We start from the raw sequence: 55,420 nt of genomic DNA on the forward strand, positions 1-55,420 counted from the left end.
GCGTCGCCGCGATGCACGCCGGACGCCACGATCGAATCGAGTCGGGTCCGGAGTCCGTCGTTGTGCAGCCGCGGGTCACTCGTGCGGGACGCGACCGCGCCGTTGGATGCCTCGATCTCGTCGGCGACGGCCTCGCGGCCCTCGTGCAGGGCGCGTGCCAAAACGACGACTTCGTGCACCTTTTCGGCACCGAACGCCAGCCAGCTGCGCAGCGCGTCGTCCAGGCCGGTCTCCGGCTCCAGCGAGTACGGCACGTGCAGGGTCGAGCAGGACGTCGAAACCGCAACGCTGCCAGCCGAATCCAGCAGGCTCGTCAGCTTGGCCAGCGCCGCCTCGAGATCGGTACGCCAGATATTGCGACCATCGACGACACCGGCCACCAGGGTCTTGTCGGCCAGCCCGGGCACCGCGGCGATCGCGGTGCCGGCACCGTAAACCAGGTCGACGCCGATCGCCTCGACGGGTGTGCGGGCCAGCGCCCCCAGCGAGTCGCCGGGGTCACCGAAGTAGGTGGCGACGTAGATGGCGGGCCGGTTGCTCACCTTGCCCAGCGCGTTGTAGACCGCCTCGGCCAGTGCGGGGGCGTCGGGGGAGATGTCGGTGACCAGCGCCGGCTCGTCGATCTGTACCCACTGCGCGCCGTTGTCGGCCAGCAGGCTCAGCAGCTCGGAGTAGATTCCCACCAGCTCCTGCAACCGCTCGATCGGGGCGCCGCCACCGTTGACGGCCTTGCTCAGCAACAGGAAGGTGATCGGGCCGACGACAACCGGGCGCGCCGGAATCCCTTGCTCGAGAGCCTCTTTCAGCTCGGAGAGCACCTTGTCCGGGTTGAGCGTGAACTTCGTCGCCGGCTCGATCTCAGGAACGATGTAGTGGTAATTGGTGTCGAACCACTTGGTCATCTCCAGCGGCGCGACGTCCTTGTTGCCACGCGCCGCGGCGAAATAGCGGTCCAGGTCGTCGGTAACCTGCGCGGCCCGGGCCGGCAGCGCGCCGAGCATGACCGCGGTGTCGAGCACCTGGTCGTAGTAGGAGAAGGTGTTCACCGGCACCGAGTCCAGGCCGGCGTCGGCCAGGCCCTTCCAGGTGTCGCGGCGCAGGGTGGCGGCGATGTTTTCGAGTTCGGATCGGCTGGTACGGCCTTTCCAGTAGCCCTCGGTCGCCCGCTTGAGTTCGCGTTTCGGTCCGATGCGCGGAGAGCCGACAACGGTTGCTGTGAATACTTGGGGGGTCACGATATTCGTCCTTTAATCGGCGTGGTGGTCACCGCCAACGGACCTGCAGCCAATCCGGATGCGGTTTGCACCTGAGTACCAACCACAACGGCTGCAGCCTAACGCCCATTCCACGAGGCGATGAGCCGCCGGACGCGGGTGCGCCCGGCACAGCCGGCAGGTCTCCGGACTCGCAGGCGCGCACCGGGTGGTGCTCCTAGTGGCCGTCGCTTCCCAGTCGTACTGACCAGTGCCATATGACGGCGTTCGTTCCTGCATACCGTTGCGGGACAGTCCCGGATTCTCACCGGGTTCCCTCTTGCGAAGCGTTACTAACGCTGCTTCGTTCGATGCCGGCGCCGCGGGGTTGCGGCGCAAGCAGACCAGCTGCGAGATGCAGTTTAGTCAGCCTGCCAGCGCCTGCGCGATCGGGATGTCTCCGTTGTTGAATTCGATGGTCCGCCGGATGGTCGAATCGTCGGCCAGCGCGGCGGCCACGACGAGCGCGACATCGGCGCGCGACACCGAGCCCTTGCCCTGGCCGACGACGATGCGCCCGGTCGCCGGTTCCAGCGTGAGCCGGCCGGGCCCCAGCACCGTCCAGTCGAGCTCACTGGCCCGCAGGTGGGCGTCCGCGGCGGCCTTGGCCTCTGCGTAGGCGAAGAACGGATCATCCTGTGGGACGCCATGATTGGGTCCAGCACCGAAGTAGGACACCATCACGAACCGCTTGACGCCCGCGTGCGCGGCGGCGTCGATCACCCGGATCGCCGCGTCACGGTCGACGGCATAGGTGCGCGCCGGGTTGCCGCCGCCCGCGCCGGCCGAGAAGACGACCGCGTCGTGCCCGGGCAGCAGATCGGCCAGCGCGGCGGTGTCCAACTGCTCGATATCGGCGACGACCGGATCGGCGCCGGTGGCAGCGACGTCGCCGGAGTGCTCGGGATTGCGGAAGACGGAGCTCACCCCGTCACCGCGTTCGGTCAGGATGCGGGCCAGCTGCAGTGCGACCTTGCCGTGCCCGCCGAAGACGATGATGCGTGCCATGCCTCCGACGGTAGCGCCGTCAGAGTTTGACGCGGCCCATGATGATGTCGATGATCGGCTTGCCCGGCGGGTAAGCGTTGGTCAGCGAGGCCATCGTGTGGCCGTAGTCCACCAGCACCGTGATCCCGTTGACGCCGAAGGCCGCGGCGCTGTTCAGGAAGGCCATCACATCGCCCATCTGCTCCGGCGTGTGGACCTTGGAGCCGGTCTCTTCGCGGTAGTCCTGGGCGAAGGTGAGCCACAGGTCGGCATTGGCCTGGGCCAGCGGGGTGTCGGTCGGGCCCGGGCAAATCGCGTTGATGCGAATGCCCTTCTTCAGCAGGGGAAGACCCTGGGTGGCCACGTAGGCGTTGACGATCTTCTTGCTGGTGCCGTAGTGGATGATGCCTTCGGCTTCGTGCGCCTCCGACCAGGCCACGGCGGCCGCGTAGTCCGGTGTGGCCAAGAACTCGGTCAGCAGTTCCAGGTCGTTCTCCCAGCCCATCCCGGCGACCGACGAGATGAAGCAGATGGCCGAACCGGATGGAAGCTGGTTCTTTTCCAGCAGCCGGTCGATCAGGTGGCGGTGCCCGATGAAGTTGATCTTCAGCAGGTCGGTCGCGCCGTCGGCAACACCGGCCGCCGAGAACAGGGCGTGGACGGGGCCGTCCAGCTGCTCGAGCGCCGCGTCGATCGAGGCGGGGTCGCGCAGGTCGACCTGGATGTACTTGGCTACGTCATAGGTCACCGGCGCGTAGTCCATCACGATGACTTCGGCACCGAGCTCGGCCGCCGACTTGGCCGCCGCGGCGCCCATGCCAGTCGCGCCACCGACAACGAGAGCGCGCTTGCCGTCGTAGCGCAACCGATCGACAATGGTCATGGAAATCCCCTTCTCGGATAATGCCAACGCGGTTCTAACTGCTCAACTGTATGGGTAACAGTTATTTGGTTCAATACCGGGTCCGGATTAAAGGGGGCGTTCTACTTGCCGCGCACGGCCGCGCCGCGCAAGACGGTGTCACGGGTGTGCACCAGCGCCGGTCGCTTGCCGATTTCGCGCAGAATGTTCTCCGGTATCCACTGCAGACCGATGACGCAGCGCGCCAGCATGGCGGTGGACGGAGCGTCGATGCGGATCTCGCCGGAGCGAATGCCTTCGGAGAGCAGGGATTTCATCTGCCGCAATCGGGTAGGATACGACCAGCCCGGATTGGCGGTCGGCGGCGATTGCCGCATCCACGCCAGCTGAATCCGGAATTCGTCGGAGAACCGGTCCAGTGCATTGACGTTGATCCAGCTCAGCGCGTCCAGCTTCTCGATGGGTGTGGCATCCGAGCGCAGCACGCTGACCCAGCCGGCCTCAACCTTCTGCCCGAACGACACCATGATCGAGTCGAGAAGTTCGTCCTTGGAGCCGATCACCCGATAGACGGTGCCGGTGCCAAGACCCGCCGCCGACGCGATATCGCGGATCGTGGTGGCTTCGTACCCTTTGCGGCCGAATTCGGTTCGTGCCACCGCACGGACATGGGCGGCCTTGTCACTGGGATCGGCGTCGCTGTCGTCGGCCCACGATTCGATGACCGCGCTGGCGGCTGCAAAGGCGTTGGACCGATCCAGCGCCGCATCGGTGGGGGGCCGGGCCGCCAAGCCTTGCAAGATGATTCGGCACAGCAGTTCCGCCACCTGGTCGGGTGCCGAGTTGTGGCGCATCACGTCGAGCCCGACCTGCAGCATGGTCTGACAGATGCGGTCGGCCAGCGTGGGGAGATCGATGTCGGGCTTGATGTAGCCGGTCCACCTGCCGGCGCGCAGCGTCTGCACCATCGCCTCTTGCACCGCGACGGACTGTTGCCGGGTCAGGTTCATCAATTCCGGGTCCGCGCTCGGTCCCTCGTAGAAGGACATCTGCAGCGCGGCCCGATGGTGCACGGCACAGTTGGCGACCGCCGCCCCCAGCTCGATGATCTTCGCGGCGGCCGGTCGCGAATCGGCCTCGTCCAAGCGCGCCTTGGCGTTTTCCCCGATGCGGTGCAGGTCGTCCTGATAGCGGCGGATCAGCTCGATCAGGATCGCTTCTTTGGATTCGAAGTGGTGATACAGGCTTCCCGGCAGAATCCCGGCCGCGTCGGCGATCTCCTGCAACGACGTTCGCAATCCCGAGGATGCGATCAAAGACGCGGCGGTCTGCAGGATCTCGGTGCGGCGCGTCCCGGAGTCGTCGTTGCCGGCCTGATCCAGACGATCCGCCGTCGCCCGCTTGCCCTTAGCCAAGGTTTCGGCTTTGGCCATGGCTAACGGTGCGCGTTTCGAGAGGACTGCGACCGGGCCACGCTACGCATTCGTCCTCCTGCCGAACCAAATCTTTGTTAAAGGCTATCAGATTGCCCAACCGGAAACCGGCTCAAATGCGCTGCTAACAGCGCTGACAGCCCATTCTAAAGCCCTAGAGCCCGGGACCGTCCCAACTGTCCACCGCGACCACCTCATCGAGCGGACGCCGCGGGGCGGGGGAGAAGGTGTGCCCGGCCCGCAATCGGCCCACCGGCAGCAGGGCGCCCTGGACGAACGACGGCGGGATCCCCAGCAGCTCGCGCACCTCGTCTTCGTGGTGCAGATGCAGCGTCGTCACGCAGGTGCCGTAGCCCCGGGTGTGCAAGGCCAGCTGAAAGTTCCACACCGCGGGGAAGATCGACCCGTACAGGGTTGCCAGGTGAAACGATTCGTCGCCGTCGATGCGCGGCAAGTAGGGCTCATAGCTTGGGATTACCAGCAGCGGTACCTTCGCCATGTTCTCGACCAGCCACTCCGTCGACGACATGAGCCGGCTCTCCGGCGTGCCGCTCGGCAGCAGGTCGGCGAGCAGCTGACCGCCGACCCGCTTCAGGTATGCGTCGCGGTACAACTCGGCGATCGTTTCCCGCTTCTTCGGATCCGCGACCACCAGCCAGCGCCAGGCCTGCGAGTTCGAGCCGTTGGCGGCCTGCAGGCCGACGCGCAGGCATTCGCGAATGTCCTCGAGGTCCACCTGCGCGTCCAGGTCGAGCGTCTTACGCGCGGAACGGGTGGCGGTCAGCAGGTATTCGATATCCATCAGCGCCCTCTCCGGGTAAGGCGCGCACCGACTTCGGCGAGATACCGGTCGGGTCCGCCGAGAAGTGAGCTCCAGCTCAGCAGGCGCTTGAGGTAGAGATGCGCGTCGTGCTCCCAGGTGTAGCCGATCCCGCCGAGCACCTGGATGGCCGTGTCGCCCACGGTGGCCAGTCGCCCGGCGAACGCCTTGGCTCGCAGCGCGGCGAGATGCTTTTCGTCGGATCCAAGGTCGGCGTCGGCGGCCCAGAGCGCGTGGATCACGCCGCTGCGGGCCAGTTCGACGGTCTCGTACATATCGACGCACAGATGCTGGATCGCCTGAAACGATCCGATGACCTGACCGAATTGCTTTCTGACTTTTGCGTATTCGACGGCGAGGTCCATGACGGCCCGCGCGGCGCCGAGCGCGTCGGCGGCGGTGGCGATCAGCAGGTCGTCGATCACCGCCGCAACGTCGGCGGATGCCGCCGTGGCCAGCCGCTGCGCGGGCACGCCGTCGAGCCGGACGCGAAACTGTTTGCGGGTCTGATCGATACCGCGCTCGGGCGCCACGGTGATACCGGAAGAGTCGGTGTTCACCGCGAAAAGCGCCGTGCCGTCCGGGTCTTCGGCAAGCACCAGCAGCACGTCGGCCGCCGCCGCATCGGACACGTCGCCGAGCTCACCCCGCAGGACGTTGCCGTCTTCGGCAGCGACATTCTGGAAGTCCAGGAAGCTGACGGTGGCGACCGTCGTCCCGTCCGCGATGCCGGCCAAAATCGTTGCAGCACTGTCATTGTCGCAGAGCCGCGTCAGGGCGCGCGGGGCGGCCACCGCGGTGGACAGCCACGGCCCCGGATGCAGGGCGGCGCCGAGCTCTTCGGCCACGACGCCGGCCTCGACCATCGTCATCCCCGCGCCGCCGTGTTCCTCCGGCACCAACAGCCCAGTGGTACCGAGGTCGGCCAGGCCACGCCAGACCGCATCATCCATGCCGGTCGGATTGTCGAGCAGTTCGCGCACGTGACCCGAAATCGGTGCCTTGTCAGCAAGAAAGCGCCGGGTGGTGTCGCGCAGCGCGACCTGTTCGTCGCTGAGTTCGAGGTTCATTTGCGTGGCAATCCGAGTACGCGTTGCGCGGTGATGTTCTTGTTGATCTGCGTGGTTCCGCCCGCGATGGTCAGCGAGCGTGAGGTGAGCCGGTAGTTCGCCCACGCGGCGTCGTCGCCGCGGGTACCCAGCACGTCGAAGGCCAACGCGGCCATGTCCTGTCCGATCTCACCCCACACGGTCTTGGCGAGGCTGGCCGATCCGAATGCGGTGATTTCCGACCCGCCGTGCAGGGTCGCCGAGATCGACCGCTGACACAGCACCTCGAGATACTTGATGCGGACCGCGATTTCGCCGAGGCGCCGCAGCGTCACCGGATCGTCGAGTGCGTCGGTCTGCGCGGCGATGTCGTCCACCAGCTCTTCCAGCCGCACCCGCATTTCGGCGTAGAGCCGTGCGGCCCCGGCCCGTTCGTGGCTGAGCGTGGTGGTGGCTACTTGCCAACCGCCGTTGAGCGGTCCGAGCAACGCGTCGGCGGGCACCCGCACGTCGTGAAAGAACACCTCGGCGAAATCGGTGTCGCCGTTGAGCGTGACGAGCGGACGGACCTCGATCCCGGGCAGCTTCATGTCGACGATCAGGCACGAGATTCCCTTGTGCTTCGGGGCGTCGGGATCGGTGCGCACATACAGCTGGCACCAGTGCGCCCGGTGCCCGAGCGAGGTCCAGATCTTCTGGCCGTTGACGACGAAGTCGTCGCCGTCCCGGACGGCGCGGGTGCGCAGCGAGGCGAGATCGGATCCGGCCTCGGGCTCCGACATTCCCTGGCACCAGATGTCGTCGGCGCGCATCATGCGGCGCAGCAGCGTCTTCTTCTGGTCTTCGGTGCCGTACTGCATGATTGCGGGGGCGATGTTGTTCATCCCAATGACGTTGAGCGGCATCGGAGCCCGCGCGCGGGTGGTCTCCTCGGTGTAGACCAGCTGCTCGAGCACCGTCGCTCCGCGGCCGCCGTATTCGCGCGGCCAGGAGACCGCGGCCCATCCCGCGTCGGACATGGTGCGGCTCCACCCGCGCAGCATCTCGAATGACGCATCGTCGCGGCCCGAGGGCCGGCGTGCGGCCACCAGCTCTTCGGTCAGGTTCGCGGACAGCCAGTCGCGCAGTTCGACGCGGAACTGTTCCAATTCCGCCGGGTAGGAGAAGTCCACTTTTCCTTGACTCTGGTCGTGGCTAACTGCGACTTAGCCGGACTTTACGGTGGAGCATTTTTTTGGTCAACAACGTCTATCGCGACTGTGGCTCAGGGAATGCGACCTCTGCGTTGCCCGGCATCGCGCTGACGCCGCGTCGCTCACAGACTTCCAACACCTCGTCGACGATCGAGCCGGGAACGAGAAACCGCTCGGTGGCCGACATCTGCTCGAGGTGCGCCTCGATGTCTTCGGCGGTGGGTTCGCTGTCGGTGTCCGCCAGCCAGCCCTCGCTCAGCCCGACGAACACCCGTGCATAGCGTCCGGCGGCGGCCGAGTAGTTGCGGTGGGTGAACGTGCAGGCGCGGCTGGCGAGGAAGGTCACCAGCGGCACCACCAGTTCGGGACGAATCGCCTGCATGAAGCCGGACTCGGCGAGAAACTTCTCGTCACCCACGGTCTCGGTGACCATCCGCGAGAAGCCGGTCGGCATAACGGAATTCGCGAGGATTCCGTGCGCTTCGCCCTCGATCGCGATCACGTTCGTCAATCCCACCAGACCGGCCTTCGCGGCGGCGTAGTGAGCCTCCATCGGCTGGCCGAAGATGCCGGCCGAGGATGAGATGAACACGAATCTGCCGCCGCCGTTGCGTTTCATTTCGCGATAGGCGGGCTGGGACAGATAGAACGCGCCGTCGAGATGCACGCGCAGCATTCGGGTCCAGTCGTCGACCGAGAGGTCCTCGAATGCCACGCTGCCGAAGATCCCCGCATTGCTGACGACCGCGTCCACGCGCCCGAACGCACCCACGGCCGCATCGATAATGGCTTGGCCACCCGCCGGGCTGTCCACCGAGTCGTGGGACGCGATCGCCCGGCCGCCGGCCTTGGTGATCTCGTCGACCACCTCGTCGGCGACCTTCGCGTCGGCACCGTCGCCGCGCATCGAACCGCCGAGATCGTTGACCACCACGGCGGCGCCGCGGCGGGCCAGGTCGAGCGCGTACAGCCGGCCGAGCCCCCGACCGGCGCCGGTGACCACGGCCACCTGACCGGTTAAGTCAATCATGATGCGCTCCTGACTAACCGACGGCTGATTGACTGCCGTGAGGCCGGACTTTACGGTGGAACAGATATTTGGTCAACAATCCGGAGGTGGCGTGGGGGACGACGCTGGTGCACAGCGGTGGCAGGCCCTGGGCATGCTCGCGTCCGCGCTGGCGGGCCGGGCCGTTGCGGTCGCGGGCCTGTCGCCGGGCGAACCTGCCTGGACCGACGGCCAGACCATTCACGTCGATGCCGCCGCATCCGCGCGCGCGAAACTGGAAGCCGTGGCCGTCCAGGCCTCGATGATCGCGGCCGGCAGCCTGGACCCCGACGTCCTGCGGTCCTTGGTTCGTCACCCGCGGCTGGCCAAGCGCTACCTCGCGCTCGAGGGGCACCGGGCATTGGTTGCCAATGCTCCTTTGCTGCCAACGGTTTTGGCGTCGCTGGGCAACCGCGACATTGCGTGTCGCAGTGACTCGCCCGCCGCGTCGTTGGAGACGGCTGCCGGGCGGGCGCCGCTCGACGACCCGGCGCCGGCGTTCGGCGTGATCCGCGCGGCCAAGGTGCTGGCCGCGTGCGCGCGCGTCACCGAACAAGACGAACGGGCGGGCGCCGCGCATGTCCCGCGCAACCGCGGCCCGCAGGAGCTGGAGGAACTCGACGACGGGGAGGTCGACGACTCCGACGATCCCGACCTGTTCACCAGCCCGGTCGGTGGGGGCGGCTTCATCGGCAAGTGGCTGAAGAAGATGCTGTCGTCCGCCCGCAAGACCGGCAGCGGCGGCGGACCGCCCGGCGCGGACGCCCCGACGCATCGCACCAACTCCGCGAAACGCGGTGCGCACGCCGTATCCTCGCTGGCCTCGACCGCGAGCGAGGACATCAACGACTCCGAAGCCGCGGCGGACGGCGTGCGGTATCCGGAATGGGACGCCTCCCGCAAGCGCTACCGGCCCGCCTGGTGCACGGTGCGGGAGGTCGAGCCGACGACCAAGGCCTCGGCGACGCAGGCGATCGAGGACGCCATCGGGGTGCGACGGTCGCTCTCCCGGCTCGGCATGGGACTGCACCGTCGGCACCGCCAGTCGCAGGGGGACGACATCGACATCGACGCCGCCGTCGAGGCTCGCGTCGAGGTGCGGGCCGGATCGGTGCCCGATGAGTCGGTGTACCTGGACAGCCTGCGACGCCGGCGCGACCTGTCGGTGTTGCTGCTGCTCGACGTGTCGGGGTCGGCGGCCGAGCCCGGAACGGTCGGGCGCACGGTGCACGAGCAACAGCGCACGGCGGTGGCCAGCCTGACCGTCGCGTTGCACGATCTCGGTGACCGGGTCTCGCTCTACGCCTATTACTCGCAGGGGCGCACGGCGGTAACCATGGTGCCCGTCAAGCGGTTCAACGACCATCTCGACGCCCACATCATCCGGCGGCTGAACAGCCTGGAACCCGGTGCGTACTCCCGGCTCGGCGCGGCCATCCGGCACGGCTCGGCCGTGCTGGAGGTGCACGGCGGTACGTCCCGGCGGCTGCTGGTGGTGCTGTCCGACGGCCTTGCCTACGACCACGGATACGAGCGGGCCTACGGCGCCGCGGATGCGCGCCGCGCGCTGACCGAGGCCCGCCGGCGGGGGACCGGCTGCGTGTGCCTGACCATCGGCGCCGGCACCGACGTGGCGTCGCTGCGCCGGGTGTTCGGCAGCACCGCACATGCGACGATCGCGCGCCCGGATCAGCTCGCCGGGGTGATCGGACCGCTGTTCCGGTCGGCGTTGCGCTCGGCGGAGGTCCGCCGGAGGGTGAGCGCCTGAACACCCGCTCTCACGCTGATGCCATGTCCCCGAATTCCGTTCATGTACACATCTCGACACCAAAACCGCTCGTCAACGCACTTGAAACAAACATCTGTTCCGGTTAGGCTCCAATCACACGGAAGGGACGCTATGACCAACGAGTCCGGGATCGCTTGCCGCAACGGTGCGAATCCCGACCCGGAAGCCGACGCTGGGGGGCGGCCCTATTACCGGGCGGTCGGTAGCGAAGAGGCGATCTTCAAGGCCGCGTATCGCCAGGGCCTGGCGCTCGTGTTGAAGGGGCCGACGGGTTGCGGCAAGACCCGCTTCGTCGAGGCGATGGCCCACGACCTGGGCCGGCCGCTGATCACCGTGTCCTGTCACGACGACCTCACCACGGCCGACCTGGTCGGGCGTTATTTGCTGCGCGGCGACGAGACGGTATGGGTGGACGGCCCGCTGACCCGCGCGGTGCGTGAGGGCGCGATCTGCTACCTGGACGAGGTCGTGGAGGCCCGGCAGGACACCACCGTGGTGCTGCACCCGCTCGCCGACCACCGGCGACAGCTGCCGATCGAGCGCCTCGGCATCACCCTGGACGCGGCCCCCGGCTTCGGCCTGGTGGTGTCCTACAACCCCGGCTATCAAAGCGTGCTCAAGGACCTCAAGGATTCAACCCGCCAGCGCATGGTCGCGATCGAATTCGGTTTCCCCGCAGCCGATGTCGAAGAGGGGATCGTCGCACACGAAGCGGGTGTGGATGCCGCCACCGCGGCCGAGCTGGTTCGTTTCGGCCAGGCCATCCGCCGGCTGGAAACCGGGGGCCTGCGCGAGGTCGCGTCGACCCGCGTCCTGATCGCGGCGGGCAGGCTGCTCACCGAGGGCCTGAGCATGCCGGAGGCGGCGCGGGCCGCGATCGCCGGTCCACTCACCGATGATGTTGCCGTCGGCCGGGCGCTGGGCGAAATGGTCGACGTCTACCTGGGCGGCGGCGGATAGATGATTGACGCTGCACACCGCCCCCGCTACGGTCTGAACAAATATTAGGTCAGCCGTGGATCGTTGCGAGTGAACGGGTCACCCGGGAGGTCAGATGTCCTACGAAAGCAGCGCTGAGCCGATCAAGGTCGGCTACTTGATGGACTTCACGCTGCCGCCGGGCTTTCCCGAGGATCTGTTCGCGTCCTTCACCCGGACTTTCGACCTGATCTTCGAGGAGGCGGTCGCCCAAGGCCTGATGGACCGGCCCGTGCAGATGATCTACCGCGAGGTGGAGGGACTGCCCAAGGGCTCGGTGAAGGCGGTGATCGATGCGTACGGCGAATTGGTCGACGAGGGCTGCCTGGTGGTCTTCGGGCCGCACATCACCGACAACTGCGTGCCGACCCGCGAAGCGATCGAGGAGCGGTTCAAGGTCCCGGCCATCAGCGTCACCGGCACCGACGACTGGCTGGGCGAGTGGACCTTCGCATTCCCGCAGGGGTCCATGACCGACGAGCCGATCTTCCTGGCCGACCTGATCGCCAAACAAGGGCTTGCCGAGGTCGGTGTCCTGGTCGAGCAAAGCCTGATTGGCGAGAGCTACCTGAAGAACCTGCGAAGTGCGTGCCGGCGCAAGGGCATTCGCATCGTGGCAGAAGTTGCCATCGCCCAGACGGCCCAGGACATCAACGCCGCGGTGCAGACGCTGCACGAGGCAAAGGCCGAGGCGATCGTGCACCTGGGATTCGGATTCGGAATCGTCTTCATCAACCCCGCACTCGAGGCCCTCGGCTGGAACCCACCCCGGTTCACCACCACCGCGTGGCAGAACGCCTGGGTCAACCCGATCATGTGGAACGCATTCATGGGCTGGACCGGTGTCGACCAGTACGACGAGGCGAACCAGATCGGCCAGGACTTCCTCGACGCCTACGCGAAGAAGTACGACGGCAGTCGGCCCGAGTTCTGCGTGACGGTGGTTAACCGCGACGTCGCCGCGACACTGGTGCGGGCCTTCACCGACGCTCATCCGCTCAGCCCACGCGGCGTCAAGGAGGCGCTGGAGCGCGTCAAGATGATGCCCGCCGCGTCGGGCGCACCCGGGACGCGGGTGTCGTTCGGGAAATGGACCCGCCGGGCCTGGATGGGGGCGGGCTATCTGGTGGCACGAACTCTCGATGCCGACGGCATCAACTCGCACTTGGTCGATCGCTTCGGAGAGGAAGGCTGAATCGATGTCTACCGAACAGTCCGCACCGCTAACTACGGAAGACAAACCCACCCCGCCGGGTGGCGGCAAGAAACGCGGCTGGGGCGGCTGGATAGCCGGCGCGGCCCTGGCGGCGTTCGCGCTCTTCTTCATCGCGAACTGTCGTGTCGCCCTTGACCCGCGCGTCGCGAACCCGAACGTGCAAGGCCGGCCCCGCCCGGTGAAGTTCATCTTCGGGCTGGACTACATCACGTTCCTGCACATCTCGACCGTGATCATGCTGTTGGTGCTGTTGGTGGTGTTCATCAGGGGCTGGCGCCGCAATCCCGGCAGCCCGGTCATGCTGATGTTCCTGTGCACCACGCTGATCGTGTGGCAGGACCCGATCATGAACTGGTCCCCGTTCGCGGTGTACAACCCCGACCTCATCCACTGGCCGGAGTCGTGGCCGCTGGTGTCGCTGTCGCCGACCGTCGAGCCCTTCGTTGTATTCGGTTATGTCACTTTCTATTTCGGGCCGTACTTCCCGGCGATCTGGATCCTGCGCAAGCTGCAGGCCAAATACGGGCCGCAGTCGTTCGTGTCGCGACACCCGTTGTGGAGCCTGGGCCTGCTGACGTGCGTGATCGGTTTCATCTTCGACGCGTGGCTGGAGATTCAGCTGGTGCACGCGGGTATGTACATCTATTCGCAGGTGATTCCATGGGGTTCGGTGTTCACCGGCACCACCTTCCAGTTCCCGCTGATCTGGGAGTCGTTCTCGGTGACCTTCGTGATGATCCCGGCGGCCATCCTGTGCTACCGAGACGACACCGGAAAGTCGGTGGCCGAGAAGCTCACTGCGAAAACCAAGGTCTTCCCAAGCCGTCCGGTGCTGGGCACCTTCCTGGTGATGTTCGCCATCATGAACGTGTCGTACTTCGCCTACGGCGCCTGGTTCTGGGCCATCAAGGCCAGTCATGCGGCGACCTCCGTCGCGTGCCCGTGGCCTTACCCGGAGGCGAAAGTGTATGACCCGCAAGGCTATTACGAGAAGGCCGGCGCGAAGGGCCCCTACTCGGTGGGTATCTGGTCCACCTGGGCCAGCGGCGAGCCGAACGGGCGGCCGCACGTCGATCCGCCGCCGCCGGGTGTAGGCGCCTGCGCAACCCCGGGCCAGAATGGCTGAGCCGCGCAGCGTCGTCGTCACCGGCGCGTCCCGTGGCCTCGGCTTCGCGTCGGCGGTTCGCCTGTACCGCGAGGGGTGGCGCGTGGTCGCGGCCATGCGCACCCCCGAGAAGGCAATGCCGTTGCTGCGCGCGGCGACCGGCGCCGGCGAGGACGATGACCGGCTGATCGGTGTGCAGCTCGACCTGTTGGATTCCGGGTCGATCGCCGCGGCCGCCAAGGCGATCGAGGAAGCCGTCGGAGCACCGTACGCGCTGGTGCACAACGCCGGGATCTCCGCCGCCGGAATGGTGGAAGAGACGGATATGGCGTTGTGGCAGAACTTATTCGCCACCAGCGTCTTGGGCCCGGTTGCGCTCACCCAGGCGCTGCTGCCGTCGATGCGGGCGGCCGGTGCGGGCCGCATTGTCTTGGTGTCGAGCGCGGCCGGGGTGCGCGGCCAGCCGGCCACGGCGCCGTACTCCGCGGCCAAGGGTGCGTTGGAGCGCTGGGGTGAGTCGATGGCGGTAGAGATCGCGCCGTTCGGCCTCGGTGTCACCGTGTTGGTGGCCGGGACCTACGACACCGAGATCATCACCGACGCGGGCACCACCGATGATCGCAACTTCGGCGGCCCCTATGCCCGGTTGCACAACACCATGAACAGCCGCGGCCGGTTCGCGATGAAATTCGCTCGCCCGCCCGAGCGGTTCGCCGGTGGATTGGTCAAGGCGCTGGACGACACCGGCTCGTTTCGCCGCCGCGGGGTCGGGCCGGATGCGTCGATGTTGTTGGTGTCCAGCAGAATTCTTCCGGCCATCGGGATGCATCACATGTCGCGGATCATCCTGGGCATACCCAAACAGGGCTCGATGCGCGACGGCGCATGGCCGCTGACGACTGGTCAAAAGGCGATGGTTTTCGCCGCCAAAATTCTTCCACAGCCGGTATTGACGCGTCTTGCATCGCTAGCGGCCAAGCGCCGCAGGGGAACTGAAGGGGAATAAGGGGTTAGACATGGAACAGCTATTCGACGACCTGGAGGACTTCGGCGCCTTCGACGACGCGATCTCCGGTGATGTGCGCGACCCGTACACCGAACTGGCGCGGTTGCGTCACGAGGAACCGGTGCAGCGACTCGAGACATCGGGAGCGCTGCCGCACGAGGAATCGCTGCCGATGTTCATCGTGTACCGCCACGAGGATATCCAGCAGATGCTGCGCGACAACGAGACGTTTTCGTCCGCGGCGGTGATCGCCGCGTTCGGCCCCGTGCTGGGGGAGGGCGTGATGCTGGGCATGGACGAGCCCGTCCACGGGCGGCTGCGGTCGCTGGTGTCAAAGGCGTTCTCGCAGAAGTCATTGGCGCGCTGGCAGGACGAGCTGGTCGGCCGCGTCGCGAACAGCCTGATCGACAAGTTCGCGGCCAATGGCAAGGCGGATCTGGTGAAGGAATTCACCTTCGACTACCCGAGCCAGATCATCGCCGGACTGTTGGGCTTGCCGGAAGAGGACTACCCGCAATTCCAGCGGTGGTCGATTTCGCTGCTGAGCTGGCTGATGAACCCGGAGCGCGGGCTGGCGGCGTCGGCCGCCCTGTGCGAGTACTTCGCCCCGATCCTCGAGGCCCGGCGGGCCGAGCCGAAGGACGATCTGATCAGCGCGCTCGCCGCGGCCGAGATCGACGGGGAGAAGCTCGCGGACGAGGAGATCTTCTCGTTCCTTCGGCTGCTGCTGCCCGCCGGCGTCGAGACGACCTACCGGTCGTTGGGCAGTCTGCTGTTGGCGCTGCTGTCGGATCCGGCGCAGTTGGAGGCGATCCGCGCCGACCGGTCGCTGCTGCCGCAGGCGATCGAGGAGGGTGTGCGTTGGGAATCGCCGCTGCTGACCATCACCCGGGTGGCGACGCGCGACACCGAGCTCGGCGGCGTGGCGATCCCGGCCGGGGCGACGGTGATGCCGATGCTCGGTTCGGCGAACCGGCAGGAGGATCGCTACGACGACCCGAACACGTTCAACATTCACCGACAGGCCAAGGCGAACCTGGGCTGGGGATACGGCGTGCACGTCTGCCTCGGCATGCACCTGGCGCGCCTCGAGATGCGGACCGCGATCAACCTTTTGTTGGATCGGCTGCCGAATCTGCGGCTGGACCCCGACGCGGACGACCCGCACATCCGCGGCCAGGTGTTCCGGTCGCCGACCTCGGTGCCGGTGCTGTTCGATGCGCAGAAGTAGCGCGGCCACGGCGGCTTCGAGCGTGCGGTAATCGCACTTCAGGGGCCTGCCCGCAGGCTGCTGGTTGCCAATCGGCTAGTTTCCAGTAAGGCTCTCCGCAGGGACGAGTCACAACAGATCGAGTGCAAAGAGAGCTGAACAGAAATGGCTGACACTGTAAAGGTCCGGTTCGAGCCGAAAATGATGATCGACGGCAAGCTCGTCGACGGCCAGGCCGGTTCCTTCACCAACATCAACCCCGCGACCGAGGAGTCGCTCGGCGAGGTTTCGGACGCGTCGAAGGAAGACATGCACCGGGCCATCGACGCCGCCCGGCGGGCGTTCGACGACACCGACTGGTCGACCAACAGGGAGCTGCGCAAGCGCTGCCTGCTGCAGCTGCATGAGGCGATCGAGTCCGAGATCGACGAGCTGCGCGAGGAGCTCATCCTCGAGGTCGGCGCGCCCCGCGCCATCACCTTCGGGCCCCAGCTGGATGCGCCACTGGCAGACGGGCTCAAGTACCCTGCCCGGCTGATTGACTCGTACGCCTGGGAGACCGACCTCGGGGACCGGGTTATCAGCCTCACCGGCGCGAACACCACCATCAAGGTGTGGCGGGAGCCGGTCGGCGTGGTCGGCGCGATCGTGCCGTGGAACTTCCCGTTCGAGGTCACCATCAACAAGCTCGGCCAAGCGCTGGGCAGCGGCAACACCGTGGTGCTCAAGCCGGCACCCAACACCCCGTTCAACGCGAACCGGCTCGGCCGGCTCATCGCCGAAAAGACCGACATCCCAGCGGGTGTCGTCAACGTCGTCACCGCATCGGATCACTTCGTGGGTGAGGAACTGACGCTCTCGCCGAAGGTCGACCTGATCTCGTTCACCGGCTCGACGGTGGTCGGAAAGCGGATCATGGAAAAGGGCGCGGCCACCATGAAGCGGCTGTTCCTGGAACTCGGCGGCAAGTCGGCCACCATTGTGCTGGAGGATGCCGACTTCGGCACGGCCTGCATGGTCGGCATTGCGCCGTGCATGCACGCCGGTCAGGGCTGCGCCAACCCGACCCGGCTGCTGCTGCCGCGGTCCCGCTACGACGAGGGCGTCGAGATCCTCAAGAACATCTACGAGAACGTCACGTGCGGTGACCCGCAGGACCCCGCGACGTTGTGCGGCCCGGTGATCTCGCAGCGGCAGTACGAGCGGGTAACGGGATACATCCAGAAGGGCGTGGACGAGGGTGCCACCGCGCTGGTCGGCGGCCCCGGTGCGGAGACCGGCTTCGACAAGGGATATTACGTCCGGCCAACGCTTTTCACGAATGTCGACAACAAGATGACCATCGCACAGGAGGAGATCTTCGGCCCGGTGCTCTCGGTCATTCCGTTCGACGACGAGGAAGATGCGATCCGGATCGCCAACGACAGCGTGTACGGCCTGGCCGGCAACGTATTTGCGGGTTCCCTCGAGCGTGCGCTGTCGGTGACCCGCCGGATCAAGGCCGGCTTCATGGGCGTCAACGGCGGTGCCGGCTACGCTGCCGACTCGCCGTTCGGTGGGTACAAGGAAAGCGGCATCGGTCGCCAGAACGGCATCGCCGGATTCGACCAGTACACCGAGATCAAGTCCGTGGCGTATCCCGCGGTCTAACTCCCCAGTCGGACAGCATCGTGGCCGCCACCTTTGTCCTGGTACACGGTGGCGGCCATGGTGGCTGGTGCTATCAGCCCGTCGCGGCGCTGCTGCGCTCGGCAGGGCACGAGGTCCATGCCCCGTCCCTGACGGGGCTGGGTGAGCGCGCCCACCTGTTCCGGCACGACGTCGATCTGGACTGCCACATCACCGACATCGTCAACCTGTTGCATTTCGAGAACCTGAGCAACGTCATCCTGGTCGGCCACAGCTATGGGGGCATGGTGATCACCGGCGCCGCCGACCGCGCGCCCGATCGGGTGGGCCACCTCGTCTACCTGGACGCCGCGAACCCCGTCAACGGGCAGGCGCTCGTCGACATCGCTCCGGAGATGGCGGCGGCGGCGCGCGCCAATGGCCGCATCGTCGACGGCGTCGAAATGTGTTTGTACCCAACGGATGAGATCCTTCCGTACTACGGCGTTCGGGACCCTGACCAGCTCGAGTGGATGAAGGCGCGGCTGACGCCGCACCCGTGGCGGTGTTTCGAGCAGCCACTGCGACTGACCGACGAAGCCGCTATCGCCCGGATCCCGCAATCGCACCTTTGCACCACGAAGTACATGCGGTGGCGTGATGTAGATGGCCTGCGGCGCAAGGCCGACGGCCGCTTGTGGGATCTCAAGACCGGCCACGACATGATGATCACCGCACCCGGTTGGGTCGCCGAAAAGCTGATGCTGGTGGCCGCCGGCGTCTGATGCGAGCCGACGACCGCGAGTCTGCTCGAGGGTTTGAATGCCGCACAGCGCTATCGCCCGCGATATCGCAACTGCGGACCGAGTAGTGGCCCCCGGGCGATACCGGTGTGGCCCGTGTGGCGCCGGGCCCGCTGCCGGCTCTGCGGACCCCGCCACGAGGCCGCGCAACCCCCTGGTTGACAATCGAGGCAAGACTGGAGTCAAAGGAGAAGTAAAAAATGCCCGAAGCTGTCATCGTCGAGGCTGTGCGCTCACCCGTCGGCAAGCGCAACGGCGGCCTTTCCGGAGTGCACGCCGCCGAGCTGTCCGCGCAGGTACTCAACGGGCTGGTCACCAGGGCCGGCATCGATCCCGAAATCGTTGACGACGTGATCTGGGGCTGCGTGATGCAGGCCGGCGAGCAGGCCCTCGACATCGGCCGCACGGCGCTGTTGACCGCGGGCTGGCCGGAATCCGTCCCCGGCGTGACCGTCGACCGCCAGTGCGGATCGAGCCAGCAGTCCGTCCACTTCGCCGCGGCCGGTGTGGTGGCCGGGCACTACGACGTCGTCGTCGCCGGCGGTGTGGAGTCGATGTCGCGCACCCCGATGGGGGCATCCCTGGCCAACGGCGGGCGGCCCTACCCGGAGAACTTCATCTCGCGCTACGACGGCAAGATCCCCAACCAGGGCCTGGGCGCCGAGATGATCGCCGAGCAGTGGGGATTCGACCGCACCGCACTCGACCAATTCTCCCTCGACTCACACGAAAAGGCAGCTGCTGCACAGGATTCCGGTGCTTTCGACGACCAGATCGTGGGCATCAAGGACTCCGAGGGCAACGTCGTGCTCAAGGACGAAGGCATCCGGCGCGGCACCCCGATGGAAAAGATGGCCTCGCTGAAGCCGGCGTTCAAGGAGGACGGTGTGATCCACGCCGGAAACTCCTCGCAGATCTCCGACGGTGCGGCCGCGCTGCTGTTCATGTCCGCGGAGAAGGCCAAGGAACTTGGCCTCACGCCAATTGCCAAGGTGCACACCGCAACCCTGGCCGGAGCCGACCCGGTCATCATGCTGACCGCGCCCATCCCGGCCACCCAGAAGGTGCTGAAGCGGTCCGGCCTGTCCATCGGCGACATCGGGGCATACGAGGTCAACGAGGCGTTCGCGCCCGTTCCGCTCGCTTGGCTCAAGGACATCGGCGCCGACGAGAAGAAGCTCAATCCCAACGGCGGCGCGATCGCGCTCGGCCACCCGCTAGGCGGCTCCGGTGCCCGGATCATGACCACGCTGCTGTACCACATGCGGGACAAGGGAATTCGCTACGGCCTGCAGACGATGTGTGAGGGTGGTGGGCAGGCCAACGCCACCATTCTGGAGCTGCTGTGACCGACGCTGACGGCGCTGCGCCGGCAGTGCTGGTCGAGCGCCGCGGCAACGTGATGGTCATAACCATCAACCGGCCCGAGGCGCGCAATGCGATCAACGCGGCGGTCAGCATCGGCGTTGGAGATGCGCTGGAAGAAGCGCAGCACGACCCCGAGGTGCGGGCCGTGGTGATCACCGGCGCCGGCGACAAATCGTTTTGTGCCGGGGCCGATCTCAAGGCGATTGCTCGCCGGGAGAATCTGTATCACCCCGATCATGGCGAGTGGGGCTTCGCCGGTTATGTGCACCACTTCATCGACAAGCCCACCATCGCCGCGGTCAACGGCACCGCGCTGGGCGGCGGCACCGAGCTGGCACTGGCCAGTGACCTGGTCGTCGCCCACGAGCTGGCGAAATTCGGTCTGCCTGAAGTCAAACGCGGGCTGATCGCCGCGGCCGGTGGTGTCTTCCGCATCGTCGATCAGCTGCCCCGCAAGGTGGCGATGGAGCTGCTGTTGACGGGTGAGCCGATGACGGCGTCCGATGCCTGGGAATGGGGCCTGGTCAACCAGGTCGTCAAGGAGGGCTCGGTGCTCGACGCGGCACTCGCGATGGCGGCGCGCATCACCGTGAACGCGCCGCTGTCGGTGCAGGCCAGCAAGCGCATCGCCACCGGTGTGGACGACGGCGTCATCACCGGCGACGAGGTGGGCTGGGAGCGCACCGTGAACGAGATGCGCACCCTGATCAGATCCGAGGACGCCAAGGAAGGACCGTTGGCGTTCGCCGAGAAGCGGGAGCCGGTCTGGAAGGCGCGTTAGCGCTAGCTCGCCAGAATGTTGACGCCGAAGCGGAACACCCCGGGGAGGCGTTCGCACGCCGGCACGATGGCACGTCGCGTCGCGCGCGGCGTGCTGGCCAGCACCACGGCCCGGGTGAGCAGCCGGTAGTTGCGGGTCACCCGGTGCCACGACGCCTCATACGCCGCCGGTGTCTCGTTGACGATGGCGTCGACCGCCGCCGCGGCCTGTTTGACGGCGAGGCTGACGCCTTCGCCGGTCAGCGCGTCCTCGTAGCCGGCCGCGTCGCCCACCAGCAGCACCCGGCCCGCGACGCGGCGCGAGACCACCTGCCGTAGCGGGCCGCAGCCGCGCGGGTGCCCGCGGTCGGCGCCCTCGAGGTGTCGGGCCAGCCGCGGAAACCAGCCCAAGTCGGGCCGTCCCTGGGACAGGATCGCCACGCCGACCAGATCCGGTTCCACCGGCGTCACGTAGGCCTCACCCAGCCGGGACCAATACACCTCGACGAACTCCGACCAGGCCGGCACCTCGAAATGCCAACGCACGCCGTAGCGTCGCGGCTTTCCGGCCGTGACGTTGATGCCGACGGAGCGCCGGACCGTCGAGTGCAGTCCGTCGGCGCCGACCAAGAACTTCGCGCGGACACCGGCGGCGGTCACGCCGTGCGCATCCTGCTCGACGCTGGTCACCTTGGTCCGGATCCATTCGGTGTCTTGCTCTTTGGCGCGTGCCTCGAGCGCGGCGTGCAGCGTGGTGCGTCGCACGCCGCGCCCCGGCCCGGTGCGAAACAGCGCCTCGGCGCGGCGCTGCTCGCTGACGTAGGCGATCCCGCGAAACGGCATGCCGGCCGGGTCGACGCCGAGCGACGTCAGCTCGGCGAGGCCGCCGGGCATCAGCCCCTCCCCACACGCCTTGTCGATCGGGTCCTCGCGCGGTTCGGCCACGATGACCGAAAGCCCAAGCCGGCGCGCCTGCAACGCCGTGGCGAGCCCACCGGGGCCGCCGCCGACGATCAGCAGGTCGGCGTCGTAGCCGCTCATGTGTAACCCAATGCGGAGTTCTCCACCCGGATACGCACGGTGAGCAGAATCGCGTTGGCCACCGTGAACGTGGCCGCGGTCAGCCAGGCCGTGTGCACCAGCGGTAATGCGATCCCTTCGGCCACCACCGCAACGTAGTTCGGGTGGTGCAGCCACCGGTAGGGCCCCCGGCGCACCAGGGGCGCCTCCGGTAACACGATCACCCTGGTGTTCCACCGCTTGCCCAGCGTGGCGATGCACCACCAGCGCAGTACCTGACTGGCCGCCGCGACGGCAAGCATCGGCCAGCCCAGCCACGGGATGAACGGCCGGTGCAGCGCCCACGGTTCGACGAGGCAGCCGACCAGCAGCGTGGTGTGAATGACGACCATCACGACGTAATGTGGCCGGCCAAACTCCTTGGCGCCCTGGCTGAAAGACCATTGCGCATTTCGGTTGGACAGCACCAACTCGACGATGCGTTCGAGCCCGACCGCGAGGATCAGCAGGTAGTACATGTCTCCACTATCTCGTGTCCGGGCCTACCAGGCCAGCAGAACGAGCTCGGAGCAGAAAGCCGGGCCCATTGCGATCATCAGACCGAGCGAACCGGCCGGCGGCGGATCCGCCAGGTTGGACCGGAGCACGTCGAGCACCGAGACCGACGACAGGTTACCGTTGTCGCGCAACGACTTTCGGGTGCGATCAAGAGCGTCCCCGGGCAATTCGAACACTTCCTCGACCGCCTCGATCACTGCAGGACCGCCGGGGTGGCAGACCCAGCGAGATATGTCGTGCGGTGTGAGCCCGTGATCGGCGAGGAATTTGCGGACGTCGTCACCGAGGTACTTCTGGACGACGTTCACCACGTCCGCCGACAAGACGATCTGGAAGCCGTCGCTGCCGATCTTCCACCCCATGACGTCTTCGGTGTCCGGGTAGAGCCGGCTTCGGGTGGCCAACACCCGAGGGCCCCGACCTTCGGCACCGGCACGGTCGGCGCCCTTGGCCACGACAGCGCCGGCGCCATCGCCAAACAGGCTGGTGGCAACCAGATTGGCCACCGAACTGTCGTCGCGCTGAATCGTCAGCGTGCACAGTTCCACCGCCAGCAGCGCTGCCACCTGGTCGGGAAAGGCGCGTAAGTAGTCGTGCATGCGGGCCACCCCGGCGGCGCCGGCCACGCAGCCCAGCCCGAACAGCGGGATGCGTTTGACGTCCTCGCGCAGCCCGACCCGGCCCGCCAGCCGTGCCTCGAGTGACGGTACGGCCAGCCCGGTGACCGTCGTCGAGAAAATGACGTCGACCTCCGACGGATTGACCTTGGCTTTCTCGAACGCCGCCAGCAACGCCCGCTCACCGATATCCAAGGCCACTTCGAGATAGGCCTCGTTTGCCTCGGTGAAACCGCTCAGCTGCTCCATGCGATCCATCGACACCGCGAGGTGGCGGTGCTCAACGCCGGCCGTCTGCGCAAAGCGCCTGAAGTGCGGGCCGAGGACGGTACTGAGCCGGTCGATGAGCTCTTCTTGCGGGTGGTAGTGGTGCGGGAATTCGACTGCAGCAGCTGCGATTGATGGTTGTGCGTCGTTGGTCGGTGTTCTCAGTCCGAGCGTGGCCGAACTGCCCCCTGTGATCTTGTCCATGTACTGACTTACGGGACCGTAGGTTGGTTAGTTCACCCTAACTCGCTGTGAGTATGACCACTGGTCATTCGAGTGCCTTTTGGGTACCCGCCGGGGATTATGACCACGCCGTGTCCGCGCGGCTGGGTCGTTTGGGTTTCGGCGCGCCCCGTCCGGGATAGGGTCAGGGTTATGCGGATTCTGGTCACCGGTGCCAGTGGCTATGTGGGATCACGTCTGGTCACGGCGTTGCTCGCGAATCGACACCAGGTGGTGACCGCCACCCGAAACCCCCAGCGGCTCAAGCGCTTCGGTTGGTTCGATCATGTCGCGCCGGTCCAGCTGGAGGCTTCGGATCCGGTGTCGGCGCAGGCGGCGATGGACGCCGCGGGCCCGGTTGACGTGGTCTATTACCTGGTGCACGCGATCGGTCAGCCCGACTTCCGCGACGCCGACCGGGCTGCTGCGGCCAACGTCGCGGCCGCCGCCCGCGACGCCGGGGTGCGGCGCATCGTCTATCTGGGCGGCTTCGTGCCCGCCGGTGCGGAGCTGTCCGATCATCTGGCCAGCCGGGCCGAGGTGGCCGAGGCCCTGACGGTTTCCGACGGGCCGGAACTGGTGTGGCTGGGTGCGGCGGTGATCATCGGCGCCGGCTCGACATCGTTCGAGATGATGCGTTATGTCGGTGACCGGTTCCCGCTGCTGCCGGTACCGACCTGGATGGACAATCCGATCGACCCGATCTCCATCCGCGACGTGCTGCACTATCTGCTCGCCGCGGCGAACCCCGAGCGAGTCGGCGCGGGTGCCTATGACATCGCCGGCCCGGACACCACGACCTATCGGGACCTGCTCAGGACGTACGCGCGGATCTCGGGCCGGTGGCACGCCACACTGCCGGTCGGCAGGGTCGACACCGCGTTGGCGTCGCTGGTCACCGGGCTGGCGCTGCCCGTGCCGCCGGGATTGGCCGGCGACCTGATGGAATCGCTGGACCACCCGATGGTCGCGTCGGCCAGCGGCCTGCGGGGTCGGGTCCCCGACCCGCCCGGCGGGCTGCTGGGCGTCGAGGACGCCATCGGCCGGGCATTGAGCTCGAACGGCAGGCCCCGGCCGGTCAACGCGCTGACCGATCCGCATCATCTCGCCGACACCGATCCGGCGTGGGCCGGCGGGGATGCGCTGCGCATCCGTCGGCTCGTGCGGGCGATCACGCCGCCGATCGCGCGTCCAACCCTGAAGCTGGTCAACCTGGTTCCCGGCCCGGTCGCCGGAGCGCTGCGAACCGGCCTGGACATCATGGTTACCCTCACGCCGAAGGTACGACCGGCATGAGCCAGGCCGCCAGCCCGTACCACACCAGTGTGTTCTCCGAGCTGCATCGCGCCGTCACCAATGTCGCTGTGCCACATCATGAACCACCGTCGGTGGTGCGGCGACGCCGTGTCGTCGTCGCGCTCACACTGGTGATCGGCGCTGCGGTGCTTGGCTTTTCGCTGCGACGTACGCCCGGCGATTCGAACTTCTACTGGCTGACCCTGGTATTGGCGGCGGTGTGGATCGGTGGGGCGTTCCTGTCCGGGCCGCTGCATCTCGGCGGTATCTGCTGGCGCGGCCGCAACCAGCGCCCGGTGATCAGCGGCACGGCGATCGGTCTGCTGCTCGGCGGCATCTTCGTGGTCGGCGGGCTGATCGCCCGCGAAATCCCAGCCGTCGCAACACTGGTCGCCCGGGTGCTGCAATTCGCCCATCAGGGATCGTTTTGGGTGATCGTGGTGATCACGCTGATCAACGGCGTTGCCGAGGAGATGTTCTTCCGCGGTGCGCTCTATACGGCGCTGGGTCGGCGTGCGCCGGTGGCGATTTCGACTCTGCTGTACATCGGCGTGACGATGGCGAGCGGCAACCCGATGCTCGGTTTTGGCGCTGTCATCCTCGGCACGGTGTGCGCGCTGGAGCGACGGGCCAGCGGCGGGATTCTGGCTCCGATGCTGACCCATTTTTTCTGGGGTCTGACCATGGTTTTGGCGCTGCCCCCGATGTTCGGCGTCTAGCCGATAGGCCGCGCTAGCCGTCGGTGAAGCCCGGCGTGCGTCGCTCCCGGAATGCCGTTGCGCCCTCTTTGAAGTCGTGCGAGCGCAGCAGCGTGGCCTGGCCATGGAATTCGCGCTCGAAGGCCGCTTCCAATTCGGTTAGCGTGGCCGCGTTGATCGCCTCCTTGGTCTTGGCGTACGCCACCGCGGGACCCGCCAACAATGTCGAGATCACCTTGTCGACCTCGGTGTCGAAACCCTCGGCCGGGTAGACCGCGGAGACCAGGCCGGCGTCCAACGCCTCGGCGGCCGGCAACCGCTCGGCCAGTAGCGCCATCCGCGTCGCGCGGATCCGGCCGATCGCGGCGGCGACCAGTGCCGAGGCGCCGCCGTCGGGCATCAACCCGATCCTGGTGAAGGCAAGCATGAAAAACGCCTTCTCCGAAGCCAATACGAGGTCGCAGGCCAGCGCCAGCGAGACCCCGACGCCGGCCGCGGGTCCCTGGACGACGGCGACGACCGGCCGCGGCGACAGCGTGATGGCCCGAACGGCACGGTTGGCTTGCGTGATGATCTCGGTCCCGGAGCCGGCGTCGGCCACGTCGTCGGCACTCATGCCCGCACCGGAGCAGAAGCCCCGGCCGGCGCCGCCCAAGCGCACCACCCGCACGCGTGGGTCGGTGGCCGCGCTCTCGACGGCGTCGGCGATCCCGGCCAGCACCCGCGTGGTGACCGAGTTGAGGCTGTCCGGCCGGTCGATGGTCACCGACAGCACGCCGTCGGAGAGAGTGACGTCGAGCCCGGTGACGGGAGCGAGTGTGTCGATAGCGGATTGCGGCATGGGCTCACCCTAACCGCCGGTAAGCGACCGGGCTGCACGGCCGTTGACCGCGGCTGCGAAGATGCGAACGATCGGTTCTTCGATCCGAGGCAGACGAAAGGTCGGTAGATCATGGCTGGACCGCTGAGTGGACTGCGGGTAGTGGAGCTGGCCGGCATCGGCCCGGGCCCCCATGCCGCGATGATTCTGGGGGATCTGGGCGCCGATGTGGTGCGCATCGACCGGCCGTCGGTGAATCCCGATGGGGCAGTGCAGGACACCACGAATCGCAACCGGCGCATCGTCGCCGCCGACCTCAAGTCCGACCAGGGCCGCAAGCTGGTTCTCGACCTGATCGCCAAGGCCGACGTGCTGATCGAGGGCTACCGCCCGGGCGTCACCGAGCGACTCGGCTTGGGCCCCGAAGATTGCGCGAAGGTCAATGACCGGCTGATCTACGCCCGGATGACGGGTTGGGGGCAGACCGGCCCGCGCAGCCAGCAGGCCGGCCACGACATCAACTACATCTCGCTGAACGGCATCCTGCACTCCATCGGCCGGGCGGGCGAGCGGCCGGTGCCGCCGCTGAATCTGGCCGGCGACTTCGGTGGCGGCTCGATGTTCCTGTTGGTCGGCATCCTGGCCGCGCTGTGGGAGCGGCAGTCCTCCGGCAAGGGGCAGGTCGTCGACGCCGCGATGGTCGACGGATCCGGCGTGCTGGTCCAGATGATGTGGCAGATGCGCGCCGCGGGGATGTGGACCGACGCTCGCGGCACCAACATGCTCGACGGCGGCGCGCCCTACTACGACACCTACGAGTGCGCCGACGGCCGCTACGTCGCGGTCGGTGCCATCGAGCCGCAGTTCTACGCGGCCATGCTGACCGGGCTCGGCCTGGAATCCGCCGACCTGCCCGGCCAAAACGACGTCAGCCGCTGGCCCGAGTTGCGCGCCATACTCACGAAAACGTTCGCCAGTCAGGACCGCGACCACTGGGCCAAGGTGTTCGCCGACTCCGACGCGTGCGTGACGCCGGTGCTGGCGTTCGGCGAGGTGCAGACCGAGCCGCACAACACCGAGCGCGACGTCTTTTACGACCACAACGGCAACCTGCAGCCCCGCCCGGCGCCACGGTTCTCGCGCACCGCGAACGACACGCCCCGCCCGGCGGTAGCGGTGACCGACGTTCAGGACATCATCAAAGACTGGGTATAGTCCCCAACCAACAAGTTGGTCGGCAGATCGCGGCACGAAAGGAATTGCATGGAGATCAAAGACGCCGTCGCCGTCGTCACCGGGGGCGCCTCGGGTCTGGGCCTGGCTACCACCAAGCGGCTGCTGGATGCGGGCGCGCAAGTGGTCGTCATCGACCTCAAGGGTGAGGAGGCCGTGGCCGAGCTCGGGGACCGCGCGAAGTTCGTCGCGACCGACGTCACCGATGAGGACGGCGTGAGCAAGGCGCTCGATGTCGCCGAGTCGCTGGGCTCGCTGCGCATCAACGTCAACTGCGCGGGCATCGGCAACGCGATCAAGACCCTCGGCAAGGACGGACCGTTCCCGCTGAACTTGTTCAAGAAGGTCGTCGAGGTCAACCTGATCGGCACCTTCAACGTGCTGCGGCTGTCGGCCGAGCGCATCGCCAAGACCGAACCGGTCGGCGAGGAGCGCGGCGTCATCATCAACACCGCCTCGGTCGCGGCGTTCGACGGCCAGATCGGCCAGGCCGCCTACTCCGCGTCCAAGGGCGGCGTTGTCGGCATGACGCTGCCGATCGCCCGCGACCTGTCGCGCGAGCTGATCCGAGTGGTGACCATCGCGCCGGGGTTGTTCAAGACGCCGCTGTTGGGGTCGCTGCCTGAGGAGGCGCAGAAATCATTGGGCAAGCAGGTGCCGCACCCGGCGCGGCTCGGCGATCCCGATGAGTACGGCGCGCTGGCGGTGCACATCGTGGAGAACCCGATGCTCAACGGCGAGGTCATCCGTCTCGATGGCGCCATCCGGATGGCGCCGCGCTGAGGCCGGTCTAAGGCAGATACACAAAAACCCCCGCCACGGCGGGGGTTTTTGTTGGCAACAAGATCAATGAGATCGACGGAACCAACGAGAGACCGAGGGTTCGGCCATGAGCAGCCGTGCGAGCAGACTCATCGTGGTCAGCTCGCGTTAGGTAGCGGGTGCCAGTCGTCAAACTGCTCGGAGGTCTCGCCTTCCACCAGCACGTCGCCGTGGTAGAGAGCCTCGAAGTCAACCTTGATGACGTCCGCGCTTGCTTCGTCGATCCACATGAGAATGAGCCTAAGAGCAACCATTAAGGAATCTTTGAGTCACGATTCGGAAAATGGTGGCAATTTACTCGCCAGTAGGGTCGCCGGGCGGCTAGGGCGGGATTCGCCCCGCGAGCGGCTTTATTCGCGCCCATTTTCCTAGCCGGACTCTTAGTGTTCGCGGGTTTGAAACCTGGTCGAACCAATCGGGCTGCTACCCCGTACCTCGGTAAGGAGTTGTTTGACACCTGTCACTTACCGCGGCTAGGTTACCGCGAATATGGTGTGCGTCCCCGCGGGACTGCCATCGGGGGAGGAAGCATAGATGCTGCCAAGGATCGCTCGGCTGGCCATCGCCGCGCCGCGCCGGATCATCGCGGTCGGGGTACTGGTGTTCATTGCCGCCGCGGTCTTCGGCCTCCCGGTCGCCAAGAGCTTGGCTCCCGGCGGTTTCCAGGATCCCGATTCGGAGTCCGCACGCGCCATCGCGGTCCTGACCGAGAAGTTCGGGCAGAGCGGTCAGCAGATGCTGATCCTGGTGACCGCGCCCGCGGGCGCCAACAGCGATCAGGCCCGCAAGGTGGGCACCGATCTCGTCGACCAGTTGCAGCACTCGCCGTTGGTCTACAACGCGACCTCGCCGTGGACGGCACCGCCGCAGGCGGCCGCCGACTTGACGAGCAAGGACGGCAAGTCCGGGTTGATCGTGGTCAACCTCAAGGGCGGCGAAAACAACGTGCAGAACAACGCCCAAACCCTGTCGGACCAGCTTGTGCACGATCGTGACGGTGTCACCGTCCGCGCCGGCGGCTCGGCCATGGAGTACGCGCAAATCAACAAGCAGAACCAAGAAGACCTCTTGGTCATGGAGATGATCGCGCTGCCGCTCAGCTTCCTGGTGCTGATCTGGGTGTTCGGCGGCCTGCTGGCGGCAGCGCTGCCGATGGCGCTGGGTGCGCTGGCAGTCGTCGGCTCGATGACGGTGTTGCGGCTGATCACCTTCACCACCGAGGTGTCGATCTTCGCGCTGAACCTGAGCACCGCCATGGGCCTGGCACTGGCCATCGACTACACGCTGCTGATTGTCAGCCGCTATCGCGACGAGTTGGCCGAGGGCGGCGACCCGCACCAGGCGCTGATCCGGACCATGGCCACGTCCGGGCGCACGGTGCTGTTCTCCGCGGTCACCGTCGCCCTGTCGATGTCGGCGACGGCGCTGTTCCCGATGTACTTCCTGAAGTCGTTCGCCTACGCCGGGGTCGCCACCGTCGCGTTCGTCTCGATCGCGTCGATCGTGATCACCCCCGCCGCGATCGTGCTGCTGGGCCCGCGGCTGGACGCGCTGGACGTGCGCAAGCTGGTGCGGCGGATATTCCGCCGCCCCGAGCCCGCGCACAAGCCGGTCGAGCAGATGTTCTGGTACCGGTCGAGCAAGTTCGTGATGCGCCGGTGGCTGCCGATCGGCGTGGCCGTCGCCGCGGTGCTGGTGCTGCTCGGTCTGCCGTTCCTGCGGGTGACATGGGGCTTCCCCGACGACCGGGTGCTGCCGCGATCCGCGTCGGCGCACCAGGTCGGCGATCAGCTGCGCACCAACTTCGCGCGCGATTCCGCGACGTCGGTGCCGGTCGTCGTCCCCGATGCGCGGGGCCTGAGTCCGGCCGACCTCGCCACCTACGCGGCGGCGTTGTCGCGGGTGCCCGAGGTGTCGGCGGTATCGGCGCCGAGCGGAACGTTCGTCGGCGGCAACCAGGCGGGGCCGCCCGCCGGCGCCACCGGCCTGTCCGACGGCAGCGCCTTCCTGACCGTCAGCAGCACGGCGCCGTTGTTCTCGCCGGCGTCCGATACCCAACTCAAGCGGTTGCACCAGGTGCCCGGGCCCGCGGGGCGTTCGGTCGAGATGGCCGGCGTCGCGCAGGTCAACCGCGACAGCGTCGATGCGGTGACGGACCGGCTGCCGACGGTGCTGGGCGTGATGGCCGTGATCACCTTTATCTTGCTGTTCCTGCTGACCGGCAGCGTGGTGTTGCCGGTCAAGGCGTTGATGTGCAACGTGTTGTCGCTGACCGCGGCGTTCGGCGCGCTGGTGTGGATTTTCCAGGAAGGCCATCTCGGCGCGCTGGGAACGACACCGAGCGGCACGTTGGTGGCGAACATGCCGGTGCTGTTGTTCTGCATCGCGTTCGGTTTGTCGATGGACTATGAGGTGTTCCTGATCTCGCGGATCCGCGAGTACTGGCTGCAGTACCGGCCGATGGTGTCGACCGCGAGAGAGGCGCACGCCGCCAACGACGAGGCGGTGGCGCACGGTGTCGCGCGCACCGGCCGGGTGATCACCGCCGCCGCGTTGGTGATGTCGATGTCGTTCGCCGCGCTGATCGCCGCGCACGTGTCGTTCATGCGGATGTTCGGTCTGGGCCTGACTCTGGCCGTGTTCGTGGACGCGACGCTGGTTCGGATGGTCCTGGTTCCGGCGTTCATGCACGTGATGGGCCGCTGGAACTGGTGGGCGCCCAAGCCGTTGGTGTGGCTGCACGAGCGGTTCGGCATCAGCGAGGGACCGGCCGAACCGGCCGCGCCGATCGACCCGATCGAGTCGATTTCGGTTCAGCACAATGGGCATCCGGTCGCCGAGACAGTGACTAAAATCGGTTGAGCCTGGTGCATGCCGGGGGGCATCGGCGGCAGCCGAGCTAGGGATCGACAATCATGGGCGTCGGCAGGGCCATATGCTGAGGCCCGTTCCGAATCGAATAGGTGGGGGATGACAGCAGCAGTAACAGCACCGTGCGACAACCCATTCTTCGCGCGGGTGTGGCCGGTCGCCGCGGCACACGAGACGGAGGCGGTGCGGGCGCTGCGCCGGGAGAACCTGGCGGGTCTATCGGGCCGGGTGCTCGAGGTCGGGGCGGGCATCGGGACGAACTTCCCCAACTACCCCTCGTCCGTTGTGCGGGTGGTGGCGATGGAGCCCGAGCCGCGCCTGGCGGCCCGGGCGCAGGCGGCCGCCGCCGCGGCGCGCGTTCCGATTGTTCTGACCAACGAGACCGTGGAGGAGTTCCGCGGCGGGCAGCCGTTCGACGCGGTGGTCTGCTCGCTGGTGCTGTGCTCGGTGCGCGACCCTGCGATGGTGCTGCGGCGCCTGTACGCATTGCTGCGCCCGGGGGGCGAGTTGCGCTATCTCGAGCACGTGGCCAGCGCCGGTATGCGCGGCCGGCTGCAGCGCTTCGCCGACCGGACCGTGTGGCCCCGGCTGCTGGGTAACTGCCACACCCATCGCGATACCGAACGCGCGATCATCGACGCCGGGTTCGAGGTGAACAGTTCCCGGCGGGAGTGGACGCTGCCCGCGTGGTCGCCGATGCCGGTGTCGGAGCTGTTGCTGGGACGCGCGCGCCGGCCCTAGCGCTACCTACTCGGCGCCGAGACTGCGCTCACGGCGTCCGATGGCGGGTAGACCGCGATTCCTGCGCAGGATGAGCGCCGTTAGCGCAGGCTCGATGCTCGAAATTGAACTGCATCGCGAACCCGGCCGATGATGTCGGAGGGGCGATCCGCCGCGATCACCCGGATGATGATCCAGCCGAGCCGATCCAGGGCCTCGCGCCGGCGGATGTCCTTCCGGTATTGCCAGCGGTCTAGACGATGTTGTTCGCCGTCGTACTCGACGCCGACCATCAAGTCTTCCCACCCCATGTCGAGGTAGTACATGTGAGCGCCGTCCGCGCTCATCACCGGGATCTGGGTCGTCGGTCGCGGCAAGCCCGCCCGGATGAGTAAGAGCCGCAGCCACGTCTCTTTTGGCGACTGCGAGCCGGCATCCACCAATTCCAGCGCGGTCTCCAACTGCCTGAGACCGCGCGCACCGCGATGCTGGTCCGCGATTTCGGCGACGTCGTGGACCTTGACGCCGGTCGCCTGCATCAGGGCGTCTAGCCGGGCGATCGCGATCTGGAGTGGCTTGCGGCGGCCGATGTCGAATGCCGTGCGCTGTGGCGTCGTCACCGGCACGCTCTCGACAATGCCGAATTCCTCTGGGCGAAGCCTCATGTCGTAGGTTCGCACGCCGCGAGGCGGCCGCGCGTTCGACCAAATCAACTCGACGGGCAGGTGCTCGTCCACCCATTTGGAGCCATGCCACGCGGCCGCGGTGAGCCCGCCAAGCACCCCCTCCCGGTGCGACCACAGCCAAGCAGCCACCGCGCGGTCGCGTGCCGTCAGCGGCTGATCGCGTCGAACGTAGATGTCGGGAAAGATCGCGCGGAACCGCGACCGCAGCTGATGGCGCCGCAGCCTCCCGTCGAGCAGCGCTTCGCTGCCGATGAACGGTCTGGCGTCCGCATTCATGGCGCCAGACTTGTCGACGGTGCCGACACAGCTCGATCGATTCTGCGGCCGGGGCGCGACTTTGTGGACCAACCGCGATCTGGGTGCAGGATGAGCACCGCTACCGCAGACTCGGCGAAGCCCCTACTTGAGCAGGGCGGGCAGCCGCTGCAGCAGCCCCGGCAATGCCAGACTGGCCGGCTCGCGGATGCTGAGCGTGACGGTGTCGGACAGCGGGGTGGGCTCGGGATTGACCTCGATTACGGTGGTGCCGCGCGAGAGCGCGAGATCGGCGAGGCCGGCGGCCGGATAGACGATCGCCGAGGTCCCCACCACCAGCATCACGTCGGCGGCCTGGGTCGCCTCGACGGCGTGGCGCCACGGGCCTTCGGGTAGCCGCTCGCCAAACCAGACGATGTCGGGCCGAATCAGCCCGCCGCAGCGATGGCAGTGTGGCGGCTGCACCTCGAGTGCCGGTTCGGACATCTCGGGCAGAGCATCGGTGTAGGGCAGATCGCAACTCGTGCAACGGAATTCGAACAAGCTGCCGTGCAGGTGATGCACCGGGGCGCTGCCGGCCCGCTCGTGCAAGTCGTCGACGTTCTGGGTGACGACGCTGACCTCGGCGTAGTCTTGCCATGCGGCGATGGCCCGGTGTCCGTCATTGGGTTCGACGGTGCCCACCAGGTAATGCCGCCACAAATACCAGCCCCACACCCGCTCGGGGTTGTCCCGCCAGCCCTGGGTGCTGGACAGCTCGTAGGGGTCGAACCGGGCCCACAATCCGTTCTTGTCGTCGCGAAATGTCGGCACTCCGCTCTCCGCGGAGATCCCTGCGCCGCTGAGCACCGTCACTCGCATGCCCCCAACATAGCGGTGCTTGGGGTAATACTGGATACGTGGAGCTGGGCGAATGGCTAAGGGTCGACCTCAAGAGCGGCCGGCCGCTGTTCGACCAGCTCCGGACGCAGGTCATCGATGGTGTGCGGGAAGGTGCCTTGCCGCCCGGCAGCCGGTTGCCGACGGTGCGCGAGCTGGCCGGACAACTCGGCGTGGCCGTCAATACGGTCGCGCGCGCATACCGTGAGCTGGAGACAGCGGCCATTGTCGAAACCCGGGGCCGCTTCGGCACTTTCATCGCCCGCTACGACCCGACCGATGCGGCGATGGCGGCCGCGGCCCGCGAGTACGTGCATGTCGCCCGCGGACTCGGGCTGGGCAAGGCCGATGCGCTGCGTTACATCGAGGCGGTGCCCGACGAGGATTCGCGCTAGCCGAATTCCAGCAGCGTCAAGCACGGCCGCAGCGCCTTGAACATCGGCGTGCGGTAGATCATCGACACCGCCGCGTTGAACGCGCGGCCGCGCCCGGGCGGCAGCCGCAAATCCTGGACCGCGCGGATACCCGGCACGGTGTTCACCAGGTCGGCCACCTCAGGAACGGACAGGCTGAACGGCAGCGGCGGCCCCTTGTACCGTCGCGAGGTCCGCATGCCGCGCCGGCTCACCCGCGACACCCAGGCCGGGGGCAGGTCGAACATCATCTGGCCGCCGGGAAACCTGCTGGCGCACTGGGTAATCAGCCCCATCGCCTGCTCGGGTTGCAGATACATCAGCAGCCCCTCGGCGGTGATGAACACGCCGCCGGCCGGATCTACCGAGTCCATCCAGCCGTAGTCCAGGGCCGACTGGCCGCACACCGACATCCGCTCATTCGACGGCAGCAGCCGGGTCCGAATATCGGTGATATCGGGCAAATCGACTGTAAGCCAACGGAATTGGGCGTTAGGAAGGCTTGCGTCCAATCGCCAGAAGCTGGTCTGCAGACCCTCGGCCAGCGCCACCACGGTGGCCGCCGGGTGCCCGGCCAGGTAGGACAGGGCCTGGGTGTCGAAGAGCCGGGCGCGCAGCGCGATGTCCTGGCGGGGCCGGCCGAACTTGGCGAAGTCGTAGTCGATCGAGTCGACCAGTTCTATCGCCATCGGATCGACGATCAGGGGAGCGGGCCCGCGCGCTTCCTGCGCCCGCGCGTTCAGCGTCAGCAGGGCGGTCTCGGAGACGCCTTCCAGGGAGACCTTCCCTTTTCCGGGCTCGTGGGCGGAGGTCATCGAGGCAAACCTTACCGACCTTCGGCACGAGCATCACCGCAACAGTTTGGCCAGGGTACGCATGTTGCGGGTGGTGGTCGACGACTTGTAGCGCGGCTTGCCCATCGTCTTGCCGATCGTGCTGTCCAGCGTGGCGCCCTTGGGCACCTGCCAGTAGATGACGCCGTCACCGCGGCCGATCTTTTCGTCCGGGCCGGCGTCTTCGGCCAGCGCGGCGAGCTCGTCGAGCACCGCGGGGTCGGCGACGAACGTGACGTAGGACTGATAGCCGTCGACCTCGGGCTCGAACGGGTAGGCGTCGACGATGGCATGCACGGTATCGAGGTCATAGGGCAGCACCCACGCGTCGTAACCGAACTTCTCGCGCAGGGTGGTTTGGGCTTTGTTGCGGACCGCGGGCGCCTTGGCGGACGACTCCAGCAGCACGTTGCCGGTGGCCAGGATGGTGCGGACGGCCGAGAAGCCCGCGTCGGTCAGGGCCGTTGCCACCTCGGCCATTTTCAGGTTGACGCCGCCGACGTTGACGCCGCGCAGGAACACCGCGTACTTGGTCACGATCCGATTGGACCAGAGCGACGTAGTCTTTGGGGATGGGACGCCAAGTCTTCGACGATAAATTGCTGGCACTGATCGCGGGGAACTCCCTTGGGGTGCTGGCCACGATCAAACGCGACGGGCGCCCGCAACTGTCGAACGTGAGTTACCACTTCGATCCGCGGGATTTGGTGATCCGGGTGTCGATCACCGAGCCGCGGGCCAAGACTCGCAATTTGCGCCGTGATCCGCGAGCCTCGATCCTGGTCGACTCCGACGACGGCTGGTCGTATGCCGTCGCCGAGGGCACCGCGGAACTGACGCCCCCCGCCGCCGCACCCGACGACGACACCGTCGAGGCGTTGATTGCGTTGTATCGCAATATCGCCGGTGAGCATCCGGATTGGGATGAGTACCGCCAGGCGATGGTCACCGATCGGCGGGTGGTGCTGACGCTGCCGATCTCGCACCTGTACGGCATGCCGCCGGGTAAGCGTTAGTCGGGTTAGGCTGCGGGCATGGCCGAATCGAGCTCCGGAAAAGACGCCACGCCCGCCGAGGCGGAGGACGACAACAAGCGCAAGTTTCGCGAAGCCTTGGAGCGCAAGATGGCCAAGTCTTCGGGCGGATCCGATCACAAAGACGGTGGCGGCGGCAAGCAGTCCCGCGCGCACGGTGCCGCGGGCGGCGGCCGGCGGGAATTCCGTCGCAAGAGCGGCGGCTGACCCGCCCAGAGTTGTTGGTGGGCAGAGCTTTTCGCTCAGTCGTGGGGCAGGACGAACAGCCCGATCGATGGGTCTGCTTTGCCCGGTTTGCCGCGCATGCTGCCGCGGGTGCTCGGGTGCGAGAAGTCCAGTTGGGACGGGTCGTTTTGGTATGCCCAATCCGCCACGATGGTGCGTTGCAGGAACTTCCAGTGCCCGTCGTGGCGGATGTAGGTGTCCAGGTACCGGCCGCCGATGACGACGTCGATGTCGTGTTCGGGACCGGCGAACGTGTGAAACACCAGGCAGTAGATCTCGCCGCGGGCGCCGTCGCCCTCGACCACGAAGTTCGTCGTGGTGATGTTGTGTTGGGAGACACGCACATACGGCTCGGCTGCCTGTAGTTGCGCGATGAACGCTTCGACGCCGCCCGTCGAGAACGAGCCGTGCGAATCGGTCGCGTCCGGGTGGTACAGACCCCGCAGCGTTTCGTAGTCGGCGCGGTCGACGGCCCGGCAATAGGCGGTCACGAGCTGATGCAGTTCGTCGCGGTCAACCATCAGTGCCAATCTGGCTTCATCCACCACCTCGCCACGATAGCTCGGAGGTAATGCGCTGGTCGTCAGCGCCTTTCTGGTGAGTAGTCTGTCGAACAGGTAGGTCGCCGGTCTTAGGGTGTGCAGCGAAAGGTTGGTCGTTGACGGTGAAAATTTGCCTCGCTCAGGATCCCGAGGCCGACAAGCTGCTGGCCGACGATCCGCTGGCTTTGCTGATCGGGATGGTGCTGGATCAACAGGTCACCTTTGAAACCGCCTTCGCGGGACCGAAGAAGATCGCGGACCGGATGGGCAGCTTTTCAGCCGCCACCATCGCCGATTACGACCCGGACAAGTTCGCCGCGCTGTGCTCGGAAAGGCCTGCGATACATCGTTTTCCGGGATCGATGGCCAAACGCATCCAGACGCTGGCGCAGATCATCGTGGACCGCTATGACGGCGACGCGGCGGGATTGTGGACCGCCGGCGACCCGGACGGCAACGAGCTGCTGCGCCGCATCAAGGGGCTGCCCGGTTTCGGCGACGTGAAGGCGCAGATCTTTCTGGCCCTGCTTGGCAAGCAATACGGCGTGACGCCGAAAGGCTGGCGCGCGGCCGCCGGGGACTTCGGCAAGGCCGGATCGCACATCTCCGTCGCTGATATCGTCGACGACCAATCGATGGGCAAAGTGCGGGCGTATAAAAAGCAGATGAAAGCAGCAGCCAAGGCGGCTAAGTAGTAGGTCACCAGAAGGGAAGGGCGGCAACGTGAAGACACACATTACGTGTCCATGCGGAGAAGCCATCGTCGGCAAGGACGAGGATGAGCTGGTCGAGCTGACCCAGGCTCACCTGTCCAGTGTTCATCCGGGTCTGGAGTACGACCGCGACGCAATCCTGTTCATGGCGTACTAGCCAACCCCCACGCATAAGGCGAGCGCGCGTGTCGTGCGGGACACGCGCGCTCGCGCTAGGGCAGGGTGTTGGTTGGCTTTAGGGCACCACGGTCGAGCCGATGGTGGGCAGGAACTGGCATTGCTTTTCTTTGGTCGTGACCTGACCGAAGATCGTCGACATGATGCTGCCCGAACCGGTGTCGGCAATACCGGTCAATGTCGTCGGCCCCTCGGGATTGATGTCGGTGCGCGGCTGGAGTGTGACGGTGCCCGACTTGCCCGTGGTCAGGTTCACCCAGGTGACATTCAGCGGCAGCTTCTGCACCTCGGCGGGTCCGGGCGTGCCGACGGCGGTGAACACGTAGGCGGTCTGGCCGGCTTTGGGGCCGGGCAGCGGGATCGTGGCAGGCCCCGCCACCGACAGCGCGGCCGCTAGCGCGTTACTGCCGTCGGCCAGGCAATTGCTGCCGATCGAGGGATACATGAAGTCCTGCGTAATCGGCGCGCCCGGGCCGTAACCCGGAGCCGCCGCGCCCGGCGCGGGGTCCGGGGCCGGCGCGACCGCGGCAGCCGGTGCCGGTGCGCCGCCCGGAGCAGCAGCCGGTGCGGGAGCCGGCGCGGGCGCAGCCGCCGGAGCGGGACCCGGGGCCGCCCCCGGTACGGGAGTGTGCGGCGTGCCGGCCGCCGGGGCCGGACCCGCGGCGTGGACCGGGTCGATGCCCGTCGGCAGGTGTGCCTGGGCACCCGGCACGATGCCGGCGCCGGGTACATGCTCGGTCGGGGCGGCGTCAGGCGCGGGAGCCGGCGCACCGGGAAGCGGAGCACCCGGCTCCTGAACGAATTGATTCACCGACGCGGCCACGTTCTTCGATTCGGTGGGCGCGGTCGGGTTGTGCGTGAACGCTTGCGCGGCGGCCATCAGCAGCTGCGTCGCTTGGCCGGGGTCGGTGGCCGCCTGCTGAATGATCGGGCTCAGCTGTGACAACGCGGGCAGGCCGGGTAGCCCGGCGGCAACGTTGGGTTGCGGTGTCGGCTGCGGTGCCGCCGGATCGGCCGCCGCGCTCGGGCAGAACCCGAACGCGGCGGACGATGCCGTCACGACAGCGGCCAAACCTTTGGACAGATTCCAAGTGCTTGCCACGATGTCCTCGTCCTTCGGTAGTGGATTAGCAGCCGGTTAGCAGACTGCTCAGGGAATGGCCGAGAGCAGCGACAGCGGCGCGGCCGGCGCGGTTGCCGCCGGTGCCGCCGGTGCCGCAGCGCTCGGGACGGCGCCGGTGGCCAGTGCCGGCAGGTCGCCCGGGAGCGACAGCTTCGGTGGCACATTGAGCGGCAGGCCGGGCAGCGCCGGCATGTTGACATTCGCCACGTTCGACAGCGGGGACGTCGCCGGTGCGGCGGCGGTCGCGGGTGCCGTCGGCGACGTCAGGCCCGGGATCGAGCCCAGCCCGGGAATGGCCGAGCTAGCCGCCGGAGCGGCCGGAGCCGCCGGCGTCGTCTGTCCCAGCCCGGGAATCGAGCTGAGGCCGGGGATCGTCGGGCTGGCCGCCGTGGGGGCGGCCGGCGTGAGTCCCGGAATGGACGGGACACCCGCCGGGGCAGACGCCGCGGGCGCCTGTGCGGCCGAGGTCAGGCCCGGGAAGGTGATGCCGGGCTGGGCCGGAGCCTGGGGCGGTTGCGCGCCGAGGGCGGTGGCGAGGTTCTGCAGGATCTGCGGAGCGTTGGCCGCCGAGGCGATCAGCTGCTGCGGGATGTTCTGCAGGCCGGGGTCGGGAATCGGCGCCGGGTCGGCGTGGGCGATACCGCCCGTGAGTAGGGCGGCAGACGAACCGACGACGACGGCGGCCGCTTTCGCGAGAGTCCAGATGCTTGGCATTGCTCCCCCAAGGGATCGACAACAGGTGACGGAGCCGAAGCTACTTTGATGCTGGTGGGACTCAAGTGACACGTGTGGCATTTATTTGATCGTTATCGATACGAGTGACGGCGGTGACCAGACGGTCGCTCACGCGCCCCCGAACTGCGGATCGTCGGCAAAGTCCGCGGCAATGTGCGCGACGGTGGTGACGACGGACGACACCCCAGCGTCCGCCGTGGTCGCTAAAGTCAGGCGGGTAGACACCAATCTGGCCGTCCCGGCGGCCCCCATCGCCCGGCGGCTGGCGAGTCTGATGAGCTCCGCCGCGCCGCTGCTATTGGTCGTGAGCATCGCCGCACGACTCGGCTTGACGTACCTGACGCCCAACGGCGCGAACTTCGTCGACCTGCACGTCTATCTCGGCGGCGCGGCCGCCATCGACCATCCCGGCACCCTGTACGACTTCGTGTACAGCGAGCACACGCCGGACTTCCCGCTGCCGTTCACGTATCCGCCGTTCGCGGCGATCGTGTTCTACCCGTTGCACCTGCTGCCGTTCGGCCTGGCCGCTCTTCTGTGGCTGGTCGCCATGATGGCCGCGTTGTACGGCTCGGTTCGAATCAGCCAGCGGTTACTCGGCGTCGCGCGCGGCCGCGGCCAGCGTGTCGCGATGGCGTGGACCGCGGCCACGATCTGGATTGAGCCGCTGCGCAACAACTTTGACTACGGGCAGATCAACGTCTTCCTGATGCTGGCGGTGCTTTGGGCGATCTACACCACGCGCTGGTCGCTGTCGGGCCTGTTGGTCGGCGTGGCGTCGGGGATCAAGTTGACCCCCGCGATCGCGGGTGTCTATCTGGTCGGCGTCGGGCGTTTCGCCGCCGCCGCGTTTTCGGCGGTCGTCTTCTTCGCCACCGTCGCGCTCTCGGCGCTGATCGTCGGCGACCAGACTCGCCACTACTTCACCGATCTACTCGGCGACGCGCATCGGGTGGGGCCCATCGCGACGGCGATCAATCAGTCCTGGCGCGGTGGCATTTCCCGGATCCTGGGCTACGACGCCGGCTTCGGTCCGCTGGTCTTGATCGCCATCGCCGTCACGGCGGTGCTGGCCGTCCTGGCGTGGCGCGCCCTGGACTCCACGGATCGGCTCGGCAAGTTGCTGGTGGTCGAGATGTTCGGACTGCTGATGTCACCCATTTCGTGGACGCACCACTGGGTGTGGCTGGTGCCGCTGATGATGTGGCTGATCCATGGGCCGTTGCGCGAGCGCGCCGGCATGCGGATCGCGGGCTGGGGCTGGCTGGCACTGACCGTCGTCGGCGTGCCGTGGTTGCTGCTGTTCGCGCAGCCGAACATCTGGCAGATCAGCCGACCCTGGTACTTCGCGTGGGCCGGACTGGCCTACACGCTGGCGGCAGTGGCAACGTTGGTTGTCATCGCGGCCGCCAGCAAACGATCCGCCGGGCCGGATTCCGCGCCGGCCCCGCAGTCGCAAACGCGGGCCACGTCGACGCTGGGCTAGCCCGCGACGATCCCGTTGATATCGCGCGCCATCTCGACGTCGTTTTTGGTGATACCGCCTTCGGAGTGCGTGATGAGCGCGAAAGTCACTGTCCGCCAACGAATGTCGATGTCAGGATGGTGGTCTTTGCTTTCGGCGTGCTCGCCTACCCGGCGCACCGCGTCGATGCCGGCCAGGAAACTTTCGAACTTGATCGAGCGGCGCAATGCCCCGTCGGCACGCTCCCAGCCGTCGAGGGCGGGCAGGGCGGCATCTACTTGTTCATCTGTCAGCACGGCCATGAGCAGCAAACCTTTCTATGCGAAAAACCTTGCCGGCTGCCACGTTACGCCATGCACCAGGCGTTCGACTCCGGCATTCTGGGGAAATTGGGCTGAACCAGGTCAGCGGACGCTCCGTGAACAAGTAAGGCCCCGGAGTGAGGGAGGCATGCGGCCGCCATGTCCGAGAAGCTGACACCGCACTTCGAAGAAGTCCAGGCACACTACGACTTGTCGGACGACTTCTTCCGGCTGTTCCTCGACCCGACGATGACCTACAGCTGCGCCTACTTTGACCGCCTGCAGCCCATCACGCTCGAACAGGCACAGATGCGCAAGGTGGATTTGTCGCTGGGCAAGCTTGGCCTGCGGCCCGGCATGACACTGCTCGAGGTCGGCTGCGGCTGGGGCAGCACGATCCGCCGCGCGGTCGACAAATACGACGTGAACGTCATCGGTTTGACGTTGTCTCAGCACCAGGCCGCCCATGTGCGCAAGCTTCTCGATGACATGGACACCGCGCGCAGCAGGCGGGTGTTGCTACAAGGCTGGGAACAGTTCGACGAACCCGTCGACCGCATCGTCTCGATCGGTGCCTTCGAGCACTTCGGCTACGACCGCTACGACGATTTCTTCGAGCTGGCCTACCGCGTCCTGCCCAATGACGGCGTGATGATGCTGCACACGATCACCATGCTGACCCCACAGCAGATGGTCGAACGCGGCCTGCCGATCACCGAAGAGTTGAACAGCTTCACCGAATTCATCGGTACCGAGATCTTCCCCGGTGGCCAGTTGCCGCCGATCGAGATGGTGGAGTTCCACGCCTCGACGGCGGGGTTCAACCTGAGCCGTCGGCAGTCGCTGCAGCTGCACTATGCGAGGACGCTCGACCGCTGGGCCGTGGCCCTGGAAGAGCACCATGACGAGGCCGTCAGGATTCAGTCCGAAGAGGTCTATCAGCGCTACATGAAGTATCTGACCGGCTGCGCCCGCGCATTCCGGACCGGCTACATCGACGTCAACCAATTCACGCTGCGCAAGTGAATGCGGCTGCAGCGCAACGCGAATTCTGCTGAACGCGAGCATGAACAGCGCAGTGGCACGACCCGCTCTGCCCTACCCTGACCGCATGAAACCTGAGGACTTCATTGCGCTGCATGGCGAATACCTGGAACGATCCGACGCCGTCAAAGTCTTCGCTGACGCGGACGGCGGGTGGAGCGTGCATATCGAGATCGGCGGCCCGTACAAAACCCCGGAGCGGGCCGAAGAGGTAGCCAAACTGATCGCCGCCGACCTGAACGACCTGTATCGAGCCCGGGCGTGAGGGCCAAACCGGGCGAGTAAACATGTTGTTGCCCAACGTATTCGGTAACTCCCCTTGGTGAGGATGAGCGATCACCCGGGCGGTTGACGAGCGACCGGGGTCGAACGGTTAACTTGTCGAGTGGCCGCGATACAGCTCTCGATGGGAATCCCCTCCTTCTCCGCCGAGGCAACGGCGAGCTGGGAGCACCTCACCGACTGGGCGCAGGTGCTGGAGAGCGCGGGGTTCGACCGCGTGCTGGTCTCCGAGCACATCGCGTTTGGCATGAACATGGACGCCTACGCCGATCCCGGCGTGGGGGGAACGGCCGGCGGTCGCCAGCCCACCGGGCCGGACGGACCCTGGCTGGAGCCGCTCACCGTGCTGACCTATCTCGCGGCGCGCACCGATCGCATCCGGCTGGGCACCAACATCCTGCTCGCTGCGCTGCGCCCCGCCGCCGTTCTCGCGAAAACTGTTGCAACACTGGACGTTCTATCGGGTGGCCGGGTTGATCTCGGGGTGGGGGTCGGCTGGCAGCGCGAGGAATACGACGTCGCAGGAGTCGATTTCGGCAAGCGCGGGGCCATCCTGGACCAGACGCTCGAGGTGTGCACCCGGTTGTGGCGGGAGAACGAGGTCAGCTACGCGTCACCGGAGCTCACCTTCGACCGGATCCACCAGATGCCCAAACCCCTGCAACCCGGCGGGGTGCCGATCTGGGTGAGTGGGACGGTCAATCGTGCCGTCGCCCGCCGGCTCGCGCGCTTCGGAAAGTATTGGATCCCTTGGGGTGAAGACGCCCGCGACCTCGCCGACGGAATCGGGCGGATGCGTGCGGCGGTCGAAGCCGCCGGCGGCGACCCGCACGGGTTCGGTGTCACCGGCTCGCTTCGGGTCAAGGCCGACGCCGGCGACCGGCCGGATCTGGCCGCCGTCGCCGCGGACGCGGCCGCGCTGTCGAAGGCCGGCGTCACCGACTTACGGCTGACGCACTGGCCGCCGCGCTTCGGGAATTCCGAACCCGACTTGCGCGCCTTCGTCGAAGCGGTTCGGGGCGCGGTGGCGGCCTGACCCGCCCATGCCGACCCAAGTCGTCGTCGCCGCAGCGGTCATCCGCGGCCCTGCGGTCTTGGTCGCGCAACGCGTCCGGCCACCGGAATTGGCCGGGCGCTGGGAACTTCCCGGTGGCAAGGTCGCGCCCGGCGAAACCGAGCCGCAAGCCCTGGCCCGCGAGCTGGTCGAGGAGTTGGGCCTCGAGGCCGCCGACGTCGTGGTGGGGGATCGGCTCGGCGACGACGTTTGCCTGAACGACACGACGACGCTGCGGGCCTACCTGGTGCGCCTGGCGGGCGGTGAACCCCACCCGCACGACCACCGGGCGTTGCGGTGGGTGACGGTGGCCGAACTGCCCGAGGTCGACTGGGTGCCGGCGGACCGTGCCTGGCTGCCGGACCTGGCCGACGCGCTTTCGACGGCGACGTAACGGCTTTCGTGGCACGGTTGTCAGCGCGCAACTCGTGATCTTGCGGCCGCCGACGCCATCGTCTGCCGCGCCGGCGGGGAGGAATTTCTGATCGCGCTGACCTGCACCACGCCCGATGTCGAGCCACTTGCCGCAGTGTTGGGCACGACGATCGCCAAACATCCGTCCGGCGACCCGGAGGGAATCAGGCCCTGCAGAGCGCGGGCTGCCAGCAGCGCTGTTCTCCCGGTGAGCTGCTCAGTTCGCCATTGGTGGGTCCCCGCTGCCACAATCACCGACGTGCCATTCCGCAATGTCGCCATCGTCGCCCACGTCGACCACGGCAAGACCACCCTCGTCGATGCGATGCTCCGGCAATCCGGCGCGCTGACACACCGTGGGGACGATGCGGTCGAGCGCCTGATGGACTCCGGGGATCTGGAGAAGGAAAAGGGCATCACGATCCTGGCCAAGAACACGGCCGTGCATCGCAAGAACGCGGACGGGTCGACGACCGTCATCAACGTCATCGACACCCCGGGCCACGCCGACTTCGGTGGCGAGGTCGAACGCGGGCTGTCCATGGTCGACGGCGTGCTGCTGCTGGTCGACGCCTCCGAAGGGCCGTTGCCGCAGACCAGGTTCGTGCTGCGCAAGGCGCTGGCCGCCCACCTGCCGGTGATCCTGGTCGTCAACAAGACCGACCGGCCCGACGCGAGGATCTCCGAGGTCGTCTCGGAGAGTCACGACCTGCTGCTCGACGTCGCCTCCGACCTCGACGAGGAAGCGCAGAAGGCCGCCGAGGCCGCACTCGGCCTGCCGACGTTGTATGCCTCGGGCCGGGCGGGCATCGCCAGCACAACGCAACCGGCCAACGGCCAGAACCCCGAGGGCGACAACCTCGATCCACTGTTCGACGTCTTGCTCGAGCACATCCCGCCGCCGCAGGGCGATCCCGAGGCACCGTTGCAGGCACTGGTAACCAACCTGGACGCCTCGGCCTTCCTCGGGCGCCTCGCGCTGATCCGCATCTACAAGGGCCGCATCCGCAAGGGCCAGCAGGTCGCCTGGATGCGCGAGGTGGACGGGCATCCCGTCATCACGAACGCGAAGATCACCGAACTGCTGGTGACCGAGGGCGTGGAACGTACGCCCACCGACGAGGCGATCGCCGGGGACATCGTCGCCGTCGCGGGCATTCCGGAGATCATGATCGGCGACACGCTGGCCGACCTCGATCACGCCCACGCGCTGCCGCGCATCACGGTCGACGAGCCCGCGATCTCGGTGACCGTCGGCACCAACACCTCGCCGCTGGCGGGCAAGGTCAAAGGGCACAAGTTGACCGCTCGCATGGTGAAGTCGCGGCTTGATGCCGAACTCGTCGGCAACGTCTCCATCAAGGTCGTCGACATCGACCGGCCCGATGCGTGGGAGGTGCAGGGCCGCGGCGAGCTCGCGCTGGCGGTGCTGGTCGAGCAGATGCGTCGCGAGGGTTTCGAGCTCACGGTCGGCAAGCCCCAGGTGGTCACGCAGACGATCGACGGCAAGCTCCACGAGCCGTTCGAGGCGATGACGATCGACTGCCCCGAGGAATTCGTCGGCGCCATCACCCAATTGATGGCCGGCCGCAAGGGCCGCATGGAGGAGATGACGAACCACGCGGCCGGCTGGGTCCGGATGGACTTCATCGTGCCCAGCCGCGGCCTGATCGGCTTCCGCACCGACTTCCTCACTCTGACCCGCGGCACCGGCATCGCCAATGCGGTGTTCGACGGCTATCGGCCGTGGGCCGGCGAGATCCGGGCCCGCCACACCGGCTCGCTGGTGTCCGATCGGGCCGGTGTCATCACGCCGTTCGCCATGATCCAGCTCGCCGACCGCGGCCAGTTCTTCGTCGAGCCCGGGCAGGACACCTACGAGGGCATGGTGGTCGGAATCAACCCGCGCGCCGAGGATCTCGACATCAACATCACCCGGGAGAAGAAGCTGACCAACATGCGGTCCTCGACGGCCGACGTCATCGAGACGCTGGCCCGTCCGCTGGAACTCGACCTGGAGCAGGCCATGGAGTTCTGCGCGGCCGACGAATGTGTCGAGGTGACACCGGAGATCGTGCGGGTGCGCAAGGTCGAGCTGGACGCCACCTCCCGGGCGCGCAGCAAGGCCCGGGCGAAAGCTCGGGGCTAGCTTGTTGTTGCCCTTTGCCCGAAGGATTCAGAAAGCCGCCGGGCAGGCGGTCGATACCCTGATGCTCGTGCTGCACCGAGCCCGCCACGTTTTGCTGATGGCCGGCGCGCTGTTAGCGCTGATGGGCCTGACGCTGGCGGCCTGCACCGTCAGCCCGCCGCCGGCGCCGCAAAGCACCGATACCCCGCACAACACACCGCCGCCGCCACAGCGGATCACCCAGATCATCATGGGCATCGACTCGATCGGCGCCGGGTTCAACCCGCATCTGATGTCCGACCTGTCTCCGGTGAACGCGGCGATCAGTGCGCTGGTGTTGCCGAGCGCGTTCCGGCCGGTGCCCGACCCCAGTACGCCCACGGGTTCGCGGTGGGAGCTGGACCCGACCCTGCTGGTGTCGGCCGAGGTGACCGGTCAGAACCCGTTCACGGTGACCTACAAGATCCGGCCGGAGGCGCAGTGGACCGACAACGCCCCGATCGGCGCCGACGACTTCTGGTACCTGTGGCACCAGATGGTCACCCAACCCGGGGTGGTCGATCCGGCCGGCTACGACCTGATCACCGGTGTGCAGTCACTCGAGGGCGGCAAGCAGGCCGTCGTCACCTTCGCGCAGCCGTATCCGGCCTGGAAGGAACTGTTCAACAATCTGCTGCCGGCGCACATCGTCAAGGACGTGCCGGGCGGTTTCGCCGCCGGACTGGTCCGGTCGCTGACGGTGACCGGCGGGCAGTTCCGGGTGGAGAACATCGACCCGCAGCGCGACGAGATCCTGATCGCCCGCAACGACCGCTATTGGGGGCCGCCCGCCAAACCGGCCCTGATCCAGTTCCGCCGGGCCGGCGCCCCGGCGGCCCTGGCCGACTCGGTGCGCAACGGCGACACGCAGGTGGCCCAGGTGCACGGCGGCTCGGCGTCCTTCGCGCAGCTGTCGGCCATCCCTGACGTGCGGACCGCCCGGATCATGACACCGCGCGTCATGCAGCTCACGCTGCGCGCCAACCAGCCCAAGCTGGCCGACGCGCAGGTTCGCAAAGGGATTCTGGGGTTGCTCGATGTCGACCTGCTTGCCGCGGTGGGCGCCGGCAGCGACAACACCATCTCGCTGGACCAGGCCCAGATCAGGGCGCCCAGCGACCCCGGCTATGAACCGACCGCGCCGCCCGCGATGACGAAACAGGCTGCGCTGGCGTTGTTTTCGGCGGCGGGCTACCAGGTCGAGAACAGCTCGCCGGCGCCCGAAACCACGACCCCGCCGCCGACCACCGGGCCGCCGGAAGTGACCCGCGGCCGGATCAGCAAGGACGGCAAGCAGCTGTCGCTGGTGATCGGGGTGGCCGCGAATGACCCGACGTCGGTGGCCGTGGCCAACACCGCGGCCGACCAGTTGCGCAACGTCGGCATCGCGGCGTCGGTATCGGCGCTCGATCCGGTGACGCTGTATCGCGACGCGCTGACCAACAACCAGGTCGACGCGATCGTCGGCTGGCATCAGGCCGGCGGAAACCTGGCGACGCTGCTGGCATCGCGCTACGGCTGCCCCGCGCTGGAGTCGACGGCGGTACCGACCGCCTCCGCGCCGCCGACGACCACACCCGTCGCCTCGACCACACCGGTCGCGCCGCCCAGCACCACGCCGACGGCGCCGAGTCGTCCGCCCGAGCCCGGCGCGCTGGTGCAGGCGCCGTCGAACCTCACCGGAATCTGTGATCGCAGCATTCAGTCCAACATCGACGCCGCCCTCAACGGCACCAAGAGCATCAACGACGTCATCACCGCGGTGGAACCGCGGCTGTGGAACATGTCGACGGTGTTGCCGATCCTGCAGGACACCACGATCGTCGGGGCGGGCCCCAGCGTGCAGAATGTCAGCCTCTCGGGTGCCGTGCCGGTGGGCATCGTCGGCGACGCCGGTGAATGGGTGAAAACCGGGCCTTAGCGGTCGTCCGAGGACGCCGATTCTCGCGGCGGGATCACGGTGTCGACGATCATCGCCAGCTTGCGCCGATTCGGCGGTTCGCCGGTCAACAGGAAGTGGTGGTTGATCAGGGCCGGCCCGATGCGGGCGGTCAGCGGGGTCAGCGTGGCCGGATCGATGTCGCCGGCCTTGACGGCGGCCGCCAGGATGGACTCGACGATCTTCAGCCGCGGGTTGACCACGGCGTCGGCGAAGATGATGCGCATCTCGGGTTCGTGCAGCAGCTGGTGAATGGTGTCCAGGCCAGGAAAAGCGGTCTTGCCGGCCAGCACGTCGCGGTGCGCGGTGAACACCGTCAGCAGGGTGTCGCGCGCCGACCGGCCGGACCGCGGTTCGGGCAGCGACGGCAGCGCGAAGACGAGCGCGGCGTGCACCAATTCGCGCTTGCTGCACCAGCGCCGGTACAGCGCGGCCTTGCCGGTCTGGGCGCGCGCGGCGATGCCTTCCATCGTCAGCCCGCCGTATCCGACCTCGGCGAGTTCGGCCAGCGTGGCCTCGTAGAGCGCGCGTTCGAGCACCTTGCCGCGCCGGCGGCTACGGACGCCACTCGGCGCGGCCTCGGTGGCTTGCGGCATCTCCCGATAGTAGCCGTCAGCGTTCCTATTTGGCACGCTCTGCTGAGACACAACGGGCGAGATTACCGGCTCGGCTGCGGGTAGGGTGCGTCCATGGCTGAGACCGCGCGGCTGTTGTTCGTCCACGCGCATCCCGACGACGAGAGTCTGAGCAACGGCGCCACCATCGCGTACTACGCCGCGCGCGGGGCCCAAGTGAGCGTCGTGACCTGCACGCTGGGCGAGGAGGGCGAGGTCATCGGGGACCGCTGGGCGGAGCTCGCGTTCGATCGGGCCGACCAGCTCGGCGGCTACCGTATCGGCGAACTCACCGCGGCATTGCAGGCGTTGGGCGTCGGTGCACCTCTCTATCTCGGCGGCGCGGGACGTTGGCGCGACTCCGGAATGGAGGGCACCGAGAAGCGGCGCCGCGAGCGCTTCATCGACGCCGACGAACGCGAGGTCGTCGGGGCGCTGGTCGACATCATCCGCCGGCTGCGCCCGCACGTGGTCGTCACCTACGACCCCAACGGCGGATACGGGCACCCCGACCACATCCGGGCCCACACCGTCACCACCGCCGCGGTCGCCGCGGCCGGACCCGGACCTGAAGGAGCCGACTACCCCGGCGAGCCATGGGAAGTGCCGAAGTTCTACTGGACGGTGCTCGCGGTCAATGCGTTCCTGGCCGGATGGCACGCCCTGGGCCCCGACGATCTCCTGCCCGGGTGGACCATCCCGCCCCAGGAGGAATTCGACTTCGGGTTCTCCGACGACGCCATCGATGCCGTCGTGGCAGCGCCGCCGGATGCGTTGGCCGCCAAGGTGGCAGCGTTGGCCGCGCACGCCACGCAGGTGGTCGTCGGCCCGACCGGGCGGGCGTGCGCGCTGTCGAACAACATGGCGCTGCCGATCCTCGGCGAGGAGCACTACGTGCTGGTCGCCGGCACCGCCGGGGATCGCGACGGGCGCGGCTGGGAAACCGATCTGCTCGCGGGACTCAATCTCGGCGAACCCGCGACGCGGTAGGCTGCCAGGCAGGCAGCCACGGAAGGAATTCGCATGGACCCCGACCTGGACCCTAACCTGCAGCACTGGCAGGACCGGCTCGACAGTCTGCAGTGGGTTATCGGGTCGATCATGTCGAACGTCGACAGCGTCCCGACCTGACCGAAACCAAGCCACGCGCCGCGGCCGTCGAGGACACGGGCGCGACAGACCCCGCTATCCGCGTCGTAGTGTTGGCGCTGTTGGCCGTCGACGGGGTCTTATCAGCACTAGCCGGGGCTCTACTGCTGCCTTTCTACATCGGCACGATTCCGTTTCCGATCAGCGGCCTGATCAGTGGTCTGGTCAACGCCGCCCTGGTCTGGGCCGCCGGCCGGTGGACCCGGTCGGCGCGGGTGGCGGCGTTACCGCTGTGGACGTGGCTGCTGACGGTGGCGGTGATCAGCATGGGCGGTCCCGCCGACGACATCATCCTGGGAGGTAGCGGGCTGATGGCCTACGGTGCGCTACTGCTGATCGTGCTGGGGGTGACACCGCCGGTGCTGGTGTTGTGGCGGCGCGGCTACCACTACGGCTGACGCATCCCGGCCTGGCGCTAATGTTGCGCAATGGCACCCGATATGGTTCCCGAGAATTCAGATGTTGGGACGCGCGGATGAAATTCGATCGTGGGGAAGTTACACCAAAGTGCCGCTGACTCCGGGTGACGAGCCCACCGCTCTGCCTAATCCAGTCGTTCCGCCGAAGGCGAGCGCTTCCGCACTGCGGCGGGTGCTGCGCCGGGCGCGCGACGGCGTGGCCCTCAATGTCGACGAGGCCGCGGTGGCGATGACCGCCCGCGGCGCCGATCTGGCCGACTTGTGTGCGAGCGCGGCGCGGGTGCGCGACGCGGGTCTGGAGTCGGCGGGCAGACGCGGCCCCGGCGGTCGGCTGCCGATCACCTATTCGCGCAAGGTGTTCATCCCCGTCACGCATCTGTGCCGGGACAACTGCCACTACTGCACGTTTGTCACGGTGCCGGGCAAGCTGCGCGCCCAGGGCGCCGGCATGTATCTGGAGCCCGACGAGATCCTCGACATCGCCCGGCGCGGGGCCGAACTCGGTTGCAAGGAAGCATTATTCACCCTCGGTGACCGTCCGGAGGACCGCTGGTCCGAGGCCCGCGACTGGCTCGACGAGCGTGGCTACAACTCGACGCTGTCCTATGTGCGCGCGATGGCGATCCGGGTACTGGAGGAAACCGGGCTGCTGCCACACCTGAATCCGGGCGTGATGAGCTGGTCGGAGATGTCACTGCTCAAGCCGGTGGCGCCGTCGATGGGCATGATGCTCGAGACGACCTCGCGCCGGCTTTTCGAAACGAAAGGGCTTGCGCACTATGGCAGCCCGGACAAAGACCCGGCGGTGCGGCTGCGGGCGCTGACCGATGCGGGCCGGCTGTCGATTCCGTTCACCACCGGTCTGCTGGTCGGCATCGGGGAGACGCTGGCCGAGCGCGCCGATACCCTGCATGCGATTCGCAAGTCGCACAAGGAATTCGGTCATGTCCAAGAAGTGATCGTGCAGAATTTTCGGGCTAAGCAACACACCGCGATGGCCGGTGTCCCCGACGCCGGGATCGACGACTACCTGGCGACCATCGCGGTGGCGCGCCTGGTGCTTGGACCCGGCATGCGTATCCAGGCGCCGCCGAATCTGGTGTCGCGGCAGGAGTGCCTGGCGCTGGTCGCCGCGGGAGTCGACGACTGGGGCGGGGTTTCACCGCTCACCCCCGACCACGTCAACCCAGAACGGCCCTGGCCCGCTTTGGACGAGCTGGCCGCCGTGACCGCCGAAGCGGGATTCGACTTGGTGCAGCGGTTGACCGCGCAGCCCAAATACGTCCAGGCGGGGGCGGCGTGGATCGACCCGCGGGTGCGCGGGCACGTCGCGGCACTGGCCGATCCGGCGACCGGCCTGGCTCGCGACGTCAACCCCACCGGCATGCCGTGGCAGGAACCCGACGAGGCGCAGTCCACCGGGCGGGTCGATCTCAATTCCGCGATCGACACCGAGGGGCGCAACAGCGAGGCGCGCAGCGACCTCGACAGTGCGTTCGGCGACTGGGAGTCCATCCGTGCCCACGTGCACGAGCTCGCCGCCAGGGACGTAGGCGCCCCCGAGCGCATCGACACCGACGTGCTGGCCGCGCTGCGATCGGCCGAGCGCGACCCCGGCGGCTGCTCCGACGACGAGTACCTGGCGTTGGCCACGGCCGACGGCCCGGCGTTGGAAGCGGTTGCCGCGCTGGCGGATTCGCTGCGCCGCGACACCGTCGGCGACGACGTGACATTCGTGGTCAACCGCAACATCAACTTCACCAACATCTGCTACACCGGCTGCCGGTTCTGCGCCTTCGCGCAGCGCAAGGGCGACGCCGACGCATATTCGCTGTCCGCGGCCGAGGTTGCCCAGCGCGCCTGGGAGGCGCACGTCGAAGGCGCGACCGAGGTGTGCATGCAGGGCGGGATCGACCCCGAGCTGCCCGTCACCGGCTACGCCGATCTGGTGCGCGCCGTCAAGGCCCGGGTCCCGTCGATGCACGTGCACGCGTTCTCCCCGATGGAGATCGCCAACGGCGTGACCAAGAGCGGGTTGAGCGTGCGCGAGTGGCTGATCAGCCTGCGCGAGGCCGGGCTGGGAACCATCCCGGGCACCGCCGCCGAGATCCTCGACGACGAAGTGCGCTGGGTGCTCACCAAGGGCAAACTACCCACGTCGATGTGGATCGAGATCGTCAGCACCGCGCACGAGGTCGGCCTGCGGTCGTCGTCGACGATGATGTACGGACACGTCGACAGCCCGCGACACTGGGTCGGCCACCTCAACGTGTTGCGTGAAATCCAGGACCGCACCGGCGGTTTCACCGAGTTCGTGCCGCTGCCCTTCGTGCATCAGAGCTCGCCGCTGTACCTGGCCGGTGCGGCCCGTCCCGGGCCCACCCACCGCGACAACCGGGCCGTACACGCGCTGGCGCGAATCATGTTGCACGGCCGCATCTCCCAGATTCAGACCAGCTGGGTCAAGCTCGGCACCGAGCGCACCCAGGTGATGCTCAACGGCGGCGCCAACGACCTGGGCGGCACGCTGATGGAGGAGACCATCTCCAGGATGGCCGGCTCCGAGTACGGGTCGGCCAAGACGGTGGCCGAGCTGACTGCGATCGCCCACGGCATCGGCCGCCCGGCGCGCCAGCGCACGACCGACTACAGCCCGCTGGCCGCGTAATTGCGGTTTTTTGTCAGAGGCCCCGGGTATACCCGAGGCCGTGCAGCGAGTCATTTACCCCCGACGATTCCCGGAACGGCAGCCCTTCGTCGATGCGGTGCAACAGCGTCGACCCGATAGCGGTACCTGGTGTGAAGCCTGGACCGTTCGCGACATCGTCATCCATCAAGCCGGCAACGCCGAGGAACTCGCCCGGGTGCTTGGGCGCGCATCTGGCAGGCGAACCCGTCGGCACCCGCGGGTTCGAGGAGCGCGAGGGCCCACTGCGCGATCTCGGCGACGCCGACCTGTGGGACGCGCTGCTGGACCGGACGCACGATGAAGGTGCCCTGGTTCGCCGAACACATGCGCGAAAAGCGGGTGCTGCACGGCTGGGACATCACCGGTGATGACGAGGCGGCCCGGGTGCGGCTGTCCGAGCCGTGGATGACCACGCACAGCGTGCTGGCGGTCGGGCGACCGCTGCTGGCCAAAGGGGTCAAGCAGCTGCGCACGGGCGAGCGGGTCGCCGCACGGTTGCGCGTTGCCGGCACCGACGATGTGGTGCTCGAGGCGCGATCCGACCACACCACCATTGGATTCGCCGAGCCTGAGGGGCCGGCCGCCGCGCGCGTACTGCTGCTGTGGGGACGTCGCCCCGCCGATCCGTCGCGGGTCAGCAGCCGCGTCGGCCCGGAAACCCTGGGCCGGCTGCGGCTACTGCTCAGCGGTTACTGAGCCGAGGCTCAGTAGTTGTTACAGACGACCGCGACCTGCTGGATCGTGTTGAAGTACTTCGCGGCGGCCGGCATGCCCTGAATCTGCGCAGCCATCTGCTGGCGCTTGGGCGGCGGCGAGGCAAGGAACTGCCGGATGTAGTTCTGCGCGAACGGCGACGCGTTCAATTCCTGGGCTGTGGCCGGGTCGTTCGCGTTCAGCGCGGCCATCACCTGCGGGTAAGTGCAGGTCGTGTTGATGATCGGATCCAGCGGGTCTGCCGAAGCAACCCCCGCAGTGGCGCTCAGCGCCACCGCCGCAGCACCGACCGCGGCTGCCAGTTTGCCTAACGACAGCGTCATCATGCTTGGACACCTTCCCCGGATCTATGAAGCCAACGACGGCTACGTGATTTGCCCCAGCGGCTGCCGTCCCGGACGAGGCTACCAGCCGTTGCGGACGTTCTTTTCTTTCGCAGTTATTCGGACACCCCGCCCGGAATGTAACTATCAGCAGATCAACGTCTGGGTGACGTTCGTCACACGGAGGAAATCGTCTGACGAATCACGGTTGGCGATCGTGTCGACACGTTCGAATCGTCGGTGCGGCGACCTGCGTTGCTGCGAGACTGACCGTATGAAACCGGGCAATCATCGTGGTGTGCCCGGTGGTTGACGTGTATGTGCAACGTCTAGTATCAGTAACCGAAAGCTTTGCTTACGTGGCCGGAAGCGCCGCAGCGAGGCAAACAGCAGCCCACACTGAGCAATCTAAAGAGAAAACGTTGAGGAGACGTCCGTGACGTACACGATCGCCCAACCCTGCGTCGACATCAAAGACAAGGCGTGCATCGAAGAATGCCCCGTCGACTGCATTTACGAGGGCGCACGGATGCTGTTCATCCACCCGGACGAATGCGTGGACTGCGGGGCCTGCGAGCCGGTATGTCCTGTCGAAGCGATCTACTACGAAGACGACGTGCCCGATCAGTGGAGCCAGTACACCCAGATCAACGCCGACTTCTTTGTCGAGCTGGGTTCGCCCGGCGGCGCGGCCAAGGTCGGAATGACCGAGAATGATCCGCAAGCGGTCAAAGATCTGCCGCCGCAGGGCGAAGGAGACTAAGGGGGAGCAGTGGCGCAGGAGCCCAGGGGGGGCCGACCTGCTGTGTCGGCATCTCTGCCGGAGTTTCCCTGGGACACCCTGGCAGAGGCGAAAGCGTTGGCCGGTGCTCATCCGGACGGCGTCGTCGACTTGTCTATCGGGACCCCGGTAGACCCGGTCGCGCCGGTCATCCAAGAGGCGCTGGCGGCCGCCAGCGCCTCGCCCGGGTATCCCGCCACCGCCGGCACTGCCCAGCTGCGTGAATCCGCCGTCACGGCCTTGGCCCGACGCTTCGGCGTCACCGGGCTCGCCGAGTCCGCGGTACTGCCCGTGATCGGCACCAAGGAGCTCATCGCCTGGCTACCGACCCTGCTGGGGCTTGGCCCCGCGGATGTGGTCGTGGTTCCCGAACTGGCCTACCCGACGTATGACGTCGGTGCCCGGCTGGCCGGGGCACAGGTGGTCCGGGCGGATTCGCTGACCCAACTGGGGCCGCAATCGCCGGCCCTGGTCTACCTGAACTCGCCGAGCAACCCGACCGGGCGCGTGCTGGGCCTCGATCACCTGCGCAAGGTCATCGGGTGGGCGCGGGAGCGCGATGTCGTGGTGGCTTCCGACGAGTGCTACCTCGGCCTGGGCTGGGAAGCCGAGCCGCTGTCGGTGTTGCATCCCGCCGTCTGCGACGGCGACCACTCCGGATTGCTGGCCGTGCACTCGCTGTCGAAGAGCTCGTCGCTCGCGGGGTACCGGGCCGGTTTCGTCGCCGGTGATCCCGGCCTGGTCGCCGAGCTGCTGGCGGTGCGCAAGCACGCCGGAATGATCGTGCCGACGCCGGTGCAGTCCGCCATGGTGGCAGC

Annotated in this window: 58 protein-coding genes and 1 riboswitch (2 of these 59 running past the window's edge); of the genes, 35 read left to right on the top strand and 23 right to left on the bottom strand. The window is 67.3% G+C overall.

Annotation, left to right across the window (positions count from 1 at the left end; genetic code table 11):
* The 8 genes from metE to G6N55_RS23695 form a co-directional block, all read right to left on the bottom strand.
* Window positions 1-1,235 carry the 5' portion of a 5-methyltetrahydropteroyltriglutamate--homocysteine S-methyltransferase gene (metE, locus tag G6N55_RS23660; protein WP_085221130.1) on the bottom strand. The gene continues 1,036 nt to the left of window position 1, outside the view, so the window shows 1,235 of its 2,271 coding nt (coding positions 1-1,235); the start codon lies at window positions 1,233-1,235; its stop codon lies off the left edge, out of view.
* 138 nt (window positions 1,236-1,373) lie between these two features.
* Window positions 1,374-1,587: riboswitch (cobalamin riboswitch) on the bottom strand.
* Window positions 1,588-1,619: 32 nt separating this feature from the next.
* Window positions 1,620-2,261 carry an SDR family oxidoreductase gene (locus G6N55_RS23665; protein WP_085221129.1) on the bottom strand — a complete coding sequence of 214 codons (642 nt, stop codon included), beginning with the start codon at window positions 2,259-2,261 and terminating at the stop codon, window positions 1,620-1,622.
* A gap of 19 nt (window positions 2,262-2,280) precedes the next feature.
* Window positions 2,281-3,123: an SDR family oxidoreductase gene (locus G6N55_RS23670; RefSeq protein WP_085221128.1), complete on the bottom strand. Its 843-nt coding sequence runs from the start codon at window positions 3,121-3,123 to the stop codon at window positions 2,281-2,283.
* 101 nt (window positions 3,124-3,224) lie between these two features.
* A complete protein-coding gene (locus tag G6N55_RS23675; protein ID WP_085221127.1) occupies window positions 3,225-4,535 on the bottom strand; it encodes a TetR/AcrR family transcriptional regulator in 1,311 nt (436 codons plus the stop codon).
* 154 nt (window positions 4,536-4,689) lie between these two features.
* On the bottom strand, window positions 4,690-5,337 hold the full coding sequence (locus G6N55_RS23680) for a nitroreductase family protein (protein ID WP_085221126.1): 648 nt from the start codon (window positions 5,335-5,337) through the stop codon (window positions 4,690-4,692).
* Entirely contained in the window at window positions 5,337-6,425 is a 1,089-nt protein-coding gene (locus G6N55_RS23685; protein ID WP_085221125.1) for an acyl-CoA dehydrogenase family protein, read from the bottom strand. Before G6N55_RS23685 ends, G6N55_RS23680 begins: the two co-directional genes overlap by 1 nt.
* Window positions 6,422-7,576: an acyl-CoA dehydrogenase family protein gene (locus G6N55_RS23690; protein ID WP_085221124.1), complete on the bottom strand. Its 1,155-nt coding sequence runs from the start codon at window positions 7,574-7,576 to the stop codon at window positions 6,422-6,424. The genes G6N55_RS23685 and G6N55_RS23690 overlap by 4 nt, the downstream gene beginning before the upstream one ends.
* 76 nt (window positions 7,577-7,652) lie before the next feature.
* A complete protein-coding gene (locus tag G6N55_RS23695) occupies window positions 7,653-8,627 on the bottom strand; it encodes an SDR family NAD(P)-dependent oxidoreductase (RefSeq protein WP_085221123.1) in 975 nt (324 codons plus the stop codon).
* A 91-nt stretch (window positions 8,628-8,718) separates the two neighbouring features.
* Here G6N55_RS23695 and G6N55_RS23700 point away from each other — a divergent pair, with 91 nt between their 5' ends.
* The 10 genes from G6N55_RS23700 (at window position 8,719) to G6N55_RS23745 (ending at window position 20,509) form a co-directional block, all read left to right on the top strand.
* Window positions 8,719-10,413, top strand: coding sequence for a nitric oxide reductase activation protein NorD (locus G6N55_RS23700; protein ID WP_085221122.1), 1,695 nt, complete (start codon window positions 8,719-8,721; stop codon window positions 10,411-10,413).
* A gap of 132 nt (window positions 10,414-10,545) precedes the next feature.
* Entirely contained in the window at window positions 10,546-11,394 is an 849-nt protein-coding gene (locus G6N55_RS23705) for a CbbQ/NirQ/NorQ/GpvN family protein (protein WP_085221121.1), read from the top strand.
* 94 nt (window positions 11,395-11,488) lie between these two features.
* The gene (locus G6N55_RS23710; RefSeq protein ID WP_085221120.1) at window positions 11,489-12,607 is read left to right on the top strand and encodes an ABC transporter substrate-binding protein; all 1,119 of its coding nucleotides are present in this window, start codon (window positions 11,489-11,491) and stop codon (window positions 12,605-12,607) included.
* Window positions 12,608-12,611: 4 nt separating this feature from the next.
* Window positions 12,612-13,754, top strand: a complete 1,143-nt coding sequence (locus G6N55_RS23715) for a spirocyclase AveC family protein (protein ID WP_085221119.1) — start codon at window positions 12,612-12,614, stop codon at window positions 13,752-13,754.
* Window positions 13,747-14,739: an SDR family NAD(P)-dependent oxidoreductase gene (locus G6N55_RS23720; protein WP_085221118.1), complete on the top strand. Its 993-nt coding sequence runs from the start codon at window positions 13,747-13,749 to the stop codon at window positions 14,737-14,739. The genes G6N55_RS23715 and G6N55_RS23720 overlap by 8 nt, the downstream gene beginning before the upstream one ends.
* Window positions 14,740-14,749: 10 nt before the next feature.
* Window positions 14,750-15,970, top strand: a complete 1,221-nt coding sequence (locus tag G6N55_RS23725; RefSeq protein ID WP_085221117.1) for a cytochrome P450 — start codon at window positions 14,750-14,752, stop codon at window positions 15,968-15,970.
* 144 nt (window positions 15,971-16,114) lie between these two features.
* Window positions 16,115-17,599, top strand: coding sequence for an aldehyde dehydrogenase family protein (locus G6N55_RS23730; RefSeq protein WP_085221116.1), 1,485 nt, complete (start codon window positions 16,115-16,117; stop codon window positions 17,597-17,599).
* A 20-nt stretch (window positions 17,600-17,619) separates the two neighbouring features.
* On the top strand, window positions 17,620-18,342 hold the full coding sequence (locus tag G6N55_RS23735) for an alpha/beta fold hydrolase (RefSeq protein WP_085221115.1): 723 nt from the start codon (window positions 17,620-17,622) through the stop codon (window positions 18,340-18,342).
* A 218-nt stretch (window positions 18,343-18,560) separates the two neighbouring features.
* Complete coding sequence (locus tag G6N55_RS23740; protein WP_085221114.1) at window positions 18,561-19,709, top strand: thiolase family protein; 1,149 nt, start codon at window positions 18,561-18,563, stop codon at window positions 19,707-19,709.
* The gene (locus tag G6N55_RS23745; protein WP_085221113.1) at window positions 19,706-20,509 is read left to right on the top strand and encodes a crotonase/enoyl-CoA hydratase family protein; all 804 of its coding nucleotides are present in this window, start codon (window positions 19,706-19,708) and stop codon (window positions 20,507-20,509) included. Before G6N55_RS23740 ends, G6N55_RS23745 begins: the two co-directional genes overlap by 4 nt.
* A gap of 2 nt (window positions 20,510-20,511) precedes the next feature.
* Here the strand turns inward: G6N55_RS23745 and G6N55_RS23750 are convergent, their stop codons facing one another.
* From G6N55_RS23750 to G6N55_RS23760, 3 genes are read right to left on the bottom strand one after another with little or no spacing between them, the layout of a single operon-like run.
* Window positions 20,512-21,528: an NAD(P)/FAD-dependent oxidoreductase gene (locus G6N55_RS23750; protein ID WP_085221112.1), complete on the bottom strand. Its 1,017-nt coding sequence runs from the start codon at window positions 21,526-21,528 to the stop codon at window positions 20,512-20,514.
* Window positions 21,525-22,025, bottom strand: coding sequence for an isoprenylcysteine carboxyl methyltransferase family protein (locus tag G6N55_RS23755; RefSeq protein ID WP_085221111.1), 501 nt, complete (start codon window positions 22,023-22,025; stop codon window positions 21,525-21,527). The genes G6N55_RS23750 and G6N55_RS23755 overlap by 4 nt, the downstream gene beginning before the upstream one ends.
* Window positions 22,026-22,049: 24 nt before the next feature.
* The gene (locus tag G6N55_RS23760) at window positions 22,050-23,153 is read right to left on the bottom strand and encodes a type III polyketide synthase (RefSeq protein WP_085221110.1); all 1,104 of its coding nucleotides are present in this window, start codon (window positions 23,151-23,153) and stop codon (window positions 22,050-22,052) included.
* A 171-nt stretch (window positions 23,154-23,324) separates the two neighbouring features.
* Here G6N55_RS23760 and G6N55_RS23765 point away from each other — a divergent pair, with 171 nt between their 5' ends.
* Both G6N55_RS23765 and G6N55_RS23770 read left to right on the top strand, forming a co-directional pair.
* The gene (locus G6N55_RS23765; RefSeq protein WP_085221109.1) at window positions 23,325-24,467 is read left to right on the top strand and encodes an NAD(P)H-binding protein; all 1,143 of its coding nucleotides are present in this window, start codon (window positions 23,325-23,327) and stop codon (window positions 24,465-24,467) included.
* A complete protein-coding gene (locus G6N55_RS23770; RefSeq protein WP_085221108.1) occupies window positions 24,464-25,186 on the top strand; it encodes a CPBP family intramembrane glutamic endopeptidase in 723 nt (240 codons plus the stop codon). The genes G6N55_RS23765 and G6N55_RS23770 overlap by 4 nt, the downstream gene beginning before the upstream one ends.
* A gap of 13 nt (window positions 25,187-25,199) precedes the next feature.
* On the opposite strand, the gene G6N55_RS23775 is transcribed toward G6N55_RS23770, so the two are convergent.
* The gene (locus tag G6N55_RS23775) at window positions 25,200-26,006 is read right to left on the bottom strand and encodes an enoyl-CoA hydratase (RefSeq protein WP_085221107.1); all 807 of its coding nucleotides are present in this window, start codon (window positions 26,004-26,006) and stop codon (window positions 25,200-25,202) included.
* Between the two features lie 111 nt (window positions 26,007-26,117).
* Here G6N55_RS23775 and G6N55_RS23780 point away from each other — a divergent pair, with 111 nt between their 5' ends.
* Both G6N55_RS23780 and G6N55_RS23785 read left to right on the top strand, forming a co-directional pair.
* Window positions 26,118-27,200: a CaiB/BaiF CoA transferase family protein gene (locus tag G6N55_RS23780; RefSeq protein ID WP_085221106.1), complete on the top strand. Its 1,083-nt coding sequence runs from the start codon at window positions 26,118-26,120 to the stop codon at window positions 27,198-27,200.
* A gap of 48 nt (window positions 27,201-27,248) precedes the next feature.
* Entirely contained in the window at window positions 27,249-28,001 is a 753-nt protein-coding gene (locus G6N55_RS23785) for a 3-hydroxyacyl-CoA dehydrogenase (protein WP_085221105.1), read from the top strand.
* A 137-nt stretch (window positions 28,002-28,138) separates the two neighbouring features.
* Here the strand turns inward: G6N55_RS23785 and G6N55_RS30200 are convergent, their stop codons facing one another.
* Complete coding sequence (locus tag G6N55_RS30200; protein ID WP_139826725.1) at window positions 28,139-28,270, bottom strand: hypothetical protein; 132 nt, start codon at window positions 28,268-28,270, stop codon at window positions 28,139-28,141.
* A 304-nt stretch (window positions 28,271-28,574) separates the two neighbouring features.
* On the opposite strand from G6N55_RS30200, the gene G6N55_RS23790 reads away from it, so the two are divergent.
* Both G6N55_RS23790 and G6N55_RS23795 read left to right on the top strand, forming a co-directional pair.
* A complete protein-coding gene (locus G6N55_RS23790; protein WP_085221104.1) occupies window positions 28,575-30,902 on the top strand; it encodes an MMPL family transporter in 2,328 nt (775 codons plus the stop codon).
* 108 nt (window positions 30,903-31,010) lie between these two features.
* Entirely contained in the window at window positions 31,011-31,652 is a 642-nt protein-coding gene (locus tag G6N55_RS23795; protein WP_085221103.1) for a class I SAM-dependent methyltransferase, read from the top strand.
* A gap of 80 nt (window positions 31,653-31,732) precedes the next feature.
* On the opposite strand, the gene G6N55_RS23800 is transcribed toward G6N55_RS23795, so the two are convergent.
* Together G6N55_RS23800 and G6N55_RS23805 are read right to left on the bottom strand one after the other, a co-directional pair.
* On the bottom strand, window positions 31,733-32,593 hold the full coding sequence (locus G6N55_RS23800) for a hypothetical protein (protein WP_085221102.1): 861 nt from the start codon (window positions 32,591-32,593) through the stop codon (window positions 31,733-31,735).
* 123 nt (window positions 32,594-32,716) lie between these two features.
* Entirely contained in the window at window positions 32,717-33,433 is a 717-nt protein-coding gene (locus G6N55_RS23805) for an SIR2 family NAD-dependent protein deacylase (RefSeq protein WP_085221101.1), read from the bottom strand.
* Window positions 33,434-33,471: 38 nt separating this feature from the next.
* Here G6N55_RS23805 and G6N55_RS23810 point away from each other — a divergent pair, with 38 nt between their 5' ends.
* The gene (locus G6N55_RS23810; protein ID WP_085221100.1) at window positions 33,472-33,846 is read left to right on the top strand and encodes a GntR family transcriptional regulator; all 375 of its coding nucleotides are present in this window, start codon (window positions 33,472-33,474) and stop codon (window positions 33,844-33,846) included.
* Here G6N55_RS23810 and G6N55_RS23815 read toward each other — a convergent pair.
* Together G6N55_RS23815 and G6N55_RS23820 are read right to left on the bottom strand one after the other, a co-directional pair.
* A complete protein-coding gene (locus G6N55_RS23815) occupies window positions 33,843-34,679 on the bottom strand; it encodes a class I SAM-dependent methyltransferase (protein WP_085221099.1) in 837 nt (278 codons plus the stop codon). The two genes, G6N55_RS23810 and G6N55_RS23815, sit on opposite strands and share 4 nt — an antisense overlap.
* 33 nt (window positions 34,680-34,712) lie before the next feature.
* Window positions 34,713-35,234: a DUF1697 domain-containing protein gene (locus tag G6N55_RS23820; RefSeq protein WP_085221098.1), complete on the bottom strand. Its 522-nt coding sequence runs from the start codon at window positions 35,232-35,234 to the stop codon at window positions 34,713-34,715.
* 35 nt (window positions 35,235-35,269) lie between these two features.
* Between G6N55_RS23820 and G6N55_RS23825 the strand changes: the two genes are divergently transcribed.
* Window positions 35,270-35,713 (top strand): PPOX class F420-dependent oxidoreductase, encoded by a 444-nt coding sequence (locus G6N55_RS23825; RefSeq protein WP_085221097.1) that lies wholly within the window; start codon window positions 35,270-35,272, stop codon window positions 35,711-35,713.
* Window positions 35,714-35,731: 18 nt separating this feature from the next.
* A complete protein-coding gene (locus tag G6N55_RS23830; protein WP_085221096.1) occupies window positions 35,732-35,938 on the top strand; it encodes a DUF5302 domain-containing protein in 207 nt (68 codons plus the stop codon).
* Between the two features lie 35 nt (window positions 35,939-35,973).
* Here G6N55_RS23830 and G6N55_RS23835 read toward each other — a convergent pair whose 3' ends face one another.
* Window positions 35,974-36,477, bottom strand: a complete 504-nt coding sequence (locus tag G6N55_RS23835) for a nuclear transport factor 2 family protein (RefSeq protein ID WP_085221095.1) — start codon at window positions 36,475-36,477, stop codon at window positions 35,974-35,976.
* A gap of 143 nt (window positions 36,478-36,620) precedes the next feature.
* On the opposite strand from G6N55_RS23835, the gene G6N55_RS23840 reads away from it, so the two are divergent.
* On the top strand, window positions 36,621-37,193 hold the full coding sequence (locus tag G6N55_RS23840; protein WP_085221094.1) for an HhH-GPD-type base excision DNA repair protein: 573 nt from the start codon (window positions 36,621-36,623) through the stop codon (window positions 37,191-37,193).
* A gap of 28 nt (window positions 37,194-37,221) precedes the next feature.
* The gene (locus G6N55_RS23845; RefSeq protein ID WP_085221093.1) at window positions 37,222-37,368 is read left to right on the top strand and encodes a DUF1059 domain-containing protein; all 147 of its coding nucleotides are present in this window, start codon (window positions 37,222-37,224) and stop codon (window positions 37,366-37,368) included.
* Window positions 37,369-37,446: 78 nt separating this feature from the next.
* Here the strand turns inward: G6N55_RS23845 and G6N55_RS23850 are convergent, their stop codons facing one another.
* The gene (locus G6N55_RS23850) at window positions 37,447-38,490 is read right to left on the bottom strand and encodes an Rv1157c family protein (protein WP_085221092.1); all 1,044 of its coding nucleotides are present in this window, start codon (window positions 38,488-38,490) and stop codon (window positions 37,447-37,449) included.
* Between the two features lie 48 nt (window positions 38,491-38,538).
* A complete protein-coding gene (locus G6N55_RS23855; RefSeq protein WP_085221091.1) occupies window positions 38,539-39,225 on the bottom strand; it encodes a hypothetical protein in 687 nt (228 codons plus the stop codon).
* Between the two features lie 184 nt (window positions 39,226-39,409).
* Between G6N55_RS23855 and G6N55_RS23860 the strand changes: the two genes are divergently transcribed.
* Entirely contained in the window at window positions 39,410-40,732 is a 1,323-nt protein-coding gene (locus G6N55_RS23860; protein WP_372517599.1) for a mannosyltransferase, read from the top strand.
* On the opposite strand, the gene G6N55_RS23865 is transcribed toward G6N55_RS23860, so the two are convergent.
* Window positions 40,729-41,013 carry a 4a-hydroxytetrahydrobiopterin dehydratase gene (locus G6N55_RS23865; protein WP_085221089.1) on the bottom strand — a complete coding sequence of 95 codons (285 nt, stop codon included), beginning with the start codon at window positions 41,011-41,013 and terminating at the stop codon, window positions 40,729-40,731. The genes G6N55_RS23860 and G6N55_RS23865 overlap by 4 nt on opposite strands.
* A gap of 159 nt (window positions 41,014-41,172) precedes the next feature.
* Here G6N55_RS23865 and G6N55_RS23870 point away from each other — a divergent pair, with 159 nt between their 5' ends.
* The 6 genes from G6N55_RS23870 to G6N55_RS23895 all read left to right on the top strand — a co-directional run bounded on the left by G6N55_RS23870 (window position 41,173) and on the right by G6N55_RS23895 (window position 47,895).
* On the top strand, window positions 41,173-42,039 hold the full coding sequence (locus G6N55_RS23870; protein WP_085221088.1) for a cyclopropane mycolic acid synthase family methyltransferase: 867 nt from the start codon (window positions 41,173-41,175) through the stop codon (window positions 42,037-42,039).
* Window positions 42,040-42,124: 85 nt separating this feature from the next.
* On the top strand, window positions 42,125-42,322 hold the full coding sequence (locus G6N55_RS23875; protein WP_085221087.1) for a hypothetical protein: 198 nt from the start codon (window positions 42,125-42,127) through the stop codon (window positions 42,320-42,322).
* Between the two features lie 120 nt (window positions 42,323-42,442).
* Window positions 42,443-43,375 (top strand): TIGR03619 family F420-dependent LLM class oxidoreductase, encoded by a 933-nt coding sequence (locus G6N55_RS23880; protein ID WP_085221086.1) that lies wholly within the window; start codon window positions 42,443-42,445, stop codon window positions 43,373-43,375.
* 7 nt (window positions 43,376-43,382) lie between these two features.
* The gene (locus tag G6N55_RS23885) at window positions 43,383-43,787 is read left to right on the top strand and encodes a (deoxy)nucleoside triphosphate pyrophosphohydrolase (RefSeq protein ID WP_085221085.1); all 405 of its coding nucleotides are present in this window, start codon (window positions 43,383-43,385) and stop codon (window positions 43,785-43,787) included.
* Window positions 43,788-44,066: 279 nt separating this feature from the next.
* Complete coding sequence (typA, locus tag G6N55_RS23890) at window positions 44,067-45,956, top strand: translational GTPase TypA (RefSeq protein WP_085221084.1); 1,890 nt, start codon at window positions 44,067-44,069, stop codon at window positions 45,954-45,956.
* Between the two features lie 61 nt (window positions 45,957-46,017).
* Window positions 46,018-47,895, top strand: a complete 1,878-nt coding sequence (locus tag G6N55_RS23895) for an ABC transporter family substrate-binding protein (RefSeq protein WP_085221083.1) — start codon at window positions 46,018-46,020, stop codon at window positions 47,893-47,895.
* Here G6N55_RS23895 and G6N55_RS23900 read toward each other — a convergent pair.
* Entirely contained in the window at window positions 47,892-48,509 is a 618-nt protein-coding gene (locus tag G6N55_RS23900) for a TetR/AcrR family transcriptional regulator (RefSeq protein WP_085221082.1), read from the bottom strand. The genes G6N55_RS23895 and G6N55_RS23900 overlap by 4 nt on opposite strands.
* A gap of 93 nt (window positions 48,510-48,602) precedes the next feature.
* Between G6N55_RS23900 and mshB the strand changes: the two genes are divergently transcribed.
* The 5 genes from mshB to G6N55_RS30395 all read left to right on the top strand — a co-directional run bounded on the left by mshB (window position 48,603) and on the right by G6N55_RS30395 (window position 53,480).
* Window positions 48,603-49,517, top strand: coding sequence for an N-acetyl-1-D-myo-inositol-2-amino-2-deoxy-alpha-D-glucopyranoside deacetylase (mshB, locus tag G6N55_RS23905; protein ID WP_085221081.1), 915 nt, complete (start codon window positions 48,603-48,605; stop codon window positions 49,515-49,517).
* Between the two features lie 92 nt (window positions 49,518-49,609).
* The gene (locus tag G6N55_RS23910) at window positions 49,610-50,074 is read left to right on the top strand and encodes a hypothetical protein (protein WP_085221080.1); all 465 of its coding nucleotides are present in this window, start codon (window positions 49,610-49,612) and stop codon (window positions 50,072-50,074) included.
* Window positions 50,075-50,135: 61 nt separating this feature from the next.
* Window positions 50,136-52,763: a bifunctional FO biosynthesis protein CofGH gene (locus G6N55_RS23915; RefSeq protein WP_085221079.1), complete on the top strand. Its 2,628-nt coding sequence runs from the start codon at window positions 50,136-50,138 to the stop codon at window positions 52,761-52,763.
* Between the two features lie 97 nt (window positions 52,764-52,860).
* On the top strand, window positions 52,861-53,085 hold the full coding sequence (locus G6N55_RS30390; RefSeq protein WP_372517622.1) for a maleylpyruvate isomerase N-terminal domain-containing protein: 225 nt from the start codon (window positions 52,861-52,863) through the stop codon (window positions 53,083-53,085).
* Window positions 53,082-53,480 (top strand): hypothetical protein, encoded by a 399-nt coding sequence (locus G6N55_RS30395; RefSeq protein ID WP_085221077.1) that lies wholly within the window; start codon window positions 53,082-53,084, stop codon window positions 53,478-53,480. The genes G6N55_RS30390 and G6N55_RS30395 overlap by 4 nt, the downstream gene beginning before the upstream one ends.
* An 8-nt stretch (window positions 53,481-53,488) precedes the next feature.
* Here the strand turns inward: G6N55_RS30395 and G6N55_RS23930 are convergent, their stop codons facing one another.
* Entirely contained in the window at window positions 53,489-53,821 is a 333-nt protein-coding gene (locus G6N55_RS23930; RefSeq protein ID WP_085221269.1) for a hemophore-related protein, read from the bottom strand.
* A 436-nt stretch (window positions 53,822-54,257) separates the two neighbouring features.
* Between G6N55_RS23930 and fdxA the strand changes: the two genes are divergently transcribed.
* Both fdxA and dapC read left to right on the top strand, forming a co-directional pair.
* Complete coding sequence (gene fdxA, locus G6N55_RS23935; RefSeq protein ID WP_085221076.1) at window positions 54,258-54,584, top strand: ferredoxin; 327 nt, start codon at window positions 54,258-54,260, stop codon at window positions 54,582-54,584.
* Between the two features lie 42 nt (window positions 54,585-54,626).
* On the top strand, window positions 54,627-55,420 hold the 5' portion of the coding sequence (dapC, locus tag G6N55_RS23940) for a succinyldiaminopimelate transaminase (RefSeq protein ID WP_085221075.1). It continues 295 nt past the right edge of the window; the window shows 794 of its 1,089 coding nt (coding positions 1-794); its start codon is at window positions 54,627-54,629; its stop codon lies beyond the right edge, outside the window.

Origin of the sequence: Mycobacterium florentinum (assembly GCF_010730355.1) — a bacterium.
GTDB classification, from domain to species: Bacteria; Actinomycetota; Actinomycetes; order Mycobacteriales; family Mycobacteriaceae; genus Mycobacterium; species Mycobacterium florentinum.

Excerpts from the sequence above, each read along its gene's own strand:
- G6N55_RS23665 (WP_085221129.1), bottom strand. The coding sequence starts at position 2,261 with ATGGCACGCATCATCGTCTTCGGCGGGCACGGCAAGGTCGCACTGCAG.
- G6N55_RS23670 (WP_085221128.1), bottom strand. The coding sequence starts at position 3,123 with ATGACCATTGTCGATCGGTTGCGCTACGACGGCAAGCGCGCTCTCGTT.
- G6N55_RS23675 (WP_085221127.1), bottom strand. The coding sequence starts at position 4,535 with ATGGCCAAAGCCGAAACCTTGGCTAAGGGCAAGCGGGCGACGGCGGAT.
- G6N55_RS23680 (WP_085221126.1), bottom strand. The coding sequence starts at position 5,337 with ATGGATATCGAATACCTGCTGACCGCCACCCGTTCCGCGCGTAAGACG.
- G6N55_RS23685 (WP_085221125.1), bottom strand. The coding sequence starts at position 6,425 with ATGAACCTCGAACTCAGCGACGAACAGGTCGCGCTGCGCGACACCACC.
- G6N55_RS23695 (WP_085221123.1), bottom strand. The coding sequence starts at position 8,627 with ATGATTGACTTAACCGGTCAGGTGGCCGTGGTCACCGGCGCCGGTCGG.
- G6N55_RS23705 (WP_085221121.1), top strand. The coding sequence starts at position 10,546 with ATGACCAACGAGTCCGGGATCGCTTGCCGCAACGGTGCGAATCCCGAC.
- G6N55_RS23710 (WP_085221120.1), top strand. The coding sequence starts at position 11,489 with ATGTCCTACGAAAGCAGCGCTGAGCCGATCAAGGTCGGCTACTTGATG.
- G6N55_RS23715 (WP_085221119.1), top strand. The coding sequence starts at position 12,612 with ATGTCTACCGAACAGTCCGCACCGCTAACTACGGAAGACAAACCCACC.
- G6N55_RS23720 (WP_085221118.1), top strand. The coding sequence starts at position 13,747 with ATGGCTGAGCCGCGCAGCGTCGTCGTCACCGGCGCGTCCCGTGGCCTC.
- G6N55_RS23725 (WP_085221117.1), top strand. The coding sequence starts at position 14,750 with ATGGAACAGCTATTCGACGACCTGGAGGACTTCGGCGCCTTCGACGAC.
- G6N55_RS23730 (WP_085221116.1), top strand. The coding sequence starts at position 16,115 with ATGGCTGACACTGTAAAGGTCCGGTTCGAGCCGAAAATGATGATCGAC.
- G6N55_RS23740 (WP_085221114.1), top strand. The coding sequence starts at position 18,561 with ATGCCCGAAGCTGTCATCGTCGAGGCTGTGCGCTCACCCGTCGGCAAG.
- G6N55_RS23750 (WP_085221112.1), bottom strand. The coding sequence starts at position 21,528 with ATGAGCGGCTACGACGCCGACCTGCTGATCGTCGGCGGCGGCCCCGGT.
- G6N55_RS23755 (WP_085221111.1), bottom strand. The coding sequence starts at position 22,025 with ATGTACTACCTGCTGATCCTCGCGGTCGGGCTCGAACGCATCGTCGAG.
- G6N55_RS23760 (WP_085221110.1), bottom strand. The coding sequence starts at position 23,153 with ATGGACAAGATCACAGGGGGCAGTTCGGCCACGCTCGGACTGAGAACA.
- G6N55_RS23765 (WP_085221109.1), top strand. The coding sequence starts at position 23,325 with ATGCGGATTCTGGTCACCGGTGCCAGTGGCTATGTGGGATCACGTCTG.
- G6N55_RS23770 (WP_085221108.1), top strand. The coding sequence starts at position 24,464 with ATGAGCCAGGCCGCCAGCCCGTACCACACCAGTGTGTTCTCCGAGCTG.
- G6N55_RS23775 (WP_085221107.1), bottom strand. The coding sequence starts at position 26,006 with ATGCCGCAATCCGCTATCGACACACTCGCTCCCGTCACCGGGCTCGAC.
- G6N55_RS23780 (WP_085221106.1), top strand. The coding sequence starts at position 26,118 with ATGGCTGGACCGCTGAGTGGACTGCGGGTAGTGGAGCTGGCCGGCATC.
- G6N55_RS23785 (WP_085221105.1), top strand. The coding sequence starts at position 27,249 with ATGGAGATCAAAGACGCCGTCGCCGTCGTCACCGGGGGCGCCTCGGGT.
- G6N55_RS30200 (WP_139826725.1), bottom strand. The coding sequence starts at position 28,270 with ATGTGGATCGACGAAGCAAGCGCGGACGTCATCAAGGTTGACTTCGAG.
- G6N55_RS23790 (WP_085221104.1), top strand. The coding sequence starts at position 28,575 with ATGCTGCCAAGGATCGCTCGGCTGGCCATCGCCGCGCCGCGCCGGATC.
- G6N55_RS23795 (WP_085221103.1), top strand. The coding sequence starts at position 31,011 with ATGACAGCAGCAGTAACAGCACCGTGCGACAACCCATTCTTCGCGCGG.
- G6N55_RS23800 (WP_085221102.1), bottom strand. The coding sequence starts at position 32,593 with ATGAATGCGGACGCCAGACCGTTCATCGGCAGCGAAGCGCTGCTCGAC.
- G6N55_RS23805 (WP_085221101.1), bottom strand. The coding sequence starts at position 33,433 with ATGCGAGTGACGGTGCTCAGCGGCGCAGGGATCTCCGCGGAGAGCGGA.
- G6N55_RS23815 (WP_085221099.1), bottom strand. The coding sequence starts at position 34,679 with ATGACCTCCGCCCACGAGCCCGGAAAAGGGAAGGTCTCCCTGGAAGGC.
- G6N55_RS23825 (WP_085221097.1), top strand. The coding sequence starts at position 35,270 with ATGGGACGCCAAGTCTTCGACGATAAATTGCTGGCACTGATCGCGGGG.
- G6N55_RS23830 (WP_085221096.1), top strand. The coding sequence starts at position 35,732 with ATGGCCGAATCGAGCTCCGGAAAAGACGCCACGCCCGCCGAGGCGGAG.
- G6N55_RS23835 (WP_085221095.1), bottom strand. The coding sequence starts at position 36,477 with ATGGTTGACCGCGACGAACTGCATCAGCTCGTGACCGCCTATTGCCGG.
- G6N55_RS23855 (WP_085221091.1), bottom strand. The coding sequence starts at position 39,225 with ATGCCAAGCATCTGGACTCTCGCGAAAGCGGCCGCCGTCGTCGTCGGT.
- G6N55_RS23865 (WP_085221089.1), bottom strand. The coding sequence starts at position 41,013 with ATGGCCGTGCTGACAGATGAACAAGTAGATGCCGCCCTGCCCGCCCTC.
- G6N55_RS23870 (WP_085221088.1), top strand. The coding sequence starts at position 41,173 with ATGTCCGAGAAGCTGACACCGCACTTCGAAGAAGTCCAGGCACACTAC.
- G6N55_RS23875 (WP_085221087.1), top strand. The coding sequence starts at position 42,125 with ATGAAACCTGAGGACTTCATTGCGCTGCATGGCGAATACCTGGAACGA.
- G6N55_RS23885 (WP_085221085.1), top strand. The coding sequence starts at position 43,383 with ATGCCGACCCAAGTCGTCGTCGCCGCAGCGGTCATCCGCGGCCCTGCG.
- G6N55_RS23895 (WP_085221083.1), top strand. The coding sequence starts at position 46,018 with ATGCTCGTGCTGCACCGAGCCCGCCACGTTTTGCTGATGGCCGGCGCG.
- G6N55_RS23900 (WP_085221082.1), bottom strand. The coding sequence starts at position 48,509 with ATGCCGCAAGCCACCGAGGCCGCGCCGAGTGGCGTCCGTAGCCGCCGG.
- mshB (WP_085221081.1), top strand. The coding sequence starts at position 48,603 with ATGGCTGAGACCGCGCGGCTGTTGTTCGTCCACGCGCATCCCGACGAC.
- G6N55_RS23915 (WP_085221079.1), top strand. The coding sequence starts at position 50,136 with ATGTTGGGACGCGCGGATGAAATTCGATCGTGGGGAAGTTACACCAAA.
- G6N55_RS30395 (WP_085221077.1), top strand. The coding sequence starts at position 53,082 with ATGAAGGTGCCCTGGTTCGCCGAACACATGCGCGAAAAGCGGGTGCTG.
- G6N55_RS23930 (WP_085221269.1), bottom strand. The coding sequence starts at position 53,821 with ATGACGCTGTCGTTAGGCAAACTGGCAGCCGCGGTCGGTGCTGCGGCG.